At 42.6% G+C, this 55776-nt stretch carries 62 protein-coding genes, 3 tRNA genes and 2 pseudogenes (2 of these 67 cut by a window edge); 47 read left to right on the forward strand and 20 right to left on the reverse strand.

Translation table 11 applies throughout. The annotated features are described in order from the left end of the window. The 7 genes from PY04_RS05250 to PY04_RS05280 all read left to right on the forward strand — a co-directional run. A protein-coding gene (locus PY04_RS05250; RefSeq protein WP_014734110.1) for an aspartate kinase crosses the window boundary here: on the forward strand, positions 1-52 show its 3' portion. 1025 nt of this gene lie to the left of the window's left edge; the window shows 52 of its 1077 coding nt (coding positions 1026-1077); its start codon lies beyond the left edge, outside the window; its stop codon occupies positions 50-52. Next, positions 3-881, forward strand: coding sequence for a homoserine kinase (locus PY04_RS05255; protein WP_014734111.1), 879 nt, complete (start codon positions 3-5; stop codon positions 879-881). Before PY04_RS05250 ends, PY04_RS05255 begins: the two co-directional genes overlap by 50 nt. Beyond that, the gene (gene thrC, locus PY04_RS05260; protein ID WP_014734112.1) at positions 872-2056 is read left to right on the forward strand and encodes a threonine synthase; all 1185 of its coding nucleotides are present in this window, start codon (positions 872-874) and stop codon (positions 2054-2056) included. The genes PY04_RS05255 and thrC overlap by 10 nt, the downstream gene beginning before the upstream one ends. Then, positions 2053-3060, forward strand: a complete 1008-nt coding sequence (gene asd, locus PY04_RS05265; protein ID WP_014734113.1) for an aspartate-semialdehyde dehydrogenase — start codon at positions 2053-2055, stop codon at positions 3058-3060. Before thrC ends, asd begins: the two co-directional genes overlap by 4 nt. 94 nt (positions 3061-3154) lie before the next feature. Then, positions 3155-4387 carry a phosphoglycerate kinase gene (locus PY04_RS05270; RefSeq protein WP_048056022.1) on the forward strand — a complete coding sequence of 411 codons (1233 nt, stop codon included), beginning with the start codon at positions 3155-3157 and terminating at the stop codon, positions 4385-4387. Between the two features lie 57 nt (positions 4388-4444). Then, a complete protein-coding gene (locus PY04_RS05275) occupies positions 4445-5710 on the forward strand; it encodes a bifunctional L-myo-inositol-1-phosphate cytidylyltransferase/CDP-L-myo-inositol myo-inositolphosphotransferase (protein WP_048056023.1) in 1266 nt (421 codons plus the stop codon). Continuing rightward, positions 5703-6863, forward strand: a complete 1161-nt coding sequence (locus PY04_RS05280; RefSeq protein WP_014734116.1) for a class I SAM-dependent methyltransferase — start codon at positions 5703-5705, stop codon at positions 6861-6863. Before PY04_RS05275 ends, PY04_RS05280 begins: the two co-directional genes overlap by 8 nt. Here PY04_RS05280 and PY04_RS05285 read toward each other — a convergent pair. Genes PY04_RS05285 through PY04_RS05315 form a run of 7 tightly spaced genes read right to left on the reverse strand, consistent with a single transcriptional unit; the run spans position 6832 to position 13832 of the window. Beyond that, positions 6832-7458: a ZPR1 zinc finger domain-containing protein gene (locus PY04_RS05285; protein WP_014734117.1), complete on the reverse strand. Its 627-nt coding sequence runs from the start codon at positions 7456-7458 to the stop codon at positions 6832-6834. The two genes, PY04_RS05280 and PY04_RS05285, sit on opposite strands and share 32 nt — an antisense overlap. A 39-nt stretch (positions 7459-7497) precedes the next feature. After that, positions 7498-8385 carry a glycoside hydrolase family 130 protein gene (locus PY04_RS05290; protein WP_014734118.1) on the reverse strand — a complete coding sequence of 296 codons (888 nt, stop codon included), beginning with the start codon at positions 8383-8385 and terminating at the stop codon, positions 7498-7500. 4 nt (positions 8386-8389) lie between these two features. Further along, positions 8390-9379: an ABC transporter ATP-binding protein gene (locus PY04_RS05295; protein WP_014734119.1), complete on the reverse strand. Its 990-nt coding sequence runs from the start codon at positions 9377-9379 to the stop codon at positions 8390-8392. Next, a complete protein-coding gene (locus PY04_RS05300; RefSeq protein WP_048056025.1) occupies positions 9372-10346 on the reverse strand; it encodes an ABC transporter ATP-binding protein in 975 nt (324 codons plus the stop codon). Before PY04_RS05300 ends, PY04_RS05295 begins: the two co-directional genes overlap by 8 nt. Next, positions 10347-11201, reverse strand: a complete 855-nt coding sequence (locus PY04_RS05305; protein WP_048056026.1) for an ABC transporter permease — start codon at positions 11199-11201, stop codon at positions 10347-10349. Between the two features lie 4 nt (positions 11202-11205). Beyond that, positions 11206-12225: an ABC transporter permease gene (locus tag PY04_RS05310; protein WP_014734122.1), complete on the reverse strand. Its 1020-nt coding sequence runs from the start codon at positions 12223-12225 to the stop codon at positions 11206-11208. A 41-nt stretch (positions 12226-12266) separates the two neighbouring features. Beyond that, the gene (locus PY04_RS05315) at positions 12267-13832 is read right to left on the reverse strand and encodes an ABC transporter substrate-binding protein (RefSeq protein ID WP_014734123.1); all 1566 of its coding nucleotides are present in this window, start codon (positions 13830-13832) and stop codon (positions 12267-12269) included. A 172-nt stretch (positions 13833-14004) separates the two neighbouring features. Between PY04_RS05315 and PY04_RS05320 the strand changes: the two genes are divergently transcribed. The 4 genes from PY04_RS05320 to PY04_RS05335 all read left to right on the forward strand — a co-directional run bounded on the left by PY04_RS05320 (position 14005) and on the right by PY04_RS05335 (position 15992). Further along, positions 14005-14208, forward strand: a complete 204-nt coding sequence (locus PY04_RS05320; protein ID WP_014734124.1) for a MoaD/ThiS family protein — start codon at positions 14005-14007, stop codon at positions 14206-14208. A gap of 97 nt (positions 14209-14305) precedes the next feature. Beyond that, positions 14306-14560, forward strand: a complete 255-nt coding sequence (locus PY04_RS05325; protein WP_148266015.1) for a TRAM domain-containing protein — start codon at positions 14306-14308, stop codon at positions 14558-14560. 30 nt (positions 14561-14590) lie between these two features. Further along, entirely contained in the window at positions 14591-15625 is a 1035-nt protein-coding gene (dph2, locus tag PY04_RS05330) for a diphthamide biosynthesis enzyme Dph2 (protein ID WP_014734126.1), read from the forward strand. Further along, on the forward strand, positions 15588-15992 hold the full coding sequence (locus PY04_RS05335; RefSeq protein ID WP_014734127.1) for a hypothetical protein: 405 nt from the start codon (positions 15588-15590) through the stop codon (positions 15990-15992). Before dph2 ends, PY04_RS05335 begins: the two co-directional genes overlap by 38 nt. On the opposite strand, the gene PY04_RS05340 is transcribed toward PY04_RS05335, so the two are convergent. Beyond that, positions 15989-16744: a Nif3-like dinuclear metal center hexameric protein gene (locus PY04_RS05340; protein ID WP_014734128.1), complete on the reverse strand. Its 756-nt coding sequence runs from the start codon at positions 16742-16744 to the stop codon at positions 15989-15991. The two genes, PY04_RS05335 and PY04_RS05340, sit on opposite strands and share 4 nt — an antisense overlap. Before the next feature lie 56 nt (positions 16745-16800). Here PY04_RS05340 and PY04_RS05345 point away from each other — a divergent pair, with 56 nt between their 5' ends. From PY04_RS05345 to map, 17 genes and pseudogenes are all read left to right on the forward strand, one after another. Next, positions 16801-17991, forward strand: a complete 1191-nt coding sequence (locus PY04_RS05345) for an aminotransferase class V-fold PLP-dependent enzyme (RefSeq protein ID WP_014734129.1) — start codon at positions 16801-16803, stop codon at positions 17989-17991. A gap of 58 nt (positions 17992-18049) precedes the next feature. Continuing rightward, positions 18050-18547, forward strand: a pseudogene (locus PY04_RS05350) (IS607 family transposase). A 153-nt stretch (positions 18548-18700) separates the two neighbouring features. Beyond that, on the forward strand, positions 18701-19003 hold the full coding sequence (locus tag PY04_RS09670) for a hypothetical protein (protein ID WP_048056027.1): 303 nt from the start codon (positions 18701-18703) through the stop codon (positions 19001-19003). Further along, the gene (locus PY04_RS05360; RefSeq protein WP_048056028.1) at positions 18972-19160 is read left to right on the forward strand and encodes a hypothetical protein; all 189 of its coding nucleotides are present in this window, start codon (positions 18972-18974) and stop codon (positions 19158-19160) included. The genes PY04_RS09670 and PY04_RS05360 overlap by 32 nt, the downstream gene beginning before the upstream one ends. A gap of 396 nt (positions 19161-19556) precedes the next feature. Then, the gene (locus tag PY04_RS05365; RefSeq protein WP_014734130.1) at positions 19557-20330 is read left to right on the forward strand and encodes a type IV toxin-antitoxin system AbiEi family antitoxin; all 774 of its coding nucleotides are present in this window, start codon (positions 19557-19559) and stop codon (positions 20328-20330) included. Beyond that, a pseudogene (locus tag PY04_RS05370) lies at positions 20324-21150 on the forward strand (nucleotidyl transferase AbiEii/AbiGii toxin family protein). The gene PY04_RS05365 and the pseudogene PY04_RS05370 overlap by 7 nt, the downstream one beginning before the upstream one ends. Before the next feature lie 246 nt (positions 21151-21396). Next, positions 21397-21792, forward strand: a complete 396-nt coding sequence (locus PY04_RS05380) for a 30S ribosomal protein S8e (RefSeq protein WP_014734131.1) — start codon at positions 21397-21399, stop codon at positions 21790-21792. Between the two features lie 49 nt (positions 21793-21841). Continuing rightward, positions 21842-22234, forward strand: a complete 393-nt coding sequence (locus PY04_RS05385; RefSeq protein WP_014734132.1) for a Mov34/MPN/PAD-1 family protein — start codon at positions 21842-21844, stop codon at positions 22232-22234. Between the two features lie 84 nt (positions 22235-22318). After that, positions 22319-23776: an asparagine synthase (glutamine-hydrolyzing) gene (gene asnB / locus PY04_RS05390; protein WP_014734133.1), complete on the forward strand. Its 1458-nt coding sequence runs from the start codon at positions 22319-22321 to the stop codon at positions 23774-23776. Between the two features lie 161 nt (positions 23777-23937). Then, on the forward strand, positions 23938-24354 hold the full coding sequence (locus tag PY04_RS05395) for a helix-turn-helix transcriptional regulator (RefSeq protein WP_014734134.1): 417 nt from the start codon (positions 23938-23940) through the stop codon (positions 24352-24354). Continuing rightward, complete coding sequence (locus tag PY04_RS05400; protein ID WP_014734135.1) at positions 24347-25636, forward strand: hypothetical protein; 1290 nt, start codon at positions 24347-24349, stop codon at positions 25634-25636. The genes PY04_RS05395 and PY04_RS05400 overlap by 8 nt, the downstream gene beginning before the upstream one ends. 16 nt (positions 25637-25652) lie before the next feature. Further along, positions 25653-26309 (forward strand): DUF4097 family beta strand repeat-containing protein, encoded by a 657-nt coding sequence (locus PY04_RS05405; protein WP_014734136.1) that lies wholly within the window; start codon positions 25653-25655, stop codon positions 26307-26309. A gap of 64 nt (positions 26310-26373) precedes the next feature. Then, positions 26374-27588: an MFS transporter gene (locus PY04_RS05410; RefSeq protein ID WP_014734137.1), complete on the forward strand. Its 1215-nt coding sequence runs from the start codon at positions 26374-26376 to the stop codon at positions 27586-27588. 82 nt (positions 27589-27670) lie between these two features. Next, complete coding sequence (locus PY04_RS05415; protein WP_014734138.1) at positions 27671-29092, forward strand: TldD/PmbA family protein; 1422 nt, start codon at positions 27671-27673, stop codon at positions 29090-29092. Positions 29093-29102: 10 nt separating this feature from the next. After that, on the forward strand, positions 29103-30425 hold the full coding sequence (locus PY04_RS05420; RefSeq protein ID WP_014734139.1) for a TldD/PmbA family protein: 1323 nt from the start codon (positions 29103-29105) through the stop codon (positions 30423-30425). A 29-nt stretch (positions 30426-30454) separates the two neighbouring features. Further along, complete coding sequence (locus PY04_RS05425) at positions 30455-30811, forward strand: hypothetical protein (protein ID WP_148266018.1); 357 nt, start codon at positions 30455-30457, stop codon at positions 30809-30811. Between the two features lie 43 nt (positions 30812-30854). Next, the gene (gene map / locus PY04_RS05430) at positions 30855-31742 is read left to right on the forward strand and encodes a type II methionyl aminopeptidase (RefSeq protein WP_014734141.1); all 888 of its coding nucleotides are present in this window, start codon (positions 30855-30857) and stop codon (positions 31740-31742) included. Positions 31743-31774: 32 nt separating this feature from the next. On the opposite strand, the gene PY04_RS05435 is transcribed toward map, so the two are convergent. Continuing rightward, positions 31775-31861, reverse strand: a tRNA-Ser gene (locus PY04_RS05435). A 63-nt stretch (positions 31862-31924) separates the two neighbouring features. Between PY04_RS05435 and glp the strand changes: the two genes are divergently transcribed. The 5 genes from glp to PY04_RS05460 are packed head-to-tail and all read left to right on the forward strand — an operon-like array spanning position 31925 to position 35165. After that, positions 31925-33130 (forward strand): gephyrin-like molybdotransferase Glp, encoded by a 1206-nt coding sequence (glp, locus tag PY04_RS05440; protein WP_014734142.1) that lies wholly within the window; start codon positions 31925-31927, stop codon positions 33128-33130. Between the two features lie 46 nt (positions 33131-33176). Then, positions 33177-33446: a MoaD/ThiS family protein gene (locus tag PY04_RS05445; RefSeq protein WP_014734143.1), complete on the forward strand. Its 270-nt coding sequence runs from the start codon at positions 33177-33179 to the stop codon at positions 33444-33446. A 43-nt stretch (positions 33447-33489) separates the two neighbouring features. Further along, positions 33490-33744 (forward strand): MoaD family protein, encoded by a 255-nt coding sequence (locus PY04_RS05450; protein WP_014734144.1) that lies wholly within the window; start codon positions 33490-33492, stop codon positions 33742-33744. Further along, positions 33745-34866, forward strand: a complete 1122-nt coding sequence (locus tag PY04_RS05455) for a tungsten cofactor oxidoreductase radical SAM maturase (protein ID WP_014734145.1) — start codon at positions 33745-33747, stop codon at positions 34864-34866. Then, positions 34806-35165: a hypothetical protein gene (locus PY04_RS05460; RefSeq protein ID WP_014734146.1), complete on the forward strand. Its 360-nt coding sequence runs from the start codon at positions 34806-34808 to the stop codon at positions 35163-35165. The genes PY04_RS05455 and PY04_RS05460 overlap by 61 nt, the downstream gene beginning before the upstream one ends. On the opposite strand, the gene PY04_RS05465 is transcribed toward PY04_RS05460, so the two are convergent. Next, positions 35148-35963, reverse strand: a complete 816-nt coding sequence (locus tag PY04_RS05465; RefSeq protein WP_193384563.1) for a diadenylate cyclase — start codon at positions 35961-35963, stop codon at positions 35148-35150. The two genes, PY04_RS05460 and PY04_RS05465, sit on opposite strands and share 18 nt — an antisense overlap. A gap of 62 nt (positions 35964-36025) precedes the next feature. Between PY04_RS05465 and PY04_RS05470 the strand changes: the two genes are divergently transcribed. From PY04_RS05470 to cyaB, 3 genes are read left to right on the forward strand one after another with little or no spacing between them, the layout of a single operon-like run. After that, positions 36026-36583, forward strand: a complete 558-nt coding sequence (locus PY04_RS05470; protein ID WP_014734148.1) for a UbiX family flavin prenyltransferase — start codon at positions 36026-36028, stop codon at positions 36581-36583. Continuing rightward, positions 36561-37049 carry an Lrp/AsnC family transcriptional regulator gene (locus PY04_RS05475; RefSeq protein ID WP_014734149.1) on the forward strand — a complete coding sequence of 163 codons (489 nt, stop codon included), beginning with the start codon at positions 36561-36563 and terminating at the stop codon, positions 37047-37049. The genes PY04_RS05470 and PY04_RS05475 overlap by 23 nt, the downstream gene beginning before the upstream one ends. A gap of 3 nt (positions 37050-37052) precedes the next feature. After that, positions 37053-37550: a class IV adenylate cyclase gene (gene cyaB / locus PY04_RS05480; protein ID WP_014734150.1), complete on the forward strand. Its 498-nt coding sequence runs from the start codon at positions 37053-37055 to the stop codon at positions 37548-37550. Here the strand turns inward: cyaB and PY04_RS05485 are convergent. The 4 genes from PY04_RS05485 to PY04_RS05500 form a co-directional block, all read right to left on the reverse strand. Continuing rightward, a complete protein-coding gene (locus PY04_RS05485) occupies positions 37540-38667 on the reverse strand; it encodes a tyrosine--tRNA ligase (protein ID WP_014734151.1) in 1128 nt (375 codons plus the stop codon). The two genes, cyaB and PY04_RS05485, sit on opposite strands and share 11 nt — an antisense overlap. Positions 38668-38779: 112 nt before the next feature. Further along, the gene (locus tag PY04_RS05490; RefSeq protein ID WP_014734152.1) at positions 38780-39184 is read right to left on the reverse strand and encodes an EamA family transporter; all 405 of its coding nucleotides are present in this window, start codon (positions 39182-39184) and stop codon (positions 38780-38782) included. Further along, positions 39181-40536 carry a phosphoglucosamine mutase gene (gene glmM / locus PY04_RS05495; protein WP_014734153.1) on the reverse strand — a complete coding sequence of 452 codons (1356 nt, stop codon included), beginning with the start codon at positions 40534-40536 and terminating at the stop codon, positions 39181-39183. Before glmM ends, PY04_RS05490 begins: the two co-directional genes overlap by 4 nt. Before the next feature lie 21 nt (positions 40537-40557). Then, positions 40558-41337: a BtpA/SgcQ family protein gene (locus PY04_RS05500; protein ID WP_014734154.1), complete on the reverse strand. Its 780-nt coding sequence runs from the start codon at positions 41335-41337 to the stop codon at positions 40558-40560. Between the two features lie 48 nt (positions 41338-41385). Here PY04_RS05500 and PY04_RS05505 point away from each other — a divergent pair, with 48 nt between their 5' ends. The 4 genes from PY04_RS05505 (at position 41386) to PY04_RS05520 (ending at position 44701) form a co-directional block, all read left to right on the forward strand. After that, positions 41386-42144 (forward strand): YchF/TatD family DNA exonuclease, encoded by a 759-nt coding sequence (locus tag PY04_RS05505; RefSeq protein WP_014734155.1) that lies wholly within the window; start codon positions 41386-41388, stop codon positions 42142-42144. A gap of 98 nt (positions 42145-42242) precedes the next feature. Further along, entirely contained in the window at positions 42243-42470 is a 228-nt protein-coding gene (locus PY04_RS05510) for a FeoA family protein (protein WP_048056033.1), read from the forward strand. Between the two features lie 2 nt (positions 42471-42472). Beyond that, positions 42473-44458 carry a ferrous iron transport protein B gene (feoB, locus tag PY04_RS05515; RefSeq protein ID WP_014734157.1) on the forward strand — a complete coding sequence of 662 codons (1986 nt, stop codon included), beginning with the start codon at positions 42473-42475 and terminating at the stop codon, positions 44456-44458. Next, complete coding sequence (locus PY04_RS05520; protein WP_014734158.1) at positions 44459-44701, forward strand: FeoC-like transcriptional regulator; 243 nt, start codon at positions 44459-44461, stop codon at positions 44699-44701. Here PY04_RS05520 and PY04_RS05525 read toward each other — a convergent pair. From PY04_RS05525 to PY04_RS05535, 3 genes are all read right to left on the reverse strand, one after another. Next, positions 44670-45239 carry a hypothetical protein gene (locus PY04_RS05525; RefSeq protein ID WP_048056034.1) on the reverse strand — a complete coding sequence of 190 codons (570 nt, stop codon included), beginning with the start codon at positions 45237-45239 and terminating at the stop codon, positions 44670-44672. The genes PY04_RS05520 and PY04_RS05525 overlap by 32 nt on opposite strands. 102 nt (positions 45240-45341) lie before the next feature. After that, on the reverse strand, positions 45342-46454 hold the full coding sequence (fni, locus tag PY04_RS05530) for a type 2 isopentenyl-diphosphate Delta-isomerase (protein WP_014734160.1): 1113 nt from the start codon (positions 46452-46454) through the stop codon (positions 45342-45344). A gap of 66 nt (positions 46455-46520) precedes the next feature. Next, a tRNA-Ala gene (locus PY04_RS05535) sits at positions 46521-46597 on the reverse strand. 90 nt (positions 46598-46687) lie between these two features. On the opposite strand from PY04_RS05535, the gene PY04_RS05540 reads away from it, so the two are divergent. The 4 genes from PY04_RS05540 to PY04_RS05555 all read left to right on the forward strand — a co-directional run bounded on the left by PY04_RS05540 (position 46688) and on the right by PY04_RS05555 (position 50292). After that, positions 46688-47581: a hypothetical protein gene (locus PY04_RS05540; RefSeq protein ID WP_014734161.1), complete on the forward strand. Its 894-nt coding sequence runs from the start codon at positions 46688-46690 to the stop codon at positions 47579-47581. After that, the gene (locus PY04_RS05545; RefSeq protein ID WP_014734162.1) at positions 47565-48641 is read left to right on the forward strand and encodes a DUF512 domain-containing protein; all 1077 of its coding nucleotides are present in this window, start codon (positions 47565-47567) and stop codon (positions 48639-48641) included. Before PY04_RS05540 ends, PY04_RS05545 begins: the two co-directional genes overlap by 17 nt. A 57-nt stretch (positions 48642-48698) precedes the next feature. After that, positions 48699-49781, forward strand: coding sequence for a radical SAM protein (locus PY04_RS05550; RefSeq protein WP_014734163.1), 1083 nt, complete (start codon positions 48699-48701; stop codon positions 49779-49781). Between the two features lie 79 nt (positions 49782-49860). Then, positions 49861-50292 (forward strand): metal-dependent transcriptional regulator, encoded by a 432-nt coding sequence (locus PY04_RS05555; protein WP_014734164.1) that lies wholly within the window; start codon positions 49861-49863, stop codon positions 50290-50292. Here the strand turns inward: PY04_RS05555 and PY04_RS05560 are convergent. Continuing rightward, positions 50242-51573, reverse strand: coding sequence for an NCS2 family permease (locus PY04_RS05560; RefSeq protein ID WP_014734165.1), 1332 nt, complete (start codon positions 51571-51573; stop codon positions 50242-50244). The genes PY04_RS05555 and PY04_RS05560 overlap by 51 nt on opposite strands. Before the next feature lie 116 nt (positions 51574-51689). Continuing rightward, positions 51690-52487: an S-methyl-5'-thioadenosine phosphorylase gene (gene mtnP, locus PY04_RS05565; RefSeq protein ID WP_014734166.1), complete on the reverse strand. Its 798-nt coding sequence runs from the start codon at positions 52485-52487 to the stop codon at positions 51690-51692. Between the two features lie 63 nt (positions 52488-52550). Here mtnP and PY04_RS05570 point away from each other — a divergent pair. Both PY04_RS05570 and PY04_RS05575 read left to right on the forward strand, forming a co-directional pair. Continuing rightward, a tRNA-Arg gene (locus tag PY04_RS05570) sits at positions 52551-52625 on the forward strand. 27 nt (positions 52626-52652) lie between these two features. Continuing rightward, on the forward strand, positions 52653-53390 hold the full coding sequence (locus PY04_RS05575; RefSeq protein ID WP_014734167.1) for an RlmF-related methyltransferase: 738 nt from the start codon (positions 52653-52655) through the stop codon (positions 53388-53390). Here PY04_RS05575 and PY04_RS05580 read toward each other — a convergent pair. Beyond that, a complete protein-coding gene (locus PY04_RS05580) occupies positions 53373-54821 on the reverse strand; it encodes an amidohydrolase (RefSeq protein WP_014734168.1) in 1449 nt (482 codons plus the stop codon). The two genes, PY04_RS05575 and PY04_RS05580, sit on opposite strands and share 18 nt — an antisense overlap. 59 nt (positions 54822-54880) lie before the next feature. Here PY04_RS05580 and iorA point away from each other — a divergent pair, with 59 nt between their 5' ends. Further along, positions 54881-55776, forward strand: partial view of an indolepyruvate ferredoxin oxidoreductase subunit alpha gene (gene iorA, locus PY04_RS05585; RefSeq protein ID WP_048056035.1) — the 5' end (the start) only. 943 nt of this gene lie beyond the right edge of the window; 896 of the gene's 1839 nt are visible here — the first part of the coding sequence; the start codon lies at positions 54881-54883; its stop codon lies beyond the right edge, outside the window.

Consider the following 55776-nt stretch of genomic DNA (forward strand, 5'->3'; position numbering starts at 1 on the left):
CAATGAAGGTGTACGCTCCAGCGACGATAGCGAACTTTGGGCCAGGGTTTGATGTTTTTGGAATGGCAATAGAAAGGCCGGGGGATGAAATAATAGCCAAGGAAAGTGATGATTTTAGCATTGAAGTCATTGGATACAGCGTTCCGGCTGATGATAATAATGTAGCCCTTGTTGCTGCAAAGGCACTATTCAAGCTAGCTGGAGTAGAGGGTGGAGTACGAATAAAGCTGAAAAAAGGCATAAGACCTAGAAGTGGTCTTGGAAGCTCTGGGGCTTCCTCACTTGGAGGTGCCGTGGTAGCGGCTAGAATTCTGGGAATTGAAGATGACGCTTTAATAATCAAGGCGGCCTTAGAGGGTGAGAAAAAAGCATCAGGAAGTCCACATGGGGACAATGTCATACCTTCTTACTATGGAGGTTTCACGATAATAGAATCTCTGGATCCGCTTAGGGTTCATGGAATTGATATTAGCATAAAGGTTGCCATGGTGCTTCCTGAAGTTGAGGTTCCAACAAGCGAAGCACGGAAAGTTCTTCCCAAAAAGATACCGATAAGGGATGCCGTAAGAAACATAGCAATGGCATCAAGCCTTGTTCTGGCACTCAAAGAGGGAGACCTGGAAACGGTTGGCAGGTTGCTCGATGATCACATTGCCCTTCCTTACAGAAAAGCCCTAATGCCGTGGTTTGAGAGGGTGAGGGAAGCAGCCCTTAATGCTGGGGCCTATGGGGTAACAGTATCTGGTTCAGGACCAGCGATGTTTGCAGTTGGAGAGAACCCAAGAGAGATAGCCAAGGCAATGGGAGAAGCCTTTGAGGAACTTGGGATAAAGTCTGAGTATTGGGTAACAAAAACGGGACGGGGTGCAAAATGGTTTTGAGATGCATTAGGTGTGGTAGGGAATACCCCGAGGATGAGGTAAGGTACAGGTGCGAGTGCGGAGGATTGCTAGAGGTTGTAATAGACTTGGACAAAGTTGATACTAACATATTTGACGGCAAAAATGTAACCTTGTGGAAGTATGAGAGCTGGCTCCCCGTTAAGAAAAGGGTAACCTTGAATGAGGGGGGAACACCTCTCTACAAGCTTGAAAACCTCGGAAAGGATTTGGGGATCAGGGAGCTCTATGCAAAAAATGAAGGGGCAAATCCAACTGGTTCCTTTAAAGATAGAGGAATGACTGTCGGGGTTTCAAAGGCATTGGAGCTTGGAATGGATAAAGTTATATGTGCGTCAACAGGGAATACCTCTGCATCCCTGGCTGCATACGCGGCAAAGGCTGGAATAAAAGCATATGTTCTTGTACCGAGTGGGAAGATAGCCCTCGGAAAACTTGCACAGGCAATAATATACGGAGCCCAGGTAGTTCCCGTCAAGGGTAACTTTGACGATGCTCTCAGAATAGTTGTTGAGGCCAGCTCAAAGCTTGGGGTTTACATGTTGAACTCTATAAACCCCTTCAGACTCGAAGGACAGAAGACTATAGCATATGAAATTTATGACCAGCTTCAGGAGGTTCCCGACAACGTTGTCCTCCCAGTAGGAAACGCTGGAAACATTTCAGCAATATGGAAGGGCTTCAAGGAGCTTTACGAGGCTGGAGTAATCGACAAGTTGCCCAGGATGATAGGTATCCAGGCAGAAGGGGCTTCTCCTTTAGCGAAAGCATGGAAGGAGAAGAGAGAGTTCAGACCAGAAGAAAGGCCAGAAACTGTTGCCACTGCTATAAGAATAGGAAATCCAGCAAATTGGCCAAAGGCGTGGAAGGCTGTTGAAGAGTCGGGAGGAACCTTTGAGAGTGTAAGCGATAAGGAAATTTTAGAGGCTCAGAGACTTTTGGCTTCAAGAGAGGGACTCTTTGTCGAGCCAGCTTCTGCAGCATCTCTGGCTGGCTTAATTAAGCTCCTTAAGAATGGAGAAATAGAGAAAGATGAGAGCTACGTTCTCATAACTACAGGTCACGGACTAAAAGACCCGAATATAGTTATCGACAACTTTAGGCTTCCTGAACCGATAGAGCCAACCTTAGAGGCATTTAGGAGGGTTATGAAATGAAGAAGGTTGCAGTTCTGGGGGCAACAGGACTTGTTGGAAGAACGTTTGTGAAACTTCTTGCTGGCCATCCATGGTTTAAAGTTGAAGAGCTCGTTGCATCAGAGAGATCGGCTGGAAAAAAGTATGGGGAACTAGTTGAGGATTCGCCAGAGGAGTTCAGAGACTTTGTCGTCGTTAGCCTAAACGAGTTCCTAGAGAATCCCAATGTCGACATGGTATTCAATGCTCTTCCTGCCTCCATCTCAAGGGAAGTTGAGGAGAAGCTCGCCGAGGAAATCCCTGTATTCACAAATGCCAGGGCTCATAGATATGATGAAGACGTTCCAATTCTCGTGCCAGAGGTTAACAAAGAGCACTTGGAGATAATTAAGATTCAACAGAGAAATAGGGGATGGAAGGGCTTTATAGTTACGAACCCTAACTGCTCGACGGCGATATTAACGGTTTCTCTAGCTGCAATAAGGGAGTTTGGAATAAGAAAGGTAAGAGTGGCAACTATGCAGGCCATAAGCGGTGCCGGCTTCTCTGGACTTTCAGCATTTGCAATCCATGACAACGTCATCCCCTTTATAAGCGGGGAAGAATGGAAGATAGAAAACGAGAGCAGAAAGATACTTGGCAGGATAAGTGGGGATAAAATAGAGCCGGCCACGTTTGATATATCGGCAATAGCGACGAGAGTTCCTGTTATACACGGACACACAGAGGCAGTCTTTGTAGAATTAGAAAGAGGAAGTGTTGAGGAAATAAGAGAGGCTTTTGAGAGCTTTGACCCCCTTAAGGAATTAAGTCTGCCCTCCTATGCTAAGCCAATAGTTTACTCTGAGGTTCCACAGCCAAGGCTTCACAGGGATAGGGGAAGGGGTCTGACAGTGACGGTGGGAAGGTTGGAGGAGATAAATGGTGGCATTAAGTACGTTGTTCTTGGTCACAATCTTGTTAGAGGAGCTGCTGGAGGGTCAGTTCTGAACGCTGAGCTAGCATATAAGCTAGGCTACCTGTAGCTTCTTGTTCTTCTCTGCTTCTCTTCTTGGTTCTTCATTAACTTTAAGAGGAATACTTTCTTAAACCCCCTTCCAACTATTTTATGGTGGTGAAATGTTTCGGCTGGAGCAATTTGACTACTCAAATAAAACAGTTTTTCTTCGTGCTGATCTGAATTCTCCAATGAAAGAAGGTAAGATAATCAGCGATGCTAGGTTTAGGGCTGTCCTTCCGACAATAAAGTATCTCCTCGAGCATGGAGCGAAGGTTGTGATAGGAACTCACCAAGGAAAACCGTACAGTGAAGATTACGCCACAACTGAAGAACACGCGAGGGTTCTATCTGAGCTATTGGATATGCATGTGGAGTACATAGAAGACATCTTCGGAAAGTATGCGAGGGAGAAGATTAAGAGCATGAAGCCAGGAGAAGTTGCAATACTTGAAAACCTTAGGTTCTCAGCGGAAGAAGTTAAGAACAAGCCTATAGAAGAGTGCGAAAAGACCTTCTTTGTGAAGAAGCTTTCCCAAGTAATTGACTTGGTTGTGAATGATGCATTTGCAGCTGCTCACAGATCTCAGCCCTCTTTGGTTGGCTTTGCTAGAGTTAAGCCTATGATAATGGGCTTTCTAATGGAGAGGGAAATAGATTCGCTAACAAGGGCCTACTATAGCAAAGAGAGACCGAGGATTTATGTTCTTGGAGGGGCGAAGGTTGATGATTCTCTTAGGGTCGCCGAGAACGTTCTTAAAAAGGGAAAGGCTGATATGATTCTTACTGGAGGACTTGTAGCAAACATTTTTGTCTTAGCCAAGGGATTTGATTTAGGTAGGAAAAACGTAGAATTCCTAGAAAGGAAAGGAATCCTGAAGTACGTGGATTGGGCCGAAAAAATACTTGATGAGTTTTATCCATACGTGAGAACGCCCGTTGACTTTGCAATTGACTACAAAGGGGAAAGGCTTGAAGTTGATCTCTTAAGCGATGAGAGAAGGCTGTTTGATGAGTATCAAATTCTTGACATAGGCTCAAGAACGGTTCAGAAATATAGAGAGGTTCTAATGAATGCCAAGGTTATAGTTGCAAATGGTCCAATGGGGGTCTTTGAGAGAGAGGAGTTTGCAGTGGGTACTGTTGGAGTATTTAAGGCAATAGCGGAGAGTCCAGCATTTAGTGTTGTTGGAGGGGGGCATTCAATTGCAAGCATTCACAAGTACGGGATTGAGGGGATTAGCCACATCTCTACTGGAGGAGGGGCAATGTTAACGTTCTTTGCCGGAGAAAAGCTACCCGTCCTTGAGGCCTTTAAGATAAGCTATGATAAGTTCTCCTCACAATTTTCCTAACAATTTAACACTAAAACTTTTAATCACCTCTTTTTAATCAACTTAAGGGGTGAAGGAGTGAAGGGCGTAATACTGGCTGCGGGATACGGTACCAGAATGGGAGAAAAGCCAAAAGGTTTAATCAGGGTTGCTGGGAGAGAGCTGATTTATAGAACGATGAAGAATCTTCAGAAGTTTGGAATAAACGAGTTCATAATAGTGACGAACGAAAAGTACAGAGATCTCTATGAGGATTTTGTAAAAAAGCATGGATTCAATGCAAAAGTGATAGTTAACCCAAGTCCAGAGAGAGGCAATGGGTACTCACTGCACGTAGCGAAGGGACACGTAACTGGAAAATTCGTCCTCGTGATGAGTGACCATGTTTATGAGGAAAGGTTCTATGAGCTGGCTCTCAAGGGGGAGGGGCTAATAGCTGATAGAAGGCCCAAGGTTGTGGACGTTGAGGAAGCAACAAAGGTAAAGGTGAAGGACGGTAGGGTTGAGGACATAGGAAAGGAACTTAAATCCTGGGATGCCATTGATACTGGATTCTTTGTTCTAGACGACTCAATTTTCTCGATAACTGAGAAGTTATCTAAGGAAAGAGAAGTTATTGAGCTTAGGGATGTTATTAAGGAGGCCAGAGTAAAAGTTACCTTTGTCGATGGCCTCTACTGGATGGACGTTGATACCCCCGAAGAAGTTAAGCTTGCTAGGAAGATAATAGTATATTCCTCTGTGAAGGGAGTGGGAGACGGCTTTATAAGCAGGCATGTAAACAGGAAAATCTCTACCCGAATTTCTGTCCTTTTAGTGGAGCACTTCACACCAAACCAACTTACAATAATAACATTCCTGTTTGGAATATTCTCTGGACTGGTAAACTTTTTCAGCGTTCCTCTCGCTGGGATTTTATATCAAATAAGCTCTATCCTGGATGGTGTTGATGGAGAGATAGCAAGGGCGAGAATGCAAACAAGCAGATTTGGAGGGTATTTTGATTCGATACTTGACAGGTACGTCGACTTTACGTTTCTGTTAACTTTGGCATACGTGACGTTAAGGGAACCTCTGTGGTGGGCCATAGCAGCCCTTGCAATATTCTCATCTGCAATGGTTAGCTACTCTACTGAAAGGTTTAAGGGAGCATATTGCGCCGATGCATACAAGGCTATCCCAGCACTGAGGAAGGTTCCGGGGAAGAGGGATGAGAGAATATTTGTAACAATGATATTCACCCTTTTGGGATGGGTAAAACCTCTCTTCGCCCTACTGGCAATCTGGAGCACGTTGAGAGTTGCAATAACAGTATTCCTAGTGAGGAGGGGTGTAAATGATTAAGGAGGATCATGTTAAGTTGGCTGAAGATATGATTAGGAAGGGGTATGATGAAAAGAGAATTAGAAAGGCCTTAAAATTGCCGGAAGAAGAGTTTAAACTAGTATTAGAGGTTGCAAAGGCTAGAATAAGGGCTAAAGATAAATTTTCGAGAGATGACTTATGGTTTGATCTCGAGGGGTTGAGGTATGCGACGCACGAGGTCGTTGCTGACTACCGAGGAAGGAGGCTAAAGGATCAGGGTGTGAAGAGCGTAGCTGACGTTTCCTGTGGGGTAGGGATACAGTTAATATTCTTCGCTAAATATGGAATCAGGGCAGTGGGTGTGGATATAGACCCGATTAAAATAGAGTTTGCAAAGAGGAATGCTGAGAAGTATGGAGTTAACGTGGAGTTCATTATTGGGGACTCACTTAGTCCTGAGATAATTGAAAAAATTGATGCAGATGTAATATTTTCAGATCCGGCAAGACCGCCCGAAGTTCCAGAAAGAAATCTTGAAGATTTGCTTCCAAGTCCATTAAAGGTGTATGAGGCCTATAAAGAGAAAACCGACGCGTTCATATTTGACCTGCCTCCCCAAATAAGGAGGGAGAAGGTACCTTGGAAAGGAGAATTCGAATACATTGATCTTTTTGGACACGTTAACAGGTTGACCTTTTACACGGAACCTCTGGCTAAAGCTGAAAGGAGTGCCGTTATACTTCCGAAGGGTGCAAGACTGGAGAGCGATCCTAGTCTAGAAAATATAGTCCAGGAAACAGCTACTCCTGAAAGATACCTCTATGAAATTCCGCAGGGAATTGATTACGCCGATTTGATAAATGAGCTCTTCCATAAGGTTGGAGGAGAACTTAAACTTCTTTTAAGGGAAAAAAGGAGAGTTTTAGCAACAAGCATGGATGAGATTAAAAGCGAGTACTTCAAGAGAGCTTACGTTGTTGTTGCAACAATGCCCTTCCACCCAGTAAGGATAAACGATTTCTTAAGAAAGGAAGGCTATGGCAGAGCAACTTTGAGAATGAGCGTTTCAGAAAATGAATACTGGAAGATTAGAAGGAAAATAGAGGCAAATCTTAAGGGAGAAAAGAGGGCTTTTGTGTTTAAGGTTGGAGATCTTGCCGTCATTGCTGAGGAGATTCCTCTGGTTCAATGATAATGTAAGGGCCGGTGCTTAGCTTTTTAATTTCTTCCTTTGTTAGCCTTCTGCTCTTAACTTTGTCTCCGATTAATGCACTATTTCCGAAGGGATCCATTATCCTAACTGTTAGCGGTTTCTTTCCTTCTTTAACTTCCTCTATATAGTTCAAAAGTTCGTCAATTCTCTTGACAGCCTCTTCGTCGTTTTCTTGCTCTTTGAAGTCTCTTGCCATTAGAAGAACATCTTTAGCCCTCTCTAGAACTCCCTCTATGTTGCTCACAAACCCCTCTGCAGCTGGTCCCGGCTCTATTTTTATTCCAAGCTCTTCAAGCTCTATTGTTCCACTCTTACTCCTAACTACCCTGGTGAATAGGTCCTTCTCTTCCTCAACCTTAACTTCATAGAGTCTTGGCTCCCTCTCTTCAAGTATCATTATATCCGCACTCTTGTAGCCACATCTCTCGCAGATTAGTGTCGATTCCATGACCTCACCAAAGTAGGGGATTTTGTGGATGAACTGGATTACCTTAAGAGTTCCCTTGCCTCCACATATGGGACAGTCTCCTACCTTAAACTCCTGAATTCTCTCGGGTTTTAGCTCTTCCTCCATCCTCTCACCAACTCAGACTTGGGGAATCGGTTTATAATATTATGGGCCTATAAAAACTGAGATCATCTTCTCGATATTCGAGGGCCAAATAGCCATACCAACGTACTTGTCTGCGGCTCCATAGTATAGAAGGATTCTGTCTTTTAGCACCACGATTGATTCCAAAAAGACAACATTATTAACATGCCCATAACGCTCCCAAGAATACTCTGGCCACAAAATGGGATTTTCGGTTCGGGCGATTAATTTTCTTGGATTATCTTTTGAGAACACTGCTATTCCTACCCTGTAGACTTTTGAGTTGTCCGCCGAATTATATAGGAGGATTATCTTGTCATCTAAGAGAATTGGTGGGGGGCCAGGTTCGACTAATCTCTCGTCGAACATTCCTTTTCTCGGCCCAAGAACGGGTTCATCTTCAAATTCCCACGTTATCCCGTCCTTTGAATATGCGATCCAAATGTTAGAGTCTCCAAAGTACATTATGTATCTCCCGTTAACCTTCTTGTCCAGTATTGCCCCACTTTTTGTCCATCCTTTGGTTTGAGGAAATTCATCAAAAATTGGCCCATGCTTTTTCCAGCTTACTAAATTTTTTGAAGTGGCTAAACAGAGCCTTGCCCTCCTCCCGTCATATCCAGTGTATGTCATGATGAACTTTTTTCCAATCCTTACAATCCTTGGATCCTCAACTCCCCTCCTCTCCCAGCTGTATTCTGGCTCAAGCACAGGTTCTGGGTGTTTTAAGAAAGTTATGCCATCCTCACTGATTGCAAGCCCTATTCTCCCTGTTACGTTGTCATCTCCTTCAGCCCTATAAAGCATGACGAATTTTCCTCTGTGGTATATTACTCCTGGATTGTAAGTGTTTTTCGAGTCAAAACCTTTTGAGGATGGTAATAAAATTGGAAAAGGAAATTTTCTCATGATATCACCTTAAAGGATGGTGACAGGCAACGAAATGATTGTGAGAAACCTCAATGAGCTTTGGTTCTTTGCTTTTGCATTCGTCAGTGGCAAAGGGGCACCTTGGGTGGAACCTACATCCACTCGGTGGGTTAGCGGCATTTGGGACTTCTCCAGTTATCTCGATTTTCTTTTCCTTTCTCTTTCTGGCTATTGAAGGAACCGCTTGGATGAGAGCCATTGTGTATGGGTGGGCTGGATTTTTCAAGACCTCTTCTGTAGGCCCTATTTCAACTATTTTACCCAAGTACATGACGGCTATTCTATCTGCTATCAGCCTCCCTACTGCGATATCATGGGTTATGAACAATTGGCTTAAATTGTACTCCTTCCTGAAGCTCTCAAGTAGATCAAGAATTGCTGCTCTCATAGATACGTCTATCATTGAAACTGCCTCATCAGCGACGACGAATTCAGGCTTTAATATCATGGCTCTTGCTATGACAACTCTCTGCCTTTGACCTCCGCTCAGGTGATGGGGGTAACGGTCGTAGAATTCCTCTTCCGGAGTCAGCCCTACTCTTCTAAGCATCTTTAAGGCCTGCTCTTTGGCCTCTTCTTTATCTGCCAACCCGTGGATTATTAAGGGATGGGCTATTGCATCCCCTATTTTCATCCTCGGACTCAAACTGGCGTATGGATCTTGGAATATTATCTGCATCCTTCTCCTGTAAGGCCTCAATTCTTCCCTTGAGAGCTTTGTTATGTCAACGCCGTCAAATATTATTCTCCCATCTGTTGGCTCTATGAGTCTTAGTATCGTCCTTCCAGCGGTTGTTTTTCCACATCCACTTTCTCCGATTAGGGCCAGAACCTCACCTCTGTCTATTTCAAAGCTTATCCCATCAACGGCCTTAACGTACCTGATAGGGGCTCTTTTTATTGTCTCTATAATCCCCCTCTTTATCGGAAAGTACTTCTTTAGGTTTTCAACTTTGAGAAGAGGCTCACTCATTCTTAGCACCTCCGTAGAGGTGGCAGGCCACGAAATGACCCTTCTCGTACTCTATCATCGTTGGCTCTTGAGTGTCGCAGATTCCTTTGAGATCACTCCTTTCAGCAAATACATGGCACCTTGGATGGAACCTACATCCAGAAGGCGGATTCCTGAGATCTGGTGGATACCCTGGAATTGCTTTGATTTCCTTTTTGCTCCAAAGATCAGGAACGCTGTTAAGTAGGGCTTGTGTGTATGGGTGAAGGGGATTCTCCACTATCTGCTCTACACTTCCAAATTCAACCAGCTTTCCAGCATACATGACAGCTATCTTATCACTCCTCTCGGCCGCAAGGGAAATATCATGGGTCACGAACAAAATACTTGTCCCTTCGTCTTTAAGTGATTGGATAAGATCCATAATAGAATCTTGAACTATAACATCTAGGGCTGTTGTGGGTTCATCTGCTATTAGGAGCTTGGGGTTAAACGCCATGGCCATTGCAATGCTAACCCTCTGCCTCTGCCCCCCGCTCAGCTGGTGGGGATAGTAGTCAAACCTGTCTGGAGGGATGTTCACCTTTTCAAGCAACTCCTTTGCCCTTCTTTTTGCCTCGTCCTCATCGACCCCATGAACTGTCATAACTTCAACAAGCTGGTCTCCTATTTTTCTCAGTGGATCTAAGCTTGTCATCGGATCCTGAAAGACCATACTTATTTCTTTTCCCCTTATTTGCCTGAGCTCCTCTTCGGGTAGCTTTAGAATATCTTTGCCTTCGAATATTATTTCTCCCCCGATTATCTTCCCTGGGGGTGGGACAAGTCTCATTATGGCGCTGGCAACGGTTGATTTTCCACTTCCACTCTCACCAACGAAAGTTACCCACTCTTTCCTATCTATGGAGAAGGTTACCCCTTCCACAGCCCTAACAACACCTGAAAGTGTGAAGTAATGAATTGAGAGGTTGTTAACTTTTAGGAGCAATCATCTCACCCCCAGGGATATCCTTTCATTAAGGGCTTCTCCGATTAGGGCAAATGCCATGGCTAGGAGCATTATCATCATTCCTGGGAAGAACACCAGCCACCATTTACCATCCAGCAGGAAGGGTTGTCCAACCCTGAGATCGTAGCCCCAGTCAGGGGTTGGGGGAGTAACTGAAAGACCAAGGAAACTTAAGCCTGCCTCCGTTAAGATTGCATCAGCGACACTCAGGGTAAAAACTACCAAGATTGTAGGTCCTAGGTTTGGCAAAATATATTTTAGCATTATCTCCCTATCTTTTGCTCCTATGGCATGTGCGGCTTCAACAAAAAGCTGATTTTTAAGGCTCAGCGTCTGCCCCCTGACCATTCTAAAGTAAGTTGGAACGTAAACGAAGCTTATTGCTATTGCAGTGTTTACTGGGCTCGGCCCCAGAACAACTGCTATGACTATCGCAAGTATTAATGCTGGAAAGGCATATATACTGTCCATTACGATGCTTAGTGCCCTGTCAACTTTTCCTCCATAATAGCCTGAGATTAAGCCGAGGGGAATTCCAATACTCATTGAGATCAATGTTGCCATAAAAACCACGGAAAGGACTATCCTGGAACCCCACACTATTCTTGAGAACATATCTTGACCCAGTCTGTTTGTCCCCATGGGGTGCTTCCAGCTTGGGGGAGCCAGCGTATCCTCTGTGCTCTTGGTTGGGTCGTATGGGGAGATTATTGGAGCGAAAATAGCCATTAAAACAACGATAGCTATTATTGTAAGCCCAAAAAGCAGCATCCCTCTCCCAGGTTTCTTTTCAAAGATGAACTTTGCCAATGGCCTTATTATCTCCACTTCCATCACCTCAGTATTTAACCCTTGGATCGAGGATTGCATAGATTACATCAACTATCAGGCTTATCAGGCCAACGAAGAACGCAAAGAATATTACTGCCCCTTGAATTGCGTTATAGTCTCTGTAGTCTATTCTATCCACAATGAACGTTCCCATTCCAGGCCAGCTGAACGTTGTTTCAGTAAGAACGGCACCTCCTAGGAGTATTGCAAACTGGAGGCCCATAAGCGTCACGACAGGGATAAAAGCATTCTTTAGGGCGTACCAAGTTACCTTTCTAGGGGGAACTCCCCTGGCATGATAAGCTCTTATGAAGTCTTGACTTAGTACATCAACCATATTGTTCCTAACAAGCCTCGTGTATGCTCCACTCAGCACTATTCCCAAGGTTAATGAAGGCAATATTAGATGCCTAACCGCGCTAACCAATGCTGGCCAGTTGCCCGTTAGTATGCTGTCCAGAACGTAAAGGCCAGTAATTGTATCGAGATGAACTCCTGGATCTAATCTGCCCGATGTTGGTAGGAGATGCAACTTGACACCAAATATGTACTGTAGCATCATTCCAAACCAGGGGATGAAGAGGGTGTACGCTATTATGCTGTAGAGTCTCATGCCTGTATCTATTTTGGTACCTTTCTTCGTTGCACCTAGAACACCCGTTAGCAGGCCTAGTAAAACGCTTATCGTAAAGCCCCAAATCGTCAATTCTAACGTCGCTGGGAACCTCTGTTTCAGGTAATCCCATACAGGCTTCCCCATAGGAAAGGCTAGCGTGACACCGAAATCTCCATGAAGTATCTTCCAGAGGTAGTCAAAGTACTGAACGTGATACGGCTTATCAAGGCCGGCCATATGCATTAGGTGCTGGAGTTGCTCCTCTGAGATGCTCTTTGTCCCAACAACGGCAAGTATGGGGTTACCGGGAAGTATTCTCAGGAATATGAACACCACCGTATACAAGATTAGAATCGTTGGGATGATCATTAAAGCCCTAATAAGGATGTATCGCCCTAGCCCCCTGCTCATTTAATCCCCTCCAAATAAAAATTTAGTAAAAGAAGAGAAAATTACTCTTTGTAGAGAGTTGAGTAGCGGAATATCATATCTGGGCCTATTATCACTCCCTTAACGTTCTTCTGGGTAACGAGGTACAGCTTTCCTTGGACTAGTGGAATGTATGGAACATCTTCTGCAAGTATCTTCTGGACCTCCTCGTACAGCTTGGCTCTCTCGTTCTGGTCAGTAAGCCTCTGGGCCTTTGTTAGAAGCTCATCTACCGTTGGGTTGGCATACCCAGTTCCAGCCCAGCTGTTGGCAGTACTCTTTAGGAATGGGGTTGTGTAGTCATCTGGATCGAGGTAATCTGGGTACCATCCGAGCAAATACACCTGCATCTGACCCTTTCTGGCGTAGTCAACATATGTTCCCCACTCAGCACTCTTTATGTCCACCTTTATCATTCCCGTCCTTTCCCACTGCTCCTTCAGAATTTGAGCGAGGTCGGCTTCTGTGTCACCATAGTGGGTTGGTGTATACCAAAGCGTTATCTTAAGAGGATTGCTCTCGCTATATCCAGCTTCGCTCAGTAGTTTCTTGGCGAGCTCTATGTTTGCATCTCCATACTTCTCCTTGAATGCATCGATGTGGCTCCACATTCCGTTTGGCACTAGGCTGTAGAGGGGCTCGACTGTGCCCATGAACACCTTCTCGGCTATCTCCTTCCTATCTATGGCAGCTGCTAGTGCTTGCCTTACCTTCACGTTCTTGGTTGGATCGACCTTAGTGTTAAGGCATATGTACCTTATGAACCCTCCAGGGACTTCTATAACGTTGAAGTTTCCGCTTTCCTTTAGGCTTTGAATGTCGCTGGGTCTCAACGTCCTCCACGCAATGTCTATTTCACCGTTCTGGAGGGCTAGCCTCATTGTTGATGCATCTCTATAGAACTTAATCACTATCCTCTTAACCTTCGGCTTCTCTCCATAGTAGTACGGGTTCGCTTCAAGGACAAGCTCCTCATCCCTAACCCACTTAACTATCCTATAAGGCCCGGCTCCACCGTAAGTGGCGTCACTTTCTATTTTCTCCATGGAGTAATTGGGATGAACGGGGAAGTATGGTGGGGTTGTTAGAAGGGCCAAGAAGTAGCTCGTTGGCTGCTTAAGATAGAAGACAACCGTGTAGTCATCCTTAGCAACTACGTCCTTGACAAAGTCCGTAACTAGCCACGCTGGATCTCCGTTTATTTTCATGACTCTCTTTATGCTCCTCACTACGTCCTTGGCCGTTAGTGGGGTTCCATCTGCGAACTTGACGTCCTTTCTTAGGTAGAAGGTCCAAACCGTTGAATCCTCATTAACCTCCCATTTCTCCGCTATTGCCGGCTCTATCTCTAAAGTTCCGGGCTTGTACTTGACTAGCCCTTCCATTATGTTGTTGAGAACCTCCCATGTGTAGAAATCATAAGCATTTGCCGGATCGAGATCTGTAACCTTATCTGTTACACCAATGACGATCTGTGTAACTTCTTCTTTAGTTTGTGTTGCAGTTTGCTGGCCTCCTATACAGCCGCTAGCAACAACACCAAGAACTAAAAGCAACACGAGTGCAAATATTTGCACTTTTATCTTCATGTAATTTCACCAATATTGAAGTCCGTCCAGCAGTGAATTTAAATTTTTTGGATTTTCTTGTGTGTTAAACTTTCGAAACTCTTCCGAGGGCTCTGGAGTGTATTTTGAAATTTCCTCGAACTAGCCAAAATCCTTATCTAGCAACCTTCCACTCGGATTATGGTGGTGAGGAATGATTAGGGTTAAAGTCATAGGCAGGAATATTGAGAAAGAGATAGAGTGGAAGGAGGGAATGAGAGTTAGGGATATTTTAAGAGAGGTGGGATTTAACACAGAAAGTGCCATTGCAAAGGTAAATGGAAAAGTTGCTTTAGAGGACAGCGAGGTTAAGGATGGAGACTTTGTAGAGGTCATTCCCGTAGTTTCTGGAGGATGATTATTCTTACTTTTTGGCAACCAAAATCTTTATTAACGCTTTTCTCAAGGCTTAAGTGGGCAGAACACTCTTCTAGAGTGTTTTGCCCAAATGTTGGATGGAAGTGTTGGATATGTATGGTGGAAAAGGTGGAAGAAGGTTTGATGGAAACAAAGGAAGAAGATACGAAGCCCCAGTTAAGGTTGGAGAAAGATATAAAGTGAAGATAGAAAGCATGGGAAAAGGTGGAGATGGAATAGCAAGGATAAAGGGCTTCGTTATATTCGTCCCCCACACGCATGTTGGGGATGAGGTTGAGATTGTGATAAATTCAGTAAAGAAGAGGTTTGCCTTCGCTGAAGTTATAGAGTGAAGTTTTTAACTTTCTCTCCTATTATTTTTCATGCTTCATGAAGTGCCAAAAGGGGATATTCTAAAAACTCTGAATTCAATTAATGCAAAAAGGGTTCTCATTCAGTCTCCGGAAGGGTTAAGAAAGGAGGCTGAAGAGTTAGCAGAATTTTTAGAGGAGAATGGCATTGAGGTTATTCTTTATGGAGAAATTAATTATGGGGCATGCGATCCAGCGGATCATGAGGCAAAGGTATTAGGATGCGACGCACTGATACATCTCGGGCATTCTTATATGAAGCTCTCCCTTGAAGTTCCGACAATATTTGTCCCTGCATTTGCTAAGGTGAATGTTGTTGAGGCTTTAGAAAAGAACATAGAAGAAATAAAGAAGCTTGGGAAGAAAATAATAGTCACAACGACGGCACAACACATTCATCAGATTGACAAGGCTGTAGCCTTCCTTAAGGAGAACGGATTTGAGCCAGTAATAGGAAAAGGCGACTCAAGGGTTTCTTGGCCTGGACAGGTTTTAGGATGTAACTTCTCTGCCGCAAAGGTAGAAGGAGATGGAATACTCTTCATAGGTTCCGGTACGTTCCATCCACTCGGCCTAGCCCTTGCAACTAGGAAGAAAGTTTTAGCTGTTAACCCTTACAGTGGGGACTATATATGGGTTGATGAAATCGCTGATAGGTTCATCAGAAAGAGGTGGGCCCAAATAGCCAAGGCTATAGAGGCTGAATACTTTGGAGTAATTGTTAGCATCAAAAAGGGCCAGCTGAGAATTGCTGAGGCTAAAAGGGTGGCTAGGTTGTTGAGAGAACATGGGAAGAAGGTTAAAATATTGGCAATGAACGAAATCAACTACACAAAACTTGAAGGCTTTGGCTTTGATGCCTATGTCGTCGTTGCATGTCCAAGGGTTCCAATAGATGACTACGAGAGCTGGAGAAAACCCGTGCTGACACCAAAAGAAGTCGAGTTACTTCTAGGTCTCAAAGAGGAGTATGAATTCGACGAAATATTAGGCGGAAGGAGGGAGAAAGATGAACCTCTCGGCATATCCCTTCATAAAGCCCGCTGACTTTATAGTCTTGTTAATAAGCTTCTTGTCCTACTACTACTTTCTCAAAACCGGATTTGAGGTGTTCACATATAAAATGCCAGGAAAACTATACCTACTAGCGGTATCTGCCATAGCCATGATTACCACGCTGTTCTTTAACATAGCGATTGCATTTGGGGTAGTTGTTGTTGCAGTGATGATGAGGGGGATAAACATCAAAGATTCCATAATAGTTGCCCTCACGGCTGAATTTGGCTTCTTCATTGCGTTCATTGCCCTGTACTTTATATTTACAACACTTGGAACCATGTTTGGCATTGAAGGGCTGGAGTTAAACTTGGACTGGGACGAGCTGCTGCATTTCGCTTCCATGCCTAAAGGTTAGAGTCCAGTAGGGCTATCTATGAATATTGTCTCCACACCAAACTTCTCCCTAAGTACTGGCATTAAAGCTTTAACCCCGAGGGTTTCCGTGGCATAATGGCCAGCTACTATCACGCTTACTCTTAGATCCTCAGCAGTCCTATAGTCGGCATGAGTGAACTCGCCCGTAATGAGAAGATCTGCCTTTTTGCCTGCCTCTTCTATTGCAAATCCTCCCGCACCGCTCATAACTGCTACCCTTTTGATTTCCTGAAGTCCAAATTCGTAGCTTTTAACGTAATCCACGGGAAGCTTCTCAGCGAGCACCTGGGCTATCATCGGAAGGGGTTTAGGTTCTTCAAACTCCCCTATGAAGCTTATCTTGACCCCCTTATACTCCCCAAAAGGCTCTTTTGGCTCTAAACCAAGAAGTTTCAAAAGTTGGGCATTATTTCCGACTTCTGGATGGGCGTCCAAGGGTATGTGGGCGACATACAGATTGAGCTCAGCTTTAAGTAATTCCCTCACCCTCCTAGCAAAAAGGCCGGTAACGTAGTTAACGCCTCCCCAGATAATACCGTGATGAACAACTAGCATATCTGCCCCAAAGGCTTTTGCCTTCGTTATGGTATCTAGGCAGGCATCAACTGCGAAGGCTATCTTTTTAACCTCCTCCTTTCCTTCTACCTGAAGGCCGTTGCTTGACTTGTCTGGATATGATGATATATTCAAAAACTCATCTAAGAAGGAAACAACCTCTTCCCTGCTGACCATGGTCTTCCCCCCAAAATCATTTAAATATAGTTTCACACATTCAGAGGGTGACCTTAATGAGGGAGTTATTTCCAGGACTAAAAAAATTTAAGGCATATTTAAATACTGCAGGTCTTGGTTTAATGCCTGTGACGGTTCTAAAGAGAGTTAATGAGTTCCTTTTAGACGTGGTAAACTATAGAGAGGGAGTAAACGCTGTAGAAGAGCTAGATCAAATGGTTTTAGAACCCGTTCTTGAGGAAGCGGCCAAACTTATGAAGACCAAGGTAGCTAACATTACCCTAAGCCTCCAGACAACCGAGGGTCTTAAGAGAGCACTTTCAGCGCTAAAGCCTAGGAAAGGCATGAAGATAGTTTCTTTTGACTTAGAGTTTCCAACTATCTCGGCAATAGTAGAGAGTTACTCGAAGATTCATGGCCTTGATGTTGAGGTCGTCGAAAATAACAACGGTCTTTACAACATTGCCGACATTGAGAAGAGAATAGACGATAACACTTTTGCTGTAATATTTAGTGATGTTCAGTGGATAAGTGGTCAAAAAATGCCAACAAAGGAAATAGCCGAAATATCCCATGAGCATGGTGCATGGGTGATAGTAGATGCAGTTCAATCTCTTGGAGCTCTTCAAGTTTATCCTGAGAAATTAGAAGTGGATGTCCTTGTCGCCGGTGGAGAGAAATGGCTGATGAATCCAAATATCGGGAGTGGAATCATGTATGTGTCTGACAGGTTCATAGAGGAAAGCTTTCCAGTTCTCGGCCTTTTAAATACAGAGCCTCCAATTCCATGGTCAGATTGGTGGGGAGATAAAGATAAAGACCTTTGGAACATCCTTCCAGTTAGAAAGGATGCAAGAAAGCTTGACGCTGGGACACCAAACTACTTGAGTGCCGTGGCCCTTTGGGCATCCCTTGAGTTAATAAACAGCGTGGGAATAGAGGAAATAGAGAGACACAACCTCAAGCTTGCCAGGGAAATTAAGGATACTGCTCAGGAACTAGGTTTCTGGACATTAGGCGATTCTCAAATAGTCCTCTTGGTAGGTAATGTCCCCTATGAGGATATGAAGAGAGTTGTCTCACAGCTGAAGGATAGAGGCGTAGTAGTATCACTCAGGGGCGCAAAGGGAATTTATGGAATTAGAGTCTCTCCCCACATTTACAACACCAAGGAAGATATTGAGTTGCTATTTGAAGAAATGAAGACTCTTAACATTAAAACCGAGACCGGGAAGGCTGTTTTCTGATTGATGTTTTGCATGATCTTTAAATACTTTCGTTGCATTTTCTAACTTAAGTGTCAAAATGCCCAGGTTTTACAAGCCCTCAGAAGTCGCAGAACTCCTCAATTACAACAAGGTCACCATAATCCGCTGGATTCACGCAAGAAAATCAACGCAATCAAAATAGGCAGAGACTTCAGAATCCCCGAAGAGAAAGTCCAAAAGCTACCAAATCGTGGACGAGGTTAAGGAAATCACCTCGGGGCTAAACGAGAACCGAAAAGGTCTCAAAAAACTCATAAACTTAGCCAAGAACAACGAATATGACGTCCTTCTCATAACGTACCCCGACAGGCTCACTAGATTTGAGTTTAAATACTTGGAAGAACTCTTCTCAGCCTACAACGTGCGGATTGAAACAGTCTTCGCCAAAGACAAGACCCCACGAAAAGAACTCGTTGAAGACTTAATCGGAATAATAACAAGTTTCGCAGGGAAACTCTACGGAATACGTTCCCACAGGAATAAGAAGTTCGTTCAGGGCTTCAAAAAACTCCTCACGGAGGTTGAAAACGAGTGAAACTGACCAGAATCACCCTTGAGAGCCCCCTCACGGTGAAGAAGTCCAATACCATAAAAGAAGTTTATGAGGAATACTTTCAAATACTCGCTTTCCTCACCGACTACGCCTAACTGAACTGTTCTTCTTTTTTTAAGTGTTCGTGAGTTTTTAGTGAGTTTACTCCCCACCAGCCAACGACAAAGGCCGAGGAAGGTTCTCACGTATTTTGTTTTTGAAAGGGAATTTAATGGGGCTAAAATAACCGAAAGGTTCCTCAGCGTGGATTACAATGCAGACAACGTCTCCTTCGGCACAGGCAACCTTCTAATCCAAGTCAGAACGGACTTGGAGAAAATGACAAGGTTCTACTCTGATGTTAGAAAGGCTGTTCAGGAAAAACACTTGGTCGGCTGGAAGAGGAAACTCCTGTCAAAGAGGGGACTTGCAGAGGAAGCTGGCAAGAAGGCTGGTTGAGGTCGCTGAGGAGTTGGAGGCCACGATTGTGCTTGAGAGTGTCCCGAAGAACTTTAACCAGAAAATAACGGTCAAGAGGCGGAAGAGTGAGAAGAGGTTGAGGAATACTCTTCATAACATCAGGTCTGGGGCTGTTTCCGTTCAGCCTGAAGGCTGATGAAGTATTGGGGGAGGAACCAGTGGTTCCAATAAACTTAACACTTGAGGTCAACCTCCTGCACCACAAGAATTCGTTAGTAATGGTTAATCAGCGTTTGCAACAAAAGTAGGTGCAGAGGAAACAGTGGAACTAAAGGTGTTACACTCTGCTTATGGATCATTAAAGAGGAGAGAGAAAGTGGAAGCTCGGGAAGTAGCCCCATACTTAAACTTACAGCGTGTTGGGAGCTTGGAATCATTTATATTTGCATACACGAGAGAGCTTTTCTAAAGCAAAAGAAGGCTAAGTGATTAATATTTACTCCGGCAATAAGGGCCTCTAATCTCATGCGAAATGTTTATATTCAAAAAGTCTCATAATAAGGTAATAATATTTACCCAATGGTGAGAAAAAATGAACAAAATGGAAGTTCTAGCAAGACTCTTACAACTTGGAGAAGCATTTACGATTCAAGAAGCACTTGACCACCTTAAAATTGACAGAAACCTACTGAAGTATTACCTCAAAGTTCTCTCTGAAGCAGGCTTCATAAAAAGGATTGGTAAGGGTATCTACGCCCCAACACCGAACCCAGATGAACCACCTTCAGTCCATGAATTCGTTCTTGCTTCCCTCCTCGTAAAGCCAAGTGCCATAGCCTATTGGAGTGCTTTAAATTATTATGGCCTAACAGAGCAGATTCCTAACATAACCTTTGTCCAAACACCAAGAAAGAGGGGTTATGAAAAAATCGTTGAATTTAACAACAGGAAGTTCAAAATAGTGACAGTAAAGCCCAGCAAGTTCTTTGGTTTGAATACAGTAAAGATTGGAAGAAGAGAAGTTAACATCACAGACCCAGAGAAGACCATAGTGGATTGTCTCGACAAGCCCAGATATTGCAGCGGGATAATTGAGGTTGTGAAGGCATTAAAGAATGCGAGCTTTAACCAGAAAAAGCTTTTAGAGTACGCTCAAAGAATGGGAAACAAAGCAATTCTAAAAAGACTAGGATATATCAGTGAACGACTGGGTTTAGGGCTGGAGGAAAAAATCCAACTTTCAAACAAAGATAGGAGAAGCTTTTCACTCCTTGATCCAACAATGCCCGCCAGGGGAAAGTTTGACTACAAATGGGGACTTTTGATAAACGTTCCTGAAGACTACTGGGAGGAATTGGAATGGTAATCGATGAAATTAAAAGGAAAAGCTTTGAGTTAGGCTTGCCAATTTCAACAATTGAAAAAGATTATGTAATCAGCTGGCTCCTTTACGGAATCTGGAGGAGCGGACTCTGGAAGGACTTGGAGTTCAAAGGTGGAACGTGTCTGAAGAAAGCTTATTTTAGTGATTATCGCTTTTCTGAGGATCTAGATTACACTTTAACTGGGAAAGTTAGTGAGGACAAGCTTAGGGATAGACTTGAAAGGATGTTAGAGTTCGCAAGCGCTGGTCCAGTGGAGTTTTTAGGATTAGAATTTGAGCCCCGCTATGGAGTCAGGAACTTTGAGGGGGAACTGCTGGGGTTTGAAGCGAAGATCCCGTTCAGACTTGTCAGAAAAACAGGGACTCCCTCAAAAATAAAGATGGATATCACACTGGAAAAGTATGAGAGAATCATGCTTCCGTTGCAGGAGAAGAAGTTACTTCATGAATATTCTGATGCGGACAAATTTTTACTGGTGAGGCTGAAATCTTACAGTTTGGAAGAAATTTTACCGAGAAAGTCCGCTCGCTTTTCCAGAGGACAAGACCAAGGGACCTATATGATGTGTGGAGATTGAAGGACATTATCGAATTGAAGACTGTTATTAGCATTCTTCCCGAAAAGTTCAGACTTAAAAATGTTCAGCTTAATATGAAAACCTTTAAGGAACGTAAGACTTATTACGAGAAGGCTTGGGGGAGAAGCTTAGCTCCTCAAATAAATCCGCTCCCAGAGTTTGAAAAAGTTTGGAATGATGTTCTGAAATTCTTAGAAGAACTCAAGGAGAGTGTTAAATTATGAGAATTAAAGCCGTTGTTTATTCCCGTGTGAGTACTGAAGAGCAAAATCCAAAGGCTCAACTTGAAGTGATCCCACAATACCCTCAGGAGAGGGGTTGTGAGGTTGTCATCCTCCGACTTTGATGCTTATGTCATATACCAGCTTTGTTTGCTCCATCCACACTACTCCCATACATTTTTGCATTGCTTACTATAGGAAAAACTTATAAATCGACTTCTTAATTCCGAAATAGCGAGGTGAGATTAAATGGCGATATGGCAGGGAAGATCACTCAAAAAGCCTTCAGGTGGAAGAATTGTCCTCGCGAGGAAGAAGAGGAAGAGGGAGCTAGGTAGAGAGCCCGCAAACACTAGGGTTGCTGAGAGTGACAACAGGAAAATTATCAGGACTTATGGAGGAAATAGAAAGGTAAGGCTCACCGCTGCAGCATATGCAAATGTCTTTGATAAGAATGGGAAGGGTAGGAAGGTCAGGATAATTAGGGTTATAGAGAACCCTGCCAACAGGCAGTTTGCAAGAAGAAACATAATCACAAAGGGTGCAATAATAGAAACAGAAATAGGGAAAGCCAGGGTCACATCAAGGCCAGGTCAAGATGGAGTTGTAAATGCTGTTCTTATCGAGGAGAAGCCTTCCGAGTGATTCTCCTTTCTACTAAAACATTTATTATGTTCTTTGGCTACATTTCTCTATGCTCAGATTACCTAAAGAGACCTTAAATAGGATTCTTGATAAGGCCAAAAACTCACCAATAGAAATTTGTGGTTTCTTACTAGGAAAGGGAGATGAAGTTTATGAAGCAGTTTTTGTTTCTAACAGGCTAAATTCCCCTATTGAGTTTGAAATGGATCCAGAAGAAATGCTAAAGGCGCTAGAATACGCAGAAAAGAAAAATCTTGAGATAGTTGGGATTTTTCATTCCCACGTTTATTGTCCTCCCTTCCCAAGTGGCAAAGATCTAAAGGGTATGAAGCTTTGGCCAGTTGTTTGGGTTATAGTAACTTCAAGTGGAGAAGTTAAAGCCTGGCAAATGGGGAAGGATGGGAAGATAGTTGAAGTGGAGGTAGTGATTAGTGAACGCTAGTTCATAGCATTTCATGCTCATTAAATACTAATTCAACTCGGAACTGCTAAGGTTTTTACAGAGAATCGGCAACCTAATACTGCAATGTGCCTGATAGCTGGTGGACTTTCACTCTCATCAAAAGATATAGCCAAGATAATCGAAACTGGTAAACATAGGGGCCCAGATTCATTTGGTGTTTGGAGTGATGGTTTTGTTCTAAAATCCAGCAACTTTGGGGACGTTGATGAAGTTAAGGGTGGAGAGCATGTCCTTATTCAGTGCAGACTTGCAATAACGGGGTCGAAAAGTTATACACAACCTTTTTACAATGACATTGTTTTGGTCCATAACGGAGAGATATACAACCATGAATTCCTGCGAGAGTATTTGGTGGAAAGGGGAGTAAGCTTTGAGACAGATGTTGATAGTGAAGTTATCCTGAGGTTATTGGAGTACTATCTCTATGAGAAGAGGTTATCTCCCTGGGAGGCTGTTAAAAAAATTATGCTGATGCTTAATGGTGATTATGCCGTTGCATTCCTATATAACGGAAAGCTCTATCTTTTCAGGGATCCAATTGGGATAAGGCCGATATACTATTCCCAAAGTGGTCGCTTTGCTTCAGAAAAAAAGGTACTTTGGGCTATAGGGGATGATGCGCATCCAGTAAATCCTGGAGAGCTTGTTGAGATCAGCAGGAGTGGTATAGTAAAGAGAAGGCTCCTTAGACTTACAAGTATAAAGTCTTTGGGAAGCTCATATAAAGATGGCCTGAAGAATCTTCTCGAAAATTCAGTAAATTTAAGAAAGAGAGGCAAAATCGGGGTTTTATTCTCGGGTGGTTTGGACAGCTCCCTCATAGCCTTGATAGCATCGAGATTTTCTAAAGTTGTGCTCTATTCGGCTGGAGCCGAGGGTAGTAGAGATATAGAATGGGCAAGAAAGGTATCTGAAGAACTCGGACTAGAGCTTAGAGAGTTCATATTCACCCTGGATGACGTTAAAACGGCTATTCCCGAGGTCATGTTTGCAATAGAAGAGCCAAATCCTATGAATTTGGCTATAGGTATCCCCCTGTACTTTGCAACCAAACTAGCTAGGGAAGATGGCATGAGGGTCTTGTTAAGTGGTCAGGGAGCAGATGAGCTCTTCGGGGGGTATGCAAAATACCTCAATAACCCAACTCTCATGATTAAAGACTTTGAAGAGCTTGCCGAGAGGAACCTGGCTAGAGATGATAAGGTTTCAATGCTAAATGGAGTTGAAGTTAGATACCCATACCTTGACCAAGCATTTGCAGTTCTTGCCCTAAATGCGCCCATAAATGAGAAGATTAAAGATGGGAAGAGAAAAGTAATACTTAGAAAAATCGCGATTGAGATGGGTCTTCCTGAATTTGTTGCTAACAGGGAGAAGAAGGCTATGCAGTATGGAAGTAATTCTCAAAAATTCTTAGAGAAAATAGCTAAGTCTGAAGGGGTTAAGCTTAGGGAACTTGCTGCCCTGAAATTTAGAGAGGTCTTTGGGCGGATGAGGAGAGGGACTGGTGCTGAAAGGTGACGAAACCTCTCAGAGCCGACGCCTGTTTTGATTAATTAAGCAACAACACTATTAATTAATTATTTAATTGTTCAATAATCTAATCAGATAAATTTTTATATACCAATATCCATAGATAAGTACAGAAAATTATACTACAAAAATCTGTACTCGGTGGTAAGATGGAGGATCTTAGGAGACAACTTGAAGAGCTCAAGAAAAGACTGGAAGTTTTGGAGGAAAGCATAGATCCCGTTGACGAGGTAATGTTATCCATAAAGGCCAGGCTCAAGAGGAAACTTGAGACTCTCCCAGATATAGATGAAGAAAAAGCTGCAAAAATGTTGAAAGCTCTTGCAAATCCCGACAGAATAAAAATACTCAAGATGCTCTCTGAAAAGCCGATGAGCTTTAAGGAGATAAAAGAGGCTTTAGGAGTTGAAAGTCCGACGGTTTCTCATCACTTAAAGCTCCTTCTCAGGACTAAAATGGTCAGGAAGGTGGAGAAGTATGAGATAACTTCGGATGGAAGTTTATTTTTGAGGCTTCTCGCGATAATATCTGCTCTCGAAGAAGAGGAAGGTGAGGAAAATGTTTGAAGAAGAAGGTTTGAGATTTAGGATAAGAGAATATCTCAAGGGGATAGCAGCCCTACTCTTAGTAATTTGGTTGTTTAGAGGATGGATAGGCCTAGAAAAATACAACTACTACATGGTCTGGGGAATAGTTATACTGATAATACTCGTGGAGCTCCTGGGGGTAGGGAGGTGGTTTGGTGTTACATTAGGGGGAATAGTGTTCTCGCTGGCAAAGGCTGCATTCCTAATAGCAGTGTTCTTGTACGTTGGAAAGTGGCTTGGAGTTCCCGAAAACTTTCCAATTACACCAAAAATGGCTTTTGGATACTTCATAGTCCTCTCAATAGCAGCTCTATTCGTGTCCAGCTTCAGCACTCCAAAAATTACGAAAAAGGAAGATCTAATTCCAAAAATAGAGAGGAAAGCCTATGAATTCCATGAGGTATCCATTGAGGATATAAGACTCTTCGGGGAGGGGAAAGCATATCCTCTGAAATTCGGAAGGAAAAAAGTTGGATGGGCATTGGAAGGGGATGTGAACATTGAAGTGAAAACCCCACTCGGAAGAATAAGAAGGAGACTATTTGCCCCAGTGGTTGTGTGGGCTCCGATAGAGATTAAGGGAAAGAAAGCTTCCCCGAATGAGAACTTTATCCTGACAACTGAATCTCTTTTGATGTCAAAATCATTTACGAAGAAGGAAGAAGTTCTAGACTTTGGAATATTTAAGTTGTATGAGGGAAATGGCATATCCTATGTGAAGATGCCCTTCCTGGAGGTTATTGAAACTCCAACTGGAGAGGAAGTGAAAATAGGGCCAATAAAGATCAGAGAGGGCAGTCCAATAAAGCCGAGTAAAGATATGATAACCATAAAGGAGCTACGGAATGGATTCCAGCTTACAAAAGTTGGAGACAACATAACGATAATCACGGATGAGTATAAGATAGACATCAGCAATGACAGAATATTATACAAAAGCGGTAATGAGAAGCTCAGTCTCTCAGAAGATTACGTATCTGTTAGCTCTGGAAACATCTCAGTTTCTGTTGGGAGGGGAGTTGCCAAGCTTAGGATTGAAGATGCTATAATCTCTGCTAGGGATGGCATTGTCAAGATAAGGGTGGGAGGAAAGACGTACACGATAAGCGACAAAGAGGCATATAAGCTTGTTATTAAGAAAGCGAAGTCAATAGTTGAGGAAGAGAGTGCTGAGGTCATAGAAGGCCTTGGAATAGACAGGAACAGAATAAAGAGAAGGATCAGGGAGCTTCTCGATGAGCTGATGCAGTACATATCATGAGGGTGGGTGGTTTAAAATGGAAGTGTTTGAAAGTATCAGGAAAATCGTTGTGAACTTTGTAAACGGAGATGTGGATGTTAAGAAAAGTGAAGATAGCAATGTCCACATCAGCTACACCACTGTTGGAGAGACAAAAGTGGTCATAAAAAGAAGGGGGGATGTGCTGGAGGTCATTGAAAAGCCGAGGAAAAGAAAGATACTCGGAATAATAACTGGTCCTGTGGAAAAATCTTGGGTTGAGATGGAGATTAAGGTTCCTGAGGGTGTCTCATTCGAGATAAGAGGGGTTACTGGAAATGTGAAAATTCAAGACGCTGAATGTGAGGAAGTCGTGATCGTAAATGGGACAGTGAAATTACAAGGGACTATTTTAGGGAGAATATCTATGGTAAATGGGGACATAGAGGGAAGCGTGATTGTAGGAGAGAATTCAAGAATTGCAACAGTCAATGGCAACATTAGCTTAACACTAGAGGATGTTGAGGGCGATGGAGAGATCTCCACGATTAACGGTGATATATCGCTTTACATCTCAGAATTCTGTGATGTTATGGTGGTAACTGAAGGTGTTTCACACTGGAAGAGCAGTGTTAATTACCTAGAGGATTTTGAAGGTTCCCATATACTAAAGCTCTCCAGCCTGAATGGAGGCGTTACTGTTGAGAGGATATAATTTTTTACATTTTTATTTAATTCTTCAATTAAATAATTAGAGATTAAATCAGGGGGTGGTAGAGATGGGACTTGGAAGGGACTTCTGGCTCTTTATTGCTGGAAGGTTTGTATCTCAGCTTGGATGGGCCGTTCAAGAAGTTGCTCTCCCCCTATATGTTCTAGATAAAACTGGAAAGGCTGGAATAATGACGCTCTTCGTGCTGGCGGATCTTATACCTACGCTAATCACAATGCCGATAGCCGGTGTGGTGGGGGACAGGTACAATAGGAAGTACTTAATGGTCGGCTTTGATATTGCTAGAGGAATTTTATTGTTTGGAGTGTTGGCTTTTAACTTTCTCGGAATATATGAACTGCTGATAGTCCAGGTGCTGATGGCCATCATGGGAGCATTTTTCTCAGCGGGTACAGGAGCTATGTTTCCAGACTTGGTTGATAAGGATCAGCTTGAGAGGGCCAACTCTATCGCAATGTCTTCAATGATAATAGCTAGAATAGTGGGGCCAGCATTGGGTGGCTTCATATATGCGTTTGGCGGAATAAGACTCGCAATATTGGTAAATGCCGTGAGCTTCTTTGGATCTGGCCTCTTTGAGATCCTCATAAGGTATGAATGGGAAACCAGGAAAATTGAAAGCCTATCTGAGGTCTTTAAAGATATGAAAGAGGGAATATTGTTTATTCGAACAAACAGGCTAATCCTTGTCCTCGTAACTTTTGCCATAGTACTGAATACTTTAGGTAGGCCTTTTGGAGCGGTGATATATCCCTATGCTATGAGGGTAATTCTCAAGTTTTCAAGTGAGCAATTTGGAGTTGTAGAGAGCTCGTTTATGATTGGAGCATTAATTGGGAATGTTATAGCTGGCATTCTCGGAAGAAAGGCTGGAAAGTTGCTTTTTAGGGTCTTCCTATTAGACGGTATAGCAATGCTACTCTTTATCTGGGCGATCTCTCCGTATTCACCCCTCTCCAAAGAGGCCACATTTTACTTCTTGCTAGGCCTCGCCGTTGCTTGGGGAAGCTTTGAGGGTCTAATAAATGTCCCAATATCAGCTAAGTTGCAGAGAATTGTCCCTTCCGAGGTAAGGAGCAGGGTCTTCTCAAGTATGGGTGTTCTTGTCAACTTGAGCACTCCATTGGGACTCGTTGTTGTAGGTCCCTTGCTTGACAAAATCAGCGCTTGGAAGGTTTCTCTTGGAATATGGGGACTAATGGGAATTACAATACTGTACTATTATATTTTCCATAGGAAGGTGATAATCGAGGAAAGATAATGACTTTTCGATTATTATCGAAACGAAAAGATTTTTATACTCCCGACTCTACATACTTATGCATTAGGGTGAGGTGATGCACATGCACGACCTCGTTGAGTTTGCCGTGAACAGGGCACTGGATCTTGGGGCAGAGTACGCTGAGGCAAGGTTCGAAGAAAAGCATGGAACATCACTTGCAATGAAGAACGGAAATCCGGAGGGCCTCTCAATAATAGCTGATAAGGGGATAGGAATTAGAGTTCTCGTTAATGGGGGCATGGGGTTTGCATCGACAAACGTTCTTACAAAGGAGAGTGTTGCCAAGGCAGTAGAAAGGGCTGTAAAATTAGCAAAAGCTGCATCAAAGCTCAGAAAAGAGCCCATAAAATTCAGTGAAGAGGACTTCCATGAGGTCTACTATGAAGTGAAAATGAGAAAAGATATCCGGGACGTCTCTCCAGAAGAAAAGCTTGAGCTACTTAAGAGAATCGAGGACGAGGTAACCTCAACAGACGTCAAGGTCCCAATGAGGTATTTAGGGTATACAGACTACGTATGGCACAAGATATTTATGAACAACGAAGGAGCGCTTGTTGAGAGCGTTATACCGAGGGTTTCGGTAGTGTATAACTTGGTGGTGTTTGAAAACGGGCAAATGGAGCAAGCTCCCTTTGTTCAGAGGGCCTTTTCTGGAGGTTTTGAGCTGATAGAGAAAGATGAACCTTGGGAAAGAGCAAAGAAGGAAGTTATGACCCTTAAAAAAATAATCGTTGAAGGTAGAAAGCCACCTGAGGGAAAAGTTGACCTAGTTCTCGCCCCGGAGGTCGTTGGAATAGCAGTCCACGAGAGCGTTGGTCATCCATATGAACTCGACAGGATAATGGGGAGAGAAGCGGCCCAAGCAGGAGAGAGCTTTGTTAAGCCGGAAATGTTGGGGGAGAGAATTGGTAGCGATGCTGTTACTGTAATAGAGGATCCAACGATCCCAAACAGCTGGGGCTTTTATCTCTATGATGACGAGGGCGTTAAGGCAAGGCCTAGATACCTTATCAGGAATGGAATAATCACTGAGTTTCTTATGAACAGGGAATATGCCGCAAAGCTTGGCTTGAAATCAAATGCCGCGGCTAGGGCAGTCAACTATAACAGGGAGCCTATTGTTAGGATGGCAAACACCTACCTAGCTCCTGGAGATTATTCATTTGAAGAACTAATCGAGGACGTGAAGCTTGGGGTTTACATGGTGTCATTTAACGAGTGGAACATTGATGATAGGAGATACCAGCAGAGGTACATTGGAAGAGAGGCTTACTTAATTGAGAATGGTGAGATAAAGCATCCCGTAAAAAGACCCATTCTCGAAATAACGACCAAAGGACTCTGGAGTAGCGTTGATGCCGTTGGAAAGAATGTTGAGTTCTTCCCTGGAACCTGTGGAAAAGGAGAGCCAGGACAAGGGGTTCCCGTTTGGATGGGTGGGGCACCTGCGAGGCTTAGGGACATTCCTCTAAGAAGGCCGTGAGGTGGTGCTCATGTTTGATATTAATGAAGCAATTTTGAGGAAGGCCAAAGAGTTGGGCTTTGGAGACGTTGTAGTTCTGAGCCATGAGATAAACAGGAGACAGATAAGGTTTGCAAACAATGAAGTCACTGTCGCAAAGCACTGGCATGAGAGGAAAGTTGAATTATTTGTTGAAATGGGAAAGAGAGTAGCGGGGACAACTATAACAGAACTGAGTGAAGAGAACATTGAGAGAACTCTGAAGACGTTGAAGGCAAATCTTGAAAAAATGAAGCCAAAGGAGGATTATTATGGAATAGCAGAAGGCCCATTTAAATACGAGGACATTCCAGATACTTTTGATAAAAAGATAATAGAGCTCGATGATCCCAGCGAGTACGTGGAGAGGGCAATAAACGCGGCTCTTGAGGAAGGTGCAAAGAGAGTTGCTGGTGTTTTATATACTGATCATGGAAGGATATACCTAACAACGAGCAACGGTGTTGAAGCTTTTGATGAGGGGACTGGAATAGAGATAAGCGTCCGTGCATTTGTAGGGGATCTAGAGAGTGGTCATGGAACAAATTCTGTTAGGGTGTTGAAGAAGTTCGATCCTGAAAGTGCTGGAAGAAAAGCAGGTGAAATAGCAAGGCTAGCTAGGAATCCAGAACAGGGGCCTGAAGGTAGATTTGACGTAATATTTGACCCACTAGCATTTGCAAACTTACTGAGCTACATGGGGTGGGCATTTTCAGCCTTTGCTGTTGAAGCAGGTTTCAGCTATTTTGCAAACAAGCTTGGTCAAAAAGTTGCCAGCGACATTGTAACGATTAAGGACGTGGGGAACCTGCCGAATGGATACGCAACAAGGAAGTTCGACGATGAAGGTGTTCCCACAAGGGAAACCACTGTAATAGAAAACGGAATCTTGAAAACATATCTTTTCAACACCAGTCTAGCCAAAAAGTATGGAAAAGAAACGACGGCAAATGCTGGTCTGATAGCTCCTAGGGCATGGAACATAGTTCTAGAACCTGGGAACTATACCAAAGAGGAGCTCTTCCAGGAAGTTGATACCGGGATATACATAACTAACGTTTGGTATACTAGGTTCCAGAACTATATGACTGGAGACTTCTCGACGATTCCTAGAGATGGTATTTTCCTGATTGAGAAAGGAGAGCTAAAACCAATAAGGAACATTCGTGTCAGCGATAACATGCTGAGAATACTGCAGAACATTCAAGCCCTCACAAAAGATTCCTATCACATCCATTGGTGGGAAGTCTCGAGACCAGTTACCACTCCCTATGTGCTGGTTAAGGATGTAGGAATAACAAGGGCTACAAAGTAAGGTTTTAATCTTTAATTTAATTTTTATTCATGCGAGGCAAGATTTTTGTGATTATAACTCTTCTTCTCATGGCTGCTTTGATGGTATACAATGCTTCCTCCAGGGAAAAACGAATAGTGCTTGAAATAACCTTCAAAGCTGAAGGAGTTGAGTACATGGGATATGAGCTTATCAACAACACGCTGGTGTTTAAGTTTAAGAGAGAGGACGATCTTATACTTCCAGTTATCAAGAAAATGAGGGTGAAAACTGATGAAAGATTTGACATTAATGAGATAAGGGGCGTGGAAGTTGTTATAATTCACGGAAATAATACAACGATTAGGAAGGCAAAGCTGGTGGTGATAGAGGATGGAGATGCGATCTATGAGGTTGAAGAACACTGAATTATTTAAATACTCAATACATCCAAAATGTTAGGGTGGTCTAATGGACATTGAAAAGCTTATCGAAGCTGGGAAGATAGCCAAAAAAGTGCGAGAAGAAGCAATTAAGATGGCCAAACCCGGTGTCTCTCTCTTAGAGATTGCAGAAAAAGTTGAGAGCATGATAAATGAGCTCGGCGGAAAACCGGCTTTTCCAGTAAATCTTTCCTTAAATGAGATTGCAGCCCACTACACGCCTTATAAGGGGGACGAAACAACCCTAAAAGAGGGAGACTATCTGAAGATAGACATTGGGGTTCACATAGACGGCTATATAGCTGATACTGCCGTAACAGTTAAGGTTGGAAGTGATATGGATGAGCTCATGGAAGCAGCTAAAGAAGCTCTTAATGCTGCAATAAGCGTTGCAAAAGCGGGTGTTGAAATAAAAGAACTTGGGAGAGCTATAGAAAACGAAATTAGAAAAAGAGGTTTCAATCCAATAGTCAACCTAACTGGGCACAAGATAGAGAGGTATAAGCTTCATGCTGGAATCAGTATCCCCAACATCTACAGGCCTCATGATAACTATGTTCTCAAGGAGGGGGATGTTTTTGCAATAGAGCCTTTTGCAACGACTGGAGCTGGCCAAGTCATAGAAGTTCCCCCAACTCTCATATACATGTACGTTAGGGATGCTCCCGTCAGGATGGCTCAAGCAAGATTCTTACTTGCAAAGATAAAAAGAGAGTACAGAACCCTTCCCTTTGCATATAGATGGCTCCAGGGTGAGATGCCTGAGGGACAATTAAAACTTGCACTAAGAAGCCTAGAAAAATCTGGAGCCCTTTACGGATATCCAGTTCTGAAGGAAATTAGAAATGGAATTGTAACTCAGTTTGAGCACACTATAATAGTGGAGAAGGACTCGGTTATTGTAACTACTGAATAGTTACTCTTTCTTTTTTAATTTTCCTCGGCAGGTGGCGCCGGGGCGGGGATTTGAACCCCGGTGGGCAAACGCCCACGGGATCTCGAGTCCCGCGCCTTCCCTGGCTAGGCTACCCCGGCCCAAAACTATACCATCTCTAATGTCTTATAAACCTTTGTTCTCAACTAAGTGAGGGATGAAAAATGGCATTCCTTAAAGTTGTTCCATTAGAAAAGGCATTAGAGGTTGTGCTATCTTTCGATATTTCACCAGGAGTTGAAGAGGTTGAGCTTGAAAATGCTCTTGGAAGGATAGTTGCGGAAGATATATTTTCTCCTCTTGATGTTCCCCCTTTTGACAGGGCAACAGTGGATGGATATGCCGTTAGGGCAGAAGACACATTCATGGCCAGCGAGGCTAGTCCAGTAGAGCTCAGGATTGTTGGGGAAATCCATGCAGGAGAGACTCCAAAAATAGAGCTCCATAAAGGTGAAACCGCTTACATATCAACGGGTGCAATGCTTCCGAATGGGGCTGATGCTGTAATTCAGTTTGAGGACGTCGAGAGGTTCGATGATCGGATTAGAATATATAAGCCAGCATATCCTGGTCTCGGTGTTATGAAAAAAGGTGCAGACATAGAAAAAGGAAGGCTGCTAGTGAAGAAAGGAACGAGGCTAACATTTAAGGAAACGGCTCTTCTTTCTGCTGTTGGCATTTCGAGGATCAAGGTGTTCAGGAGAATTAGAGTTGGAATAATAAGTACTGGGAATGAGGTCATTTTGCCAGGAAGTGAGCTAAAACCTGGTCAGATATATGATATCAATGGTAGAGCCCTTGCGGATGCTGTAAGAGAGCTGGGGGGAGAGGGGATATTTATAGGGATAGCAAAGGATGATAGGGATAGCCTTAAAGATCTAATTAGAAAAGCCATAATGCTATCAGACATAATAGTTCTAAGCGGAGGGGCCAGTGGAGGAATGAGAGATTTAACGGCTTCGGTCATAGAGGAACTAGGAGAAATCAAAATCCACGGCATAGCAATTCAGCCAGGGAAGCCAACCATAATAGGATTGGTAGAAGGAAAACCAATATTTGGCCTTCCGGGATACCCGACAAGTTGCCTCACAAACTTCACTCTTCTTGTTGCTCCGTTAATACTAAAAGCGTATGGTAGAGAAGGAAGAATAAAGAAAGTGAGAGCAAGACTTAAGCATAAGGTTTTCTCTGTTAAGGGTAGGAGGCAGTTCCTCCCAGTAAAGCTTCAAGGGGATGTTGCAATTCCAATTCTAAAGGGAAGCGGTGCGGTAACAAGCTTTGTAGATGCTGATGGGTTCATAGAGATTCCAGAAAACGTCGAAAGTCTTGAAGAGGGGGAAGAGGTCGAAGTTACACTCTTTTCCTTTTAGCTAAACCTTATTAACTTAACGAGAAAACAGATAAGAGGGAGAAAGGATGAAAGTAAAGGTAAAGTACTTGGCGAGGTTCAGAACATTAGCTGGGATAGATGAGGAGATTATTGAGCTTCCAGAGGGAGCCACAGTTAAGGATTTAATTGAGGAAGTTAAAAAAAGGCATGAGAAGTTTAAGAAAGAAGTTTTTGGAGAAGGTTTTGACGAGGATGCTGATGCTAACATAGCAGTTAATGGCAGGTATGTAAGCTGGGACGAAAAATTGAAAGATGGTGATGTGGTTGGGATATTTCCGCCAGTAAGTGGTGGCTGACTCTTGCCTGAAGGGGAAGTAACTCGGGTGGAAGGTGATATAGATGGCCAGAGTGACTGTTAAGGTTTTTGCAACTTTGATCGAGATAATTGGAAAGAGAATTTTTGAGGAGGAAGCATCAACTGTTAAAGAGTTACTCGAGAAGATATATTCCCAGTACCCGAAGGTTAAGGAAGAGCTTGAGGAGGGGTATATGATTCTAATTAACGGTCACAATATAGAGCACCTTCAAGGTCTAGAAACACCTTTAAAGGATGGAGACGTTGTTAGTATATTCCCACCTGCTGGAGGCGGTTGAATGGAGTTTCATCTCTGGGGTGCTAAGGTTACAATAGAGCCAAAACCTGATCTGAAATACCTCTACATAGAGATCACGAACCGTTGCAACCTTAAATGTGAAATGTGTTTCAAGCAATATTGGGAAGATGAAGAAGGAGACATGGACTGGGATCTCTTCTTGAAGATTCTAGATGATGCAGAGGAATTCCCTGAACTTAAAATGATATACTTTGGAGGTATTGGAGAGCCTGCGGTACATCCAAGGTTTATGGACATGGTTAGGGAAGTTAAAAGAAGAGGTTTTGCCCTTGGAATGAGTTCTAATGGTGTTCTTCTAACAGAAAGAATGCTCGAAGAGTTCGTGAAGCTCGGTGTTGACTTAATATACTTCTCTATGGACGCTATACCCACGGCTTCTGACATAATAAAATTCGGACATGTAACGTCAAAAATTGTTGAAAACAGAATAAAAAAGCTGGTAGAGCTAAAGAAGGAGTATGGAACCGAGAAACCGGTCATTGGCGTAGAAGTTGTTGCAAGTAAGGAAAATTACAAGCAACTGCCTGATATGGCGCTATATCTAAGGAAACTTGGCGTGGACTCAATGCTAGTATCAAACATGATCCCAATGACAAAAGAACAAGCAAAACTCATCGTTTATGATGGAAGTGTTGATATGGATCCAATAGTTAGAGAGCTTCAAAGGATAGCAAGTGGCGGGCCTTTTATGAAAATTGCCGAATTTAAATTAAGAACTGAAAGGTATTGTGAGTTTGTTGAGAACAACGTAGCAGTAGTCAGGTGGGATGGAGAAGTTTTCCCATGCTACAGGTTCCTTCACACATATCCTGAAGTCATCTTTGGACGAGAAAAGAAAGTCATTGCCCACTCTTTTGGAAACGTTAGGAAAAAGAGTCTGAAAGACATATGGATGAGCAGAGAGTTTGTTTGGTTCCGATTTACAGTAAAGGCATCAGCATACCCCTCCTGCATTGACTGTCCACTAAATGATTCGTGCTCCTTTGTCCTAGACACGAGACAAGACTGCTGGGGAAATTCACCAAGCTGTGGTGATTGTTTATGGGGAAGAAGGATAGTTCTGTGCCCAATCCCGACAGAGTACATGGGGAAGTTCTTATAACCATAACAGTTCCACGAGAACTGTTTAAGAAGCTCAAGAGCATTGATATTGAGAGAGTTATAAGAGAAAATATTCCAAAGGTTGAAGAAACTTTCGTTGCTGAGTACATAGAGCATTTAGTTAAAAAGAGAGAAAGGTTGGAAGAGAAGCTCCACGAAATGGAAAAGAGTCTAGCAAGAATCGAAGAATTTTACAAGAAAGCGTTAAGTGACAATGAACTCATGAAGCTAGAGCGGAACAGGCTTAGGGAGGAAAATAAAATCCTAAAGAGGGAACTTATGCTAAAAAGATCTAGATAACCTTGGATTATACTCGAGCACTATCTCTCCATTTTTAAATACCCTTACGGTTCCACTTTCAGAAAGTGTTACAGCTATTGCTTTAGTTATTTTTGTTATAGCGGCTGCGGCCAAGTGTCTACTTCCTAGCCCCTGGGGGATCGTTACGTCTAAACTTTTAGGATCAACATCTAGATATCTTCCAGCACTCAAAATTCTACCCTTTGAGGTTATTATAAAGGCTCCATCTAGAAAGGAAAACTCCTTTATTATTGGCTTGATTTTAGGATCCAAGATGTTTAAATTGTGGGCCTTGAACGGATTTGGAACTATTTGATGAGAATGTTTCATAACTTCTTTCGTGTCCCCTATAACGAATATCGTTCCAACGGGCTTTCCTTCTCTCCCTTCTATACTTAGCTCGATTGCTATTTCTAATACCCTCTCAACTATACCCTCATACCTCTCAAAAATTTCATTTGATATCAAACTTTTCTCTTCAACTTTTTTAACACCTATAGAGTCTTTTGTCACATATACAAGGATCTCCCCCTTACTTATAACTCCCTGACCTTTGAGAAATGCTGCGACTAAGTTTAGTAGGTTGTCAATTCCAATGGAGAGAGGCAACGGAAGCTTTTTGATCCCTTGATCTCCCACCTCAAAATCTCCTCCAACAACAACTATCTGACCTCTAAAATCAGCATTTATATCTTCAAAGGGAGGGTGGACTAACACGAGAGCTTTAGCATTAAGCTCTTCTGCAAGCTCTTTTGCTTTTTTTAAAAGTATGTAGTACGTTTCCACTTCTTGCACCATCAATAATTTTTCAGTGTAACTTTATAAGGATTTGCTGAGCTTACTAATCTTGGTTGGTCAAAATGAAGGTAATAGTAGCTATAACTGGAGCAAGTGGTGCGATCTATGGAATTGAACTTATTAAAACATTAAAAAAACTTGGACATGAAGTTATAGTTTTAGCATCTGAAACTGGTAAAAGAGTTGCTAAATTTGAAACGGGGGTGGATATAGTTCCAGATTTTGAAGAAAATGATTTATTTGCTCCAATAGCTTCAGGTTCCCACCCCTTCGATGCCGTTGTGATAGCTCCATGTTCTATGAAAACACTATCGGCTATTGCAAATGGTTTCTCCTATAATCTAATAACACGGGTTGCAGATGTTGCGCTCAAGGAGCAGAGAAAACTTGTGTTACTTATAAGGGAGACCCCACTTAACTTGGTGCATCTCCAAAACATGTTGAAGGTTGCCCAAGCTGGTGGCATCATTATGCCAGCATCTCCAGCGTTTTATATTAAACCTAAAACACTAGACGACATGGTAAAGTTTATAATTGGGAAAATCCTCGACATATTGGGAATTACACATAATATCTATCCTAGATGGGGGATGAAAAATGCCGAACATCCAGCTAGATGATTTAGATAGAGCAATATTAAAATTGTTAAAAGGTGATGCGAGGCTCACAATCGCGGAAATTAGTAATAAGCTTGGTAAACCCGAGTCAACTGTTCACTTTAGAATCAAAAAATTGCAGGAAAGGGGAATCATAGGAAAATATACAATAATACTTGGAGAACCTTTAAAGCCCAAATATTTGGCCTTTATAATCTTGGAAGTTGGAAGACCCATTATAGAGGACTTTTTAGAAAGATACGTTGAGTACATAACTAAGACTCTCTCCGCTTTACCTGGAGTGCTCTTCGTTGCAAAGAGTGGCTCTGATAAAATAATTGCTCTAGTGGGAAAAAACGAGAAAGATGAATTAATGAGGTTTATAGAGGACAATATAAAGAGTATCCCAACCCTAAAAAACGTAATCGTCCTTCCAATTTCAGAAATCCAGAAAGGAGATGATGTAGCAGGGTTCTTAGCGGAGGTTTAAATTATGGAAATCGAGGTAAAATTTAGGGTGGATCTAGATAAAATAAAGGAGAAGTTAGAATCCCTTGGAGTCATATTTTCACATTTTGAAGATCAGGAAGATGTCTATTTTAGGGTTCCTAGACCAAAGCTTTTGAGAGTTAGAGCGATTCACAATATGAAAAAGTACTACATAACATATAAGGAGATAATGGACGAAAGAAATGAGGAGTTCTATGAGGTAGAATTCGAAGTTGGGAACTTTAATAAGGCGTTGGAAATGTTCAAGAGACTTGGATTTGAAGTTGAGGCTGTAATAAAGAAAAAGAGATGGGTCTACAAGCTGAATGACATAACATTTGAACTGAACAGGGTCGAAAAAGCTGGAGACTTTCTTGACATTGAGGTTATTGCAGAAAATCCTGAAGAAGCAAAAAAGAAAATATGGGAAGTCGCAAGGAAGCTTGGCCTCAGTAAAGAGGATGTAGAGCCAAGACTCTATATAGAGCTCATCAGCGGGTAATCTTCACTTGCTTCATTAGTTCAAGAGGTTCAGGATGCTTTTCGAAGTACTTCCTTATTGGCTCTAGGAGATCTATTAAGTACTCGGCTACTGCATTCTTCAAATCTAACGGGTGAAGCTTTCCTTCAGCAAAATCCTTCTTAAGTTCCTCGAAAGTTGTGTAAGTTACATCCCCTCCAAACTTCGCCGGCCTGTGGATTGTAAATTCCGTAGGCTCCTCTCTGAATATTATGTACTCTGCCCAGTCAAGTACCGGGTTGTACCTAACCTCTTTCGCCGGGCAGAAAGCTTTTCTAAGCTTCTGCTTTATCTCTTCTGGAGTATCGTGGATGAAAACTGCTGAGTAGGGTTTTGATTTACTCATCTTCATCTGTGCCTTTATCTCCTTGAACTCTTCTTCGCTTTCAATAGGCCACTTTGGAGGTTCCTGAAGTCCAAGGAGCAAATGATGATGAACTGCAACAGGTTTTAACTTCTCCCCATTGTGCATTATCGGATGGTACCTAAGCTTCTGGGCAACTTCAATGGCTATTACGTGAGCTTTTCTCTGATCCATTCCGGCATGTGCTATGGTAACCCCCTGGTAGAAGATGTCGGCAACTTGCATCATTGGATAGATCAACTTTGCGAAGTCTATAGCCTCTCCCATCTGTCTTCCCATTATAGTTATTGACCTCATGACTCTGCTCAGGGTGACATTCTTTGAGATGTCAATTACAGTTTGCCAGTAGTCCCCTTTCTCGAGAATTTCACTGGCAAGGACAAACTCAACTTTCTTGGGATCTCCTCCCATGACCTCAATGCTCTTTTCCATTCCAACCTTGAAGTACTTCAACGCAACCTCTTGAATGACATCGAGATCTCCGCCCAACTTATCGTTTATCCAGCTGTGCCAATCTGCTAGAAATACTCTTGTTTTTATTCCTGCCTTTTGAAAGTCAGCTATCTTAGCCCCCGCCATTAGTCCAGTTCCAAGATGAATGTAACCGCTTATTTCAAATCCTATGTAATGTTGTAGAGGAGCGCCCACCTCAAAGAGATACCTCAAATTTTCAACCGTTAAGACTTCCTCCGTTGGCTTCTTCAACACGAGATTTATTCTTTCTTCAATGTCCATACACACCACCAGCTTCATAAAGGATTATACATTTAAGGAATTTTCGAGATGATGAGCCCTTGCACTGCTGAAGGGTGATGAAGCTGGACCACGGCTGAATTGCATTCTCTCTTCATATAAGCAAAATGACACCTGTTATTATTAGCAAAACTCCAATAACTGATCTAACAGTGATTTCCTCTCCTAGGAATATCCATGCCAATAGAACAGCAAGAGCCACACTCATCCTGTCTATTGGAGCAACTATGGAGACTTTTCCAAGTTTTATTGCTTTAAAGTAGAAGAACCACGATAGCGCTCCGGCCAGTCCTGAAAGGGTGAGAAAAATTAGTTCTCTAGTAGGTGGAGTTGTGATGTTTTTCCTACCTACACTCACTGCAAAGAGGAAAATTGTCATTATCAAGGCTCTTATAGCTGATCCTACTTCTGGAGAAGTATTCTTGAGGCCTAACTTTCCAAAAATTGGAACAAGAGAAGCAAAGAATGCAGAAAGAAGGGCGTATCCTATATAATTCATCCTTGGGCCTCCTTTATTGCCTCCTTAACAACTCTCTCCGCCCTCTTCATTAGTTCTTCTGCTCTCTCTCTTGTATGAGCCTCTAGCGTTATCCTCATTATAGGCTCAGTTCCACTAGGCCTGAAAAGAATCCACCAATCCGAGTTCTCAATTCTTATTCCATCGATGTCTATTAACTTCTCATACTCAAATTCCTTTAACACCCTCTCCGCTATAATCTCCATGGCCCTTTTCTTGAACTCATTTGGACACGGAATTTTTGCTCTTAAAGTTACATACCTAGGAACTTCCTTGGCGAGTTCACTTATAGGGCCTAACCGGTCTATCATTTCAACAACTAAGGCTCCGGCGAAAATTCCATCCGGCGTGAGATTCCATTGAGGCATTATCCATGTTCCACTTGGCTCCCCTCCAAAGATGCCCCCATGTTTTTTCAGCTCTTCAGCAACCGCAACATCACCAACCTTTGTCCTAACGACTTCCCCTCCAAAAGGCCTTACATAGTCGTCTAGAGCAAATCCGGCATCAACCGTCGTTACTATCTTTCCTTTTCCGAACTTTTTGAGCATATAACCTGCTATGAGGGAGAGCGTGACTTCATACTCAACGAAGTTTCCTGCATCGTCAACAACTCCAATTCTATCCGCATCCCCATCATGGGCTATTCCAAGGTCGGCATTCATAGCTTTGACGACTTTTGAGAGCATTGCAAGACTCTTGGCGTTTGGTTCGAGCTCTCTAATAAAGAAGCCACTTGGATGGGAGTTCAAGCCTATGACCCTATTTCCGAGTTCTCTTTGGAGATAGGGGCTTAGAATTGAACCGGCTCCATTTCCAGTATCGACAACAATTGTGTACGAGTTTTCGAGGTGAATGTTCTTTAGAACTTCATTTATGTACTCTCTTTTTGGATCTTCCTCTCTTAATTTTCCAATTTCATTCCATGCAACTTTCTTGAACTTTCCTGAATCTATTATCTCCTCCAACTTTCTCTCTTTCTCTTGCGTGTATGCCATACCATCCTTGTCCCAAACTTTTATTCCATTATATTCGGGGGGATTATGAGAGGCTGTAATCGTAACTCCCGCGTCAGCATCATAGAGTTTTATCGCGAATCCAGTTAATGGCGTTGGGGCCAGACCTATATCAATAACATCGATTCCCGTGGATAGTAGGCCACTTATTACAGCATTTTTTAGCATTTCACTGCTTGTCCTTGTATCAACTCCCACCACAACTGTTCCTTCTCCAAGATAACTTCCCAAGGCAAGGCCGACCTTCAAGGCAAGTTCGGGTGTCAGCTTCTCATTAACAACTTCTCTTATTCCACTAGTTCCAAAGTACTTCCCCACCGAGAACACCCCCCGATTATTTCACAATTTTAAAATATCTCTTTTAACTTTAGCTAGAGATTTAGCCCTTTTGAGGGAAACAGGGTTTTCTGTTACTCCTCCCTCCTTAACCCACGTCCCTACTATTATACCGTCTGAATACCTTAGGAAAATTCCTATGTTATCTAAAGTAACCCCAGAGCCAACAACTACCGGAACATCAATAAGGTTCTTTGCTCTCCTTACCACCTCTATGTCTGGTGGACTGCCAGTTCTTGCTCCAGTTATAATAACGGCATCAGCTCCTCCTCTTTCTACAGTGTCCAAAAGGGAATCTTCGAAGCTGGAGAAGTGAACTGCATGCTTAACATGAACATCCGCAAGGATCAAGATATTAGCCGGTAATTTTGACTTCAGAAGTGCAAGATCTCGTGCACATCCTTCTATTATACCTTGGTCGGTAAAGGCGACTCCAGTAAGTACGTTTACTCTTATGAAGTCAGCTCTAACGGCATATGCTATTGAGTAAGCAGCAATACAATCATTTCTTAAAACATTAATCCCAAGCGGTATTGATATTTCTCTTTTCACTTCTCTTGCAACTATAGAAAACGCGGCCAGGGTTTCTTTTCCAATAGTTTTTCCAAAAGGGTAATCCATGTAATTTTCGACAATCACACCATCGAATCCCGCCTCTTCGTACGTCTTTGCATCTTTAATGGCTCTTTCAATGACTTCCTCAAGATTTCCTGAATACCTGGGGGATCCAGGGAGAGGCCCGAGGTGAACTACTCCTATTAAAGGCTTATTTTTGAATTCCATGATTAGGGTTAATAAGCGGTTCCTCTGTAAAATTTTTCGGTGGTTAAGATGATAGATGCTCACGCTCATATTGAATTCTTCAAAAAGAACCATGTTGAGATAGTTAATGAAGCGAGGGAAAAATTAAGGGCCATAGTTGATTCAATAACTGAGTACAGGAAAGTTCACGTGTGGAAAAGTTGGGAGATTCTAAAACCCTACTTTGGTTTTCTCTTCCCTACACTAGGATATCACCCTAATGAAGCTAAAAGAGGAAACTGGGAGAAAGTTGAGAAAGTGGAGGAATTTATAATCAAGCACAAAGATGATATATTTGCAATTGGGGAGATAGGACTTGACTACTACCATGCGAAGACCCTTGAAGAAAGGAGAAACCAGGAAAAAATCTTCAGGCATTTTCTTGAACTTGCTCAGGAGCTAAAATTACCCGTAGTTGTACATGCCAGGGATGCAGAAGGAGAAGCGCTCAGAATAATCAGCGAATACGATGTTAAAGCATACTTTCACTCCTATACTGGAGACGTTGAAACTGCTAAGGAAATAATAGATCACGGTCATGTTATAGGGATAGTTACTGGAATCGTCTTTATTCCAGAAGTTAGAAAGGTAGCTGAAGCAATCGAAATTGATTATCTTTTAGGAGAGACAGACTCCCCTTATATGAGTCCATATAAGGGAGTCAAAAATAAGCCATGGTACGTTGAAGTTGTTGTCAAGGAGCTAGCAAAGATAAAGAATGTTTCGATATATGAAATAGAGAGGATACTAGAGAAAAATACAATTGAATTCTTTTCGCTTCCTTTATAACGAATTTCAAACTTATTCTTTTCTTTTTTCGGACAAAATTCTTTTAAAGGCATTTTTCAAAAATTAGGTTGGCCTAATAATATTGGGAGGTGCCTAATTTGTATGTGCCACTGACAGCACTAAATGAAGGGGAGGCAGGTGTGGTCATTGACATCCGAGGAGGCCCAAATGCTAGGGCTAAATTGATAGCGATGGGCATAGCTCCCGGAGTAACAATTAGGGTCATTAAGGGTAGGGGACCAGGCCCGATGATAGTCGCTGTTGGCTCTTCTAGAATAGCCCTTGGATGGGGAATAGCAAACAAAATACTTGTCAGGAGGGTGTGAACATGCTTAAGACAATAGCATTAGTTGGGAATCCAAACGTTGGAAAGACCACAATATTCAATGCCCTCACTGGACTAAGGCAGCATGTGGGCAACTGGCCAGGCGTCACTGTTGAGAAGAAGGAGGGAATATTTGAGTATAAGGGCAGGGAGTTTCTAGTGGTTGACCTGCCAGGAATATATTCAATGACTGCTCACAGTGTTGATGAGCTAATAGCCAGAAATTTCATTCTAGAGGGGAATGCAGATGTAATTGTCGATATAGTTGACTCCACTTGTCTGATGAGGAACCTTTTCCTTACACTGGAGCTCTTTGAAATGGGGGCAAAGAACGTTGTGATAGCATTAAACAAGTTCGATCTTATAAAGAAGAAAGGGGTTGAAATTGATATCAAAGCTATGGAGAAAGCCCTAGGGGTTCCTGTTGTTCCAACTAACGCGAAGAGTGGAGAAGGGCTGGAGGAACTTAAGAGAACGATAGTCATGATGGCAGACGGGAAGATAACGACGAATCCAATCGTAGTTAAGTATGATGACGACATAGAGAGGGAAATACAGCACGTTTCTGAAGTACTCGAAGGAACACCGTTAGCAGAGAAGTATCCAGTAAGGTGGCTTGCTATAAAGCTCCTCCAAAGAGACGAGGAAGTGATAAAGCTGGTACTAAAGTATCTTGGACAATCTAAGATGGATGAAATACTAAAGCATATAGGGGAGCTTGAAGAGAAGTACAAGAGGTCATTGGATATAGTTATGGCGAGTCAAAAGTATGAGTTCCTTGAGCAGCTGTTGAGAAAATTTGTGAGGCATCCCGCTGAAATAAGAGAAACATTGAGTGACCAGTTGGATAAACTCTTAACGCATCCCGTTTATGGAATAATATCAATGCTCATAGTGTTTTATCTACTCTTCCAGTTTGTGTTTACCCTGGGAGGACCTCTTCAGGAGTGGCTTGACTCTGCATTTTCATGGCTTGGAGAGGCAATAGCCCCCCATATAACTAATGAAACTTTGAGAGGGCTAATAGTGGATGGAGTAATCGGCGGAGTTGGAGCAGTGCTCAGCTTCTTCCCATTGGTATTCCTCCTCTTCGTGGGCATGTCAATACTTGAAGACACAGGATATATGGCCAGAATTGCGGCTATGATGGAGAGGTTCCTTAGGATATTCAATCTTCCGGGAAAGGCCATAATTCCAATGGTACTGGCATTTGGATGTAATGTTCCAGCAATCATGGCCACAAGGACATTAGAGAATGAAAGAGACAGAATATTGACAATGCTAGTTAATCCCCTAGTTCCATGCGTCGCGAGGATGGTCGTAATAACTTTCCTCGCAGATACATTCTTCCCGGACAAAGCAGCACTAGTTGCGATAAGCATTTATGCAATAGCGATAGCCCTAGCCTTAATCTCAGCTCTAATCCTCGGAAAGTTCTTTATAAAAGGTGAGGAAAGTCCGTTCATAATAGAACTTCCAGACTACTCAATACCATCATGGAAGACCGTTATAATCCATTCCTGGGAGAGGAGCAAAGAGTTCCTTAGAAAGGCAGCAACCGTGATACTGCTCGGTTCAATAGCCATATGGTACTTGTCCTCTTATCCCCAACCAGTTGGGACTGGACTAAGCTACGCTGAAAGGCTAGGAAAAGCTCTCGAACCAATAGCCAAGCTGATGGGACTGGACTGGAAGGCAGCTGTTAGTTTAATCTTCGGTATAATAGCGAAGGAAAATGTGATAGCAACATACAGTGTAATTTACGGCGTTGGAGAAGAATCTCTGGCAGGAGCTATGGTTCACGCAATGACGCCCTTGCAGGCATATGTACTCGCCCTAGTTACTACTCTATATCTCCCTTGCATAGCCACACTAGCAGCAATAAGGGCTGAAGGGGGAACCAAGTGGATGAGTGTGGCTGCATTGTACAACTTAACACTGGCCACAATCGTCGGGATTATAGCATATGCCATAGGCTCGGTGATATGAATGGGAAAGTTTGAACAGATATTAGATCTCCTTCGAAATGGAACTTACACAATTGAGGAGCTAGCAAAGAAATCTGGCTTATCTAAAGAGGAAGTTGAAGGAATACTAGAAATACTCAAGAGCATGGGATACCTAAAAGAAGTTGAAGCACCAAGCTGTGAGTTATGCCCATTAAAGAAAGTCTGCCCAGGGAAGTGCGTCCGCTCAGGAATTAAAGCTTATGTTCCGACATTTGAAATTTAACCTCTTTTTTAGCCCCTTTTATTTTAATACTCTCAATAAACAATTCTTCATGATTTCCAAATGTTTTACTAGACCTTTTTAGAACGACCTCAACCTCGGGCTTTTCATCTGGGAAAAATTCGGATACTCCAGAAATTTCCCTAGTAGTTGCGTTAAATTTTACAATAATTATATCTCCCCTTTCTTCTTCTTTAACGTTCTCAATGGTATTTGGAATGAGAAAAGGTAACTCAGCTATCAACTCGGCATCTACAACTTCATTTTTTGGTATATATAGGACAACTTCCTCTGGGATATAAGGTGATTCACTATAAAACGCTAGTAATATACTGTCTCCCTTTAATCTCGCCTCACCGACACTTTCCTTCCCCTTCATTATTGTTATTTCTACATTTCCTTCAGACACCTCGTGAATTTTCAGGAGAGTGTTGACAAGCTTGTCTTCTTCAACTTTTACCCTTACCATATCCCATTCTCTTTTATACCGTAGAGGGAGCCTCTTCTTCGGCCATTCAAACACAAGTTGATATTTGGCCAACCCTCTTCACCCTCATTAATTATTTTACCATAACTAATTGTCTAATCAAGTGAAATTTACAAAATATGTGTTAATAAATTTTTTGCTTAATAAAAAATTGTTTCAAAACCTAGAAGACAAGAACTCATTGAGATTTATTCTTTGCTCAAGCCATTCCCGGACAAATCCAACAATAACTATTGGAACCCTTCTTAAGTCCTCTATAGTTTTTGCTCCTACTAAAAACATGGCATTTTTGATCTCTTCTGCATATCCTATGATAACTTTTTTAACCCCTTCAACATCCCCTTTCGCAGCTGGCTTAAGAACTGGGAGTGCAACTCCTACTAGCGTTGCACCCAGTGCGAGAGCTTTTGCCATAGTTATGCCATCCCTCATGCCACCACTAGCTATTATGGGGAGACTCGTCCAATACCTTACTTCTGCCAAACTTATTGCAGTTTTAATCCCCCAGTCCCAGAACCTCAGTGCTAACATCTTTCCAAACTCATCTTTTGCCCTGTAGTATTCCACACCACTCCAGCTCGTTCCACCAAGTCCACTTATGTCTATTGCATCGATCCCTATTGATTCCAGCTTTACAGCAACCTCCCTGGAAACTCCCGCTCCTGTTTCCTTTGCTATAACTGGATAATCAATGTTTGCCTTTATTTCGGCGAGGGCCTCAAGAACGCCAGAAAATGTTGTATCTCCCTCGGGCTGAACGCTCTCTTGCAAGGGGTTCATGTGGATAGCTATGGCATCGGCCTCAATTTTCTCTATCGCATACAAGACCTCCCTAATCCCATATCTCCTTTTTGCGTTCTTCCCAAATTGGGGAGCTCCAAGATTTCCTACTAAGAACACATTGGGAGCAACGTCCCTGACATAGTAACTTTCCCATGTCTCTGGGTTTTCAATCATAGCCCTCTGACTGCCAACACCGAAGGGAATGTTAAGTTCTTCAGCAGCTTGAGCCAGAGTTCTGTTGATCTTCCAAGCTATCTCCCCCTTTCTTGTTCCCCCCGTCATGCCGGTTATCATTATTGGATAGTCAAATTTTCTGCCAAGAAACTCAACACTTAAATCAACTTCATCCTTGTCGATCTCAGGGAGACTACTGTGTATTAGGAAAATATCTTCAAAGCCATTGGAAACATGCGCTTCAACGTTCCTTTTTAGGCAATGTTCTATATGCTCAAACTTTCGAAGAATAGTTCTATGGCCTTCCTCCAACCATCTCCCCTCCTTACAATTAAGAACAGATTTTTTGTAGTTAACATAGTTTATGTAGCATAAGGGTGGTGGACCGGGCGGGATTTGAACCCGCGGCCTCCGCCTTGCGAGGGCGGCGCTCTCCCAGGCTGAGCTACCGGCCCACTCCATTGGCTACCTCACAAGAGAGGTTTAAAAGTTTTTGGAGGGAACATTTAAAAAAGAAACATTCATAATGTACAGGGGACTGTAAAATGGTAGGAATAAAGTCATTTGGAGAAGCTATAAACTTTGTATTTTCTAATCCTAAATTAGTAATACTACCTTTAATAGTTCTATTGGCCTTTGCCCCAATTAGAGCATACCTACAAAAGGACATCTCATCAATATACCCTCTAGAAGAGCTCGAAAAGGGTTTAATGGTGGAGGAGTATGGAGCTGTTGGATCTGCATTTCTCCCTGAAAGCTTCCTCAAGAAACTGCTGTTTGTTTCACTTCTCCAACTCTTAATCAGCTCAGCTATTCAGTATGGAATAGTCTTGTACTCGGCTGAAGTTAGAAGAGGCAAGAATTTTAGCATATTGGACAGCCTAATTGTAGGATTTGAACATATAGCTCCAGCATTTTTGTTGAACATACTAATAATCCTGATAATTGCTCTCTTTGCAATTGTAGTTGCATTTCCTTTTCTGATAATAATTGGACTTGGTGTACTGGGAGATACTCATGGATTGGTAAGCATTGGTCTCCTCCTTTTGATGTTTGCTGAGCTGGTTTTCATTCCCTTCCTAGTTGGCATGACTTCAGTTGTATTTCCAGCCTACGTTCTGGAGGGTAGCATTGGGAAGGCAATCAAAGCAATGTTCATCCCTCTAAGGAAAAAACTATCGACGTATGGGTTTGGTCTTCTCCTGGTATTATCGGCAATAGCCCTCTTAGTTGCTGGAAGCATAGCCTATACGATGGTGTACTTGCTATCCCCAAACTTTGTTGGAATTCTGATTGGATTACTCCTTCAATCTCCTTTTGTGGCCCTTCTATTCGTCTTAACGAGTGTAGCTGGGTTAATATTTTATCAAAACCTAGTTGATGAAGTTAAGCTTTTAAGTGAGTCCTCTGGCATTATGCCAGATGTACGAACTTACTGAAGATTTAAAGCTCAGGAAGATTACAAAGTACGAACTCGATGGAGTGGATGAAAGAGACGACCTATTGGTTATTCCACCCTCTTCAAAAGCGGGGCCATGTGGAAATGGTTGTATATTCTGTTATCTCCTTCAAAATCCGCCAGACATGATATATAAAGTTCCGAGGCATGACACTTTAAACGACCCTGAGCTAGAGATGAGGATAAAATATGCTCGAGAAAATTATGATCTGTGGATTAGAGTTACTGATACATCCGGAAACGTAAGGTTTGATGAGAAGAGAATTGAAAGTCTTTACAAAGCTGGGCTTGACGAAATACAGATTTCCGTTCATACAACAAAAAAGGAAGTCAGAGTTAAATTAATGAGAAACAGGCATGCTGGGAAGCTTATAGATCTACTTCCCCTTGTAGCTGAGAATTTCAGAGTAATAGCTGATATAATACTCACTCCTGGATACAACGTTTGGGACATTGGAGAGATAATAGAAGACCTTGACAGAATGGGAATTCATGAGGTCAGGCTTTTCCCAGTAGGCGTTACGAAGTACAATAAATTTAACGTTCGTCCTCTAACCAAGGAAGAGCTGATCTTTGTCAAGGAGGTTGCTCTTCAGAAGGATAAAGAGCTCGATATAAAGGTTGTCATCCCTCCAATATTTTTGGCCCTCTTGGGGGAGTTTACTATTGGATTAAAACCATTTGACATTGAACCAACCATCCCAACATACATCTTCACGGGAGAACTTGCCTATCCAGAGATGAAGAGGCTCTTTCCAAAGATTAAGGTTGTAATGGTAAAAAATGAATTTTTCGGTGGCAATATTGGAACGGCTGGTCTTTTAACTGGTAGGGATGTGTTGAGGGAGGTATTAAAGCTTCCTGAAGTTGACATAGGACTTATAATACTTCCAGAACTCATGTTTTATGGAGACATGACACTTGACGGATGGAAAAGAAATGAGCTCTTTACAAAGATACTGGTTGAGAAGGGTTATATAGTTGAAACTGCCCTTGAACCTCAAGAGATACCTAAGATTATCAAGAACATATCCCTATGATGAAAGAGCTGTTAAATGATTCGATGATTAAAGGATGGCTGGCTGAGGGGAGCAAAAATGAGAAAGACTCCATACTATTCATATGTAGTTGGGGACCTCCCTGAAGGTTGCAAGTACTGTGTGAGGGGAGAGAAGCTGGTTCTCTTTGTAACGGGGGTTTGTCCAAGAAATTGCTTTTACTGCCCCCTTAGCCCTTGGAGAAGGAATGATGTGACCTATGCAAATGAAAGGCCTGTAAAAAGAATAGAGGATATATTTGAAGAAGCAAGAATACAGGAAGCAAAAGGAGCCGGAATTACTGGAGGTGACCCCCTCGCTAGGCTGTCAAGGACAGTGGAGTACATAAAGGCACTAAAAGAGGAGTTTGGGAAAAAGTTTCACATCCACTTATATACAACGGGAGTTCTAGCAGATGAGAAAGCTCTTGAAAGACTTTATGATGCAGGTCTCGATGAGATAAGATTCCACCCAGATTTATTTGAGCCAAACTCAAAATTCTTCCAGAGAGAAATTGAAAATCTAAAGAAAGCCTTTAATTTTGATTGGGATATCGGAGGAGAAGTCCCTGCGATTCCGGGATTTGAAGAGAGAATTAAGTGGTTTGCAAGTCTCTTAGACAGCTTGGGGGCAAAGTTTCTCAACATAAACGAGCTCGAATACAGCGAAACAAACCTCCGGAATCTTCTCTCCAGAGGGTACAAGCCAATTAGTGACGAGAGCTCTGCAATAAAAGGGAGCCTCGAGTCGGGACTAAGCATTCTTGAATGGGGCGAAAAGAACACATCCTTAAATTACCACCTCTGTACTGCAAAGCTCAAGGATGCTGTTCAACTTAGAAACAGGTTAAGAAGAATGGCAAAAAATGTGGCAAAGCCATACATGGAGATCACAGAAGATGGAACGTTAAGATTTGGAATAGCAGAATACGATGATCTTACAGAGCTTTATGAATTTTTAATTAAGGAGGCTGAGGTTCCAGAGGAGTGGCTCTATATAAACTGGGAGAAGAAGAGAATAGAAATGCCAGTAGAGGTTGCAGAAGAGCTTGCAGATGCAATTGAAGGGGATGTGAAATTCTACATAGTGGAGGAGTACCCGACGTGGGATAGAGTTGAAGTTGAAAGGATACCTCTCAATTAATTATTTAAATTCTTTAGGCTAGTCTAATTTTGGTGAGGTGAAGGTGGTTTCAAAAAGAGAAGAAGAGTACCTTGAAGTCATGTATCTCCTACAAAAAAATAAAGGAGTTATTAGGGTTAAGGACATAGCTAGAGTACTTAGAGTTAAACCTCCCAGCGTTGTTGATGCCCTAAAAAAGCTTGCCGAAAAGGGGCTAATTGAATATGAAAAATATGATAGGATATTATTAACCGAGGAAGGAAGGAAGATAGCTGAAGAAACATATTCAAAGCACCTATTGTTGACTGAATTCTTCACAAACGTTCTGGGCATACCTCCGGATATTGCCGAGGAAGATGCCTGCCAGTTTGAGCACTATGTTCATGACATAACCATACAGAGGATAAAAGAGTTCATATCATACATCCAGGAGAACTGTCCATATGTTCTGAAACAGTTCTTAAAAAAAGTAATGGAAGAATCAGAAGACTCCCGCAAGGTAGGCAAAGTATCCAACGAACACCAAGGCTAGAATATACATTAATGGGTGTACTTCTTTCCACCTTCCTGTGAATACCTTCAGTAAGGTGTAGCTGATGAAACCTACTCCAATACCGTCCGCTATTGAGTAAGTGAAGGGTATGGTTATCAAAACCAGGAATGCTGGAATTGCTTCTGTTGGGTCACTGAAATCAACTTCTTTAAAAGCGCTCATCATGTAGTAACCCACTATAACAAGGGCAGGGGCCGTTGCAAATGCTGGAATAGCTTTTGCAACTGGGGCTATAAACAGACCTATTGCTAGGAAGAGAAGACCAGTAACGACTGCAGTTAACCCTGTTCTTCCACCTTCCTCAATTCCAGCAGCACTCTCTATGTACGTTGTTACGGTTGAAGTACCGAGGATAGCACCAAAGGTTGTTCCTATTGCATCGGTAAGGAGAACCTTCTCTGCATCTGGTATCTTCCCCTCTTTAGTCAGGAACCCTGCCTTTGCGCTTAGTCCAGTTACGGTACCCAATGTGTCGAAGAAGTCAACCATGAAGAATGCAAACACAACTCCAAGGGCTCCAGCGTTTATCAGACCGTGCAAGTCAAGCTTCATAAACGTATAGCTTATCGTTGGCATTGAGAATATTTGCTCTGGTCTTGGAGCTACCCCCGTAATCCATCCTATTATACTGGTAGCGAGAATCGATATCAGCAATGCTCCCTTAATTCTGAGACCTATTAGAATTGCCGCAACGAACAGACCGAAGAGGAACAGCAATATTTCGGGTTTTGCAAGGGCTGGAGCGTTGAGGCCCGTAAACTGAAGAATTCCCTCTTTTGTAGTTGCAGCCGTTAATAGGCCAACGTCGTTAAGTCCAATGAACGTCAGGAAGAGACCGATTCCAGCACCAACGGCATATTTCTGACTTATTGGAATTGCATGAATTATAGCACTCCTGACCTTTGTTATGCTGAGGATAATGAATATTATACCTTCAACGAAGACAGCAGCAAGGGCTACTTTCCACCCGTATTTTGGCGCTACTGTGAAGGCAAAGTACGCGTTGAGACCCATTCCCGGAGCTAGTGCAAAAGGCTTCTTTGCGTAAACACCCATAAGTATTGTCGTTAAACCCGCGGCGAGTGCGGTCACTGCAACGAGTGAATCAAACGCGTCTTTGCCCATTGCATTACTCAGAATTGCTGGATTAACAAAGAGAATGTAAGCCATCGTCATGAACGTCGTTACACCGGCAAGAACTTCAGTTTTGAGATCAGTACCATATTTTTCAAACTCAAAATATCTCTCAATCCACCCCATCATGGCACCTCCAATTGCCTTTGTTTTGTCAAATGATGGCATATTTTTAAGATTTATTTTACAAATATATGTTAAAACTCAAAAGAATAGGAAGAAAATACAACTAATAAAAAGATTTATCCAGTTGCTCCCTTAAGTGCGTCCTTGCACGGACATTTCCTCTCTTTTGGAATTAAAGGAATTGCAGCAATTATTAGGGAAACTATTTCCTTAGTCTTTTTCTTCATTAGTTCAACGACTTCAGTATGGGTTAATTTCTGCTTACTTATTCCCGCCGCATAGTTTGTGACTATTGCAACGCTCGCATAGCACATCTCAAGTTCCCTGGCTAAAATCGCCTCTGGACACTGTGTCATTCCAACAACATCCCCACCAAGAATCTTGTATGCCCGAATTTCAGCTGCAGTTTCAAACCTTGGTCCCTCAGTGCATACGTAAGTTCCCCTAGGGTGATAGGGAAGGGCAAGGTTCTTTGCAGCTGTTATTAAAGCCCTCCTAATTTCTGGGCAGTAGGGCTCAGTAAAGTCAATGTGTGCAACAAACTTCCTATCATGAGGACTATCCTCCCCATCATAGAAAGTTCTCGGCCTTGATACTGTGAAATCCATAAGCTGATCAAGAATAACGAAATCTCCTGGTCTCATATTTGGATTCAGTGAACCTACTGCAGATGTTGCTATTATCCTCTCAACCCCAAGCTCATAAAGGGCCCAAATATTGGCTCTATAATTTATCTTGTGAGGAGGAATTGAGTGTCCTTTTCCATGTCTTGCTAAAAACGCAACTTCCTCATCTCCTACTTTTCCAATGGACACTAGCACATCACCGTAGGGAGTCTTTACTGTTTTCTCTTTCTTCTCTTCTGCTGGAAAGTCATAAACTCCAGACCCACCTATAACGGCTACTCTAGGCATTATATCACCAACTATACTTATGCGGAACTGTTTTAAAATCGTCCTAATGAGATGACAATGGGTGGGCCGGTAGTTTAGCCAGGACAGAACGCCGCCCTCCGGAGGCGGAGGTCCCGGGTTCAAATCCCGGCCGGCCCGCTAGAACAATTTTTGGGGCTAACAAGCATGATCCTGTGGAAAGATGGAAAACTGGGACTTCCAATAAAGGAAGCCATAAAAATAGTCCCAGAACTAGCTTATTATGTTGATGATAAGGGAAGGCTAGACTTTTCTAACAGGCAGGCAAGGATCTTATATAACAAGGCTATTGCAAGAGCCTTATTCGGCCTTGAACTTGAGTATCACCCAAAAGGTCTCGTAACAACTCCAATTTCCAGGTACATATTTCTAAAAACCTTTCTAAAGGGGGGAGAAAAAGTTCTTGAAATCGGAACCGGACATACAGCCCTAATGGCCCTCTTAGCTGAAAAGATATTTGGGTGTGATGTGACTGCAACTGAAATAGACGATGAGTTCTTTGAATATGCCCTGAAGAACATTAAAAGGAACAAAGCTGGTGTCAAATTAGTAAAAAGTCATGGAGAAATAATAAAAGGCCTAATTAGCGAGAGGTTTGACGTAATATTTTCAGCCCCTCCATACTATGACAGGCAGAAAGGAAACGTTCTCACTGAAGGGGAAGCAATAGGGGGAGGGGAATATGGGGAGGGATTCTCCATTAGGCTAATAGAAGAAGCTATTGATTATCTCAATCCAGGGGGCAAAGTTGCACTCTTCCTCCCAGATAAGGAAAGTCTGTTAGAAAAGATAAAGAATAAGGCCGAGGAGATTGGGTACTCTATTAGAGATATAAGGTTCAGAGTAGGGACAAGGTGGAGACACAGTTTAATCCTTAAACTTTAGCAATGGATCGCTATTAAGCACTATGTACTCTGCAACAAACCCTGGTTCGAGCTTTCCTAAGCCCCCAGCAAGTGAAACCTCTGCAGAACCTGCGGTATAGTAGTGAAGGGCCCCCTCAACACTAACTTTTTCCTCCCTTGTATACTCAAATAGCTCAACCTTTCCCTCTCCTCTCTTTACTGCTGCCTCAACTGTCAACCATGGGTCTGCAGGCTCAATTGGAGAGTCTGTGCTAAATCCTATCGGAGCGTACTTAGAAAGTGTTTTAAATCTATATACAAGCCTAGCTCTTTTCTCTCCCACCCTCTTAACAACCCACCAGTCGCTTATTATAAAGTGGGGTTGCACAGACAGTCTAACGTTTAGCTCCTTTATTCTTTCCAACTGATCATCCCTTACAACAGAAGCGTGCTCAACTCTTCCTGCGAAGTTCGTCTCTTCAAAAGCATCGAGCACAACGTCCAGTGCTCCATCACCAATAGCATGAACCGCAACATCTAACTTGAGGAGCTTTGCTCTCTCAATAATATCAGCCAGCTCCTCCTTTGTAGAAACGAGCTCACCAGAAGTTGAGGGATCATCTGAATAGGTTTCACTTAAAAGGGCAGTTCTTGCTCCGAGGCTTCCATCTGCGAACAGCTTAACTCCCCAGATTCTCAATTTTTTCCCTTCAAACCTTCCGAAGTTCATCTCCTCAAGCCACTCTAGTAACTCTGGATTTAAGTAAGCGAAAACGTTGATTTTAAGTTTTCCATCTCTATCAAGTTGGAAGAGAGCCTTTAATGCCTTCTCACCTACGCTCATGAAATCTACAGACAGAACACCCAGCTCTATTAAGTGCTCTTGAGCCTTTTCTATAAACCTTTTGTAATCCTCAACTGTTAGTATTCTCTCATTTATTATTCTCCTAGCCTCCTCCAGTGCTTTTTCTCGTACTATTCCCATATTTTCATCGAAATCTTTAGTCTTACTTAGATTTAGGAGCTCAATCATTTTAGAATTCATCACAGCAACGTGGAAACACTTCCTATAAAGGAACACCGGCTTGTCTATATTGTCAAGGTCTTCCCTGGTTGGCCATCTACCAATTTCATCCTGATCCCATCCAAAGCCGAGAATTATTCTGCCTTCCCCGCTTTTTACTCTCTCAACGAGCTCCTCAATACTCTTAACACCTCTTAGATCCACCATCTCAAGGCTCATTCCAAGTTCATCGAGATGAATGTGAGAATCAAAGAACGCGGGCATGACGTACTTCCCTTGGAGATCAGTAATTTTTCCACCAGTAGCTTCAGCAATGCTTCTGGCTGTTTCTGAATCTCCAGCGTATATGACTCTTCCATTTGCGATTACAAGCCCAGAAACTTTTCTTAGTGGACTAAAAGATGTATAAATTGTTCCGTTTATGAGGGCCTCCAACCTCACCACCATGTATTTTATATGATGAAAATTTTTAACTTTCGCGAACACCTTAAGATTGGTGATTAAACGTGAAGAAGCTTCTCATGGGTAACGAGGCCATAGCTTACGGAGCCCTTGAAGCTGGAATAGCGTTTGCTACAGGCTACCCCGGAACCCCCTCGACGGAAGTAATTGAGACAATAGCAAGGCTAAAACCAGAAGTCTTCGCTGAATGGGCACCAAATGAAAAGGTTGCCTTAGAAGAAGCTGCTGGTGTTTCGTATGCAGGATTGCGAAGTTTGGTAACAATGAAGTGTGTGGGTCTCAACGTTGCAGCTGATCCCCTAATGAGTCTAGCGTATTCGGGTGTTGAGGGAGGATTAGTTATTCTAGTGGCGGACGATCCTGGCCCTCACACAAGCCAGACTGAACAAGATGATAGGTACTATGGAAAACTTTCTCTACTTCCCGTGCTTGAACCATATGACCCTCAAGAGGCTCACGACTTAATCATATACGCCTACGAGCTCAGTGAGAAGTACAAGGTTCCAGTAATATTTAGGACAACTACGAGAGTTAACCATACAACGGCCGATGTAGAGGTTGGCGAGTTTAAAACTCTAGAAAGAAAGCCCCACTTCAAGAAGGACATAGAGAGGTACGTAAGGGCAAGCATGGAAGGAAACAGAAAGAGGCACAAGTGGCTAAATGATACATTAAGAAAAATTGAGGATGAATTTAACGCTTTAAAATTCAACTGGATTGAGGGAGAGGGTGAGATAGGAATAATTGTGGAGGGAGCTCCGTATAATTACGTTAAGGAAGTTCTCCCTGAGATTGGAGAAAACTTTAAGATCTTAAAGCTGTCAACCCCTCATCCCCTCCCAAGGAGACTCGTTATTGAATTCTTGAAAAGTGTCAAAAGGGTCATAGTAATCGAAGAAGGAGCACCATTCTTGGAGGAAGAGATCAAAATAGTTGCGTA

Origin of the sequence: Pyrococcus sp. ST04, assembly GCF_000263735.1 — an archaeon.
GTDB lineage: Archaea > Methanobacteriota_B > Thermococci > Thermococcales > Thermococcaceae > Pyrococcus.

What these genes read in the sequence shown, in the direction of transcription:
- asnB (WP_014734133.1), top strand. Translation starts at nt 22,319, where the DNA reads ATGTGCCTGATAGCTGGTGGACTTTCACTCTCATCAAAAGATATAGCC.
- PY04_RS05465 (WP_193384563.1), bottom strand. Translation starts at nt 35,963, where the DNA reads ATGGTGCAAGAAGTGGAAACGTACTACATACTTTTAAAAAAAGCAAAA.
- PY04_RS05345 (WP_014734129.1), top strand. Translation starts at nt 16,801, where the DNA reads ATGAGGGAGTTATTTCCAGGACTAAAAAAATTTAAGGCATATTTAAAT.
- mtnP (WP_014734166.1), bottom strand. Translation starts at nt 52,487, where the DNA reads ATGCCTAGAGTAGCCGTTATAGGTGGGTCTGGAGTTTATGACTTTCCA.
- PY04_RS05280 (WP_014734116.1), top strand. Translation starts at nt 5,703, where the DNA reads ATGATTAAGGAGGATCATGTTAAGTTGGCTGAAGATATGATTAGGAAG.
- PY04_RS05295 (WP_014734119.1), bottom strand. Translation starts at nt 9,379, where the DNA reads ATGAGTGAGCCTCTTCTCAAAGTTGAAAACCTAAAGAAGTACTTTCCG.
- cyaB (WP_014734150.1), top strand. Translation starts at nt 37,053, where the DNA reads ATGGAAATCGAGGTAAAATTTAGGGTGGATCTAGATAAAATAAAGGAG.
- PY04_RS05460 (WP_014734146.1), top strand. Translation starts at nt 34,806, where the DNA reads ATGGGGAAGAAGGATAGTTCTGTGCCCAATCCCGACAGAGTACATGGG.
- PY04_RS05425 (WP_148266018.1), top strand. Translation starts at nt 30,455, where the DNA reads ATGCGAGGCAAGATTTTTGTGATTATAACTCTTCTTCTCATGGCTGCT.
- PY04_RS05335 (WP_014734127.1), top strand. Translation starts at nt 15,588, where the DNA reads ATGAACCTCTCGGCATATCCCTTCATAAAGCCCGCTGACTTTATAGTC.
- PY04_RS05560 (WP_014734165.1), bottom strand. Translation starts at nt 51,573, where the DNA reads ATGGGGTGGATTGAGAGATATTTTGAGTTTGAAAAATATGGTACTGAT.
- feoB (WP_014734157.1), top strand. Translation starts at nt 42,473, where the DNA reads ATGCTTAAGACAATAGCATTAGTTGGGAATCCAAACGTTGGAAAGACC.
- PY04_RS05395 (WP_014734134.1), top strand. Translation starts at nt 23,938, where the DNA reads ATGGAGGATCTTAGGAGACAACTTGAAGAGCTCAAGAAAAGACTGGAA.
- PY04_RS05400 (WP_014734135.1), top strand. Translation starts at nt 24,347, where the DNA reads ATGTTTGAAGAAGAAGGTTTGAGATTTAGGATAAGAGAATATCTCAAG.
- PY04_RS05285 (WP_014734117.1), bottom strand. Translation starts at nt 7,458, where the DNA reads ATGGAGGAAGAGCTAAAACCCGAGAGAATTCAGGAGTTTAAGGTAGGA.
- PY04_RS05255 (WP_014734111.1), top strand. Translation starts at nt 3, where the DNA reads ATGAAGGTGTACGCTCCAGCGACGATAGCGAACTTTGGGCCAGGGTTT.
- PY04_RS05415 (WP_014734138.1), top strand. Translation starts at nt 27,671, where the DNA reads ATGCACGACCTCGTTGAGTTTGCCGTGAACAGGGCACTGGATCTTGGG.
- PY04_RS05545 (WP_014734162.1), top strand. Translation starts at nt 47,565, where the DNA reads ATGTACGAACTTACTGAAGATTTAAAGCTCAGGAAGATTACAAAGTAC.
- PY04_RS05475 (WP_014734149.1), top strand. Translation starts at nt 36,561, where the DNA reads ATGCCGAACATCCAGCTAGATGATTTAGATAGAGCAATATTAAAATTG.
- PY04_RS05410 (WP_014734137.1), top strand. Translation starts at nt 26,374, where the DNA reads ATGGGACTTGGAAGGGACTTCTGGCTCTTTATTGCTGGAAGGTTTGTA.
- PY04_RS05305 (WP_048056026.1), bottom strand. Translation starts at nt 11,201, where the DNA reads ATGGAAGTGGAGATAATAAGGCCATTGGCAAAGTTCATCTTTGAAAAG.
- PY04_RS05490 (WP_014734152.1), bottom strand. Translation starts at nt 39,184, where the DNA reads ATGAATTATATAGGATACGCCCTTCTTTCTGCATTCTTTGCTTCTCTT.
- PY04_RS05575 (WP_014734167.1), top strand. Translation starts at nt 52,653, where the DNA reads ATGATCCTGTGGAAAGATGGAAAACTGGGACTTCCAATAAAGGAAGCC.
- asd (WP_014734113.1), top strand. Translation starts at nt 2,053, where the DNA reads ATGAAGAAGGTTGCAGTTCTGGGGGCAACAGGACTTGTTGGAAGAACG.
- PY04_RS05325 (WP_148266015.1), top strand. Translation starts at nt 14,306, where the DNA reads ATGGAAGTGTTGGATATGTATGGTGGAAAAGGTGGAAGAAGGTTTGAT.
- PY04_RS05555 (WP_014734164.1), top strand. Translation starts at nt 49,861, where the DNA reads ATGTATCTCCTACAAAAAAATAAAGGAGTTATTAGGGTTAAGGACATA.
- thrC (WP_014734112.1), top strand. Translation starts at nt 872, where the DNA reads ATGGTTTTGAGATGCATTAGGTGTGGTAGGGAATACCCCGAGGATGAG.
- PY04_RS05380 (WP_014734131.1), top strand. Translation starts at nt 21,397, where the DNA reads ATGGCGATATGGCAGGGAAGATCACTCAAAAAGCCTTCAGGTGGAAGA.
- PY04_RS05340 (WP_014734128.1), bottom strand. Translation starts at nt 16,744, where the DNA reads ATGGTCAGCAGGGAAGAGGTTGTTTCCTTCTTAGATGAGTTTTTGAAT.
- PY04_RS05290 (WP_014734118.1), bottom strand. Translation starts at nt 8,385, where the DNA reads ATGAGAAAATTTCCTTTTCCAATTTTATTACCATCCTCAAAAGGTTTT.
- PY04_RS05450 (WP_014734144.1), top strand. Translation starts at nt 33,490, where the DNA reads ATGGCCAGAGTGACTGTTAAGGTTTTTGCAACTTTGATCGAGATAATT.
- PY04_RS05320 (WP_014734124.1), top strand. Translation starts at nt 14,005, where the DNA reads ATGATTAGGGTTAAAGTCATAGGCAGGAATATTGAGAAAGAGATAGAG.
- PY04_RS05520 (WP_014734158.1), top strand. Translation starts at nt 44,459, where the DNA reads ATGGGAAAGTTTGAACAGATATTAGATCTCCTTCGAAATGGAACTTAC.
- map (WP_014734141.1), top strand. Translation starts at nt 30,855, where the DNA reads ATGGACATTGAAAAGCTTATCGAAGCTGGGAAGATAGCCAAAAAAGTG.
- PY04_RS05485 (WP_014734151.1), bottom strand. Translation starts at nt 38,667, where the DNA reads ATGGACATTGAAGAAAGAATAAATCTCGTGTTGAAGAAGCCAACGGAG.
- PY04_RS05270 (WP_048056022.1), top strand. Translation starts at nt 3,155, where the DNA reads ATGTTTCGGCTGGAGCAATTTGACTACTCAAATAAAACAGTTTTTCTT.
- PY04_RS05505 (WP_014734155.1), top strand. Translation starts at nt 41,386, where the DNA reads ATGATAGATGCTCACGCTCATATTGAATTCTTCAAAAAGAACCATGTT.
- PY04_RS05420 (WP_014734139.1), top strand. Translation starts at nt 29,103, where the DNA reads ATGTTTGATATTAATGAAGCAATTTTGAGGAAGGCCAAAGAGTTGGGC.
- PY04_RS05445 (WP_014734143.1), top strand. Translation starts at nt 33,177, where the DNA reads ATGAAAGTAAAGGTAAAGTACTTGGCGAGGTTCAGAACATTAGCTGGG.
- dph2 (WP_014734126.1), top strand. Translation starts at nt 14,591, where the DNA reads ATGCTTCATGAAGTGCCAAAAGGGGATATTCTAAAAACTCTGAATTCA.
- PY04_RS05405 (WP_014734136.1), top strand. Translation starts at nt 25,653, where the DNA reads ATGGAAGTGTTTGAAAGTATCAGGAAAATCGTTGTGAACTTTGTAAAC.
- PY04_RS05310 (WP_014734122.1), bottom strand. Translation starts at nt 12,225, where the DNA reads ATGAGCAGGGGGCTAGGGCGATACATCCTTATTAGGGCTTTAATGATC.
- PY04_RS05540 (WP_014734161.1), top strand. Translation starts at nt 46,688, where the DNA reads ATGGTAGGAATAAAGTCATTTGGAGAAGCTATAAACTTTGTATTTTCT.
- PY04_RS05580 (WP_014734168.1), bottom strand. Translation starts at nt 54,821, where the DNA reads ATGGTGGTGAGGTTGGAGGCCCTCATAAACGGAACAATTTATACATCT.
- PY04_RS05385 (WP_014734132.1), top strand. Translation starts at nt 21,842, where the DNA reads ATGCTCAGATTACCTAAAGAGACCTTAAATAGGATTCTTGATAAGGCC.
- PY04_RS05550 (WP_014734163.1), top strand. Translation starts at nt 48,699, where the DNA reads ATGAGAAAGACTCCATACTATTCATATGTAGTTGGGGACCTCCCTGAA.
- PY04_RS05455 (WP_014734145.1), top strand. Translation starts at nt 33,745, where the DNA reads ATGGAGTTTCATCTCTGGGGTGCTAAGGTTACAATAGAGCCAAAACCT.
- PY04_RS05365 (WP_014734130.1), top strand. Translation starts at nt 19,557, where the DNA reads ATGAACAAAATGGAAGTTCTAGCAAGACTCTTACAACTTGGAGAAGCA.
- glp (WP_014734142.1), top strand. Translation starts at nt 31,925, where the DNA reads ATGGCATTCCTTAAAGTTGTTCCATTAGAAAAGGCATTAGAGGTTGTG.
- PY04_RS05500 (WP_014734154.1), bottom strand. Translation starts at nt 41,337, where the DNA reads ATGGAATTCAAAAATAAGCCTTTAATAGGAGTAGTTCACCTCGGGCCT.
- PY04_RS05315 (WP_014734123.1), bottom strand. Translation starts at nt 13,832, where the DNA reads ATGAAGATAAAAGTGCAAATATTTGCACTCGTGTTGCTTTTAGTTCTT.
- PY04_RS05470 (WP_014734148.1), top strand. Translation starts at nt 36,026, where the DNA reads ATGAAGGTAATAGTAGCTATAACTGGAGCAAGTGGTGCGATCTATGGA.